Consider the following 57,671-nt stretch of genomic DNA (forward strand, 5'->3'; position numbering starts at 1 on the left):
TTTTTTGGCGAAAAATTTCATTCGATAATCTTGAAATGTTTTTCCCTCGGTAATATTTTTTAATTTCTTTTGAATCAATCGTTTTTTGAGTGAAGAAATTTTATCTGTAAACAAAACCCCTTCAATATGATCGTACTCGTGTTGGATTACTCTAGCAATTAAACCATCAAAAACTTCAGTTTTCATCACAAAATCTTCTTCACAGTATTCAATTGTTACAATTGGTTTTCTATAAACATCCTCTCTCACATCTGGAATACTCAAACATCCTTCATTAAAAGCCCATTCTTCTCCTTCTTCTTTGATGATTTTAGCATTGATAAATGTTTTCTTGAAACCTTTCAATTTGTTTTGAGTATCAGATTCTAAATCTTCATCATCGCTAAAAGGAGTCGTATCAATTACAAAGAGACGCACTGACAAACCTACTTGTTCAGCAGCCAAACCTACACCAGAGGCGTTATACATGGTTTCATACATGTTGTCTATCACTTCTTTCAAATTGGGATAATCTGGAGTAATCGCTTCTCCAACTTTTCGTAAAACAGGATCACCGTAGCCAATAATTGGTAAAATCATTTGTAATGGAATTAAGTTTGTGCCACAAAAGGGTTTGTTTCCTTTTTAATTGGTTGGCAAAAATAGTAAAAAATCAACAATGCCAAATTCACAATAGCCAATTAGTTTCGATTTTACTAAATAATTCAATTTGTTCGCTCATTTATTTACTTAAAACCTACACAATTCCTACCTTTGAATTTGATAGTTATCTTCATGATTGAAAAAATAATACATTTTACACAGAGTTCTCATTTTACCAACGCCTTAAAAGTGACTTTAGCTACTGTAATTCCTGTAGTAGCCTTTACATTTTTTGGACAATTCGAAATTGGTTTTACCATTGCAATGGGTGCTTTTTTTACGTATCCAAGTGATATTCCTAGTAGTTTAAATCACAAAATAAAGGGCTTACTAGTAACTGCTTTATTAATTGCTATTGTCAATCTACTGGTAAATATATTACACCCTTTTGGGGTTGTTTTTTATCCTATTTTTGGTGTATTAATTTTTTTATTCTCGATGATTTCAGTGTATGGGCAAAGAGCAACTGCTGTTTCATTTTCATGCTTATTGTCCATTTGCTTGGCCTTTGCGCATTTACATACTGGTTGGAAAATGGTAGAATACTCCGGATTAATTTTCATAGGTGGAATCTTCTACCTTTTTGTTTCATTACTATTTCATTTCATCAATCCTTTTCGTTTTATCGAATTACAATTGGTTACTTGCATTGATCTGACCGCAAAATATTTAAAACTAAGAGCTGATTTATGGAAAAAAGATGCCGATAGAGAAAATATCATTCAAAAACAACTGCTTTTACAGGTTGAAATCAATACCACTCATGAAAACATTAGAAGTGTATTGATAGGCAATCAATCCTTATACTCAGATACGGCTCAAAACAGGAAATTATTAATTGTTTTTATTAATCTCGTGGAAATATTAGAACTTGGGCTAGCCACTGCGTTTGATCACAAAACCCTACACGAAAAATTTGATGTACAACCACAAATCATCAAAAGCTATGCTACTCTTGCCACCAACTTAAAAAAAACATTGAAGCAACTGAGTAAAAACATTGAAAATAAGACCCATTATCGCTCCAAGCATTCATTGGACACCGATTTAAGAAACTTTGAAGACACCATTTTAGACTACGAAAAAGTATTAGGTTCAGAAAAAGCAAAAGAAGGGGTAATTATGCTTACCACTATGCTTCACTATGCCGAAAGTCAGGTAGAAAAAATCAAAACAATTGAGCGAGCTTTTAATTTAAAAATTAAAGAAGCCTATCTTGAGGTGAATCAGAAAGATTTGAAGAAATTTTTAATTCCCCAATACTATCCGTTTTCTACCTTTAGTAATAATTTGAGTTTTTCATCTACACTATTCCGACATTCGTTACGACTATCCGTCGCTTTGCTTTTTGGTTTCATTCTCGCCACTTTTTTGCCTTTTCAAAATATTTTTTGGATTTTTTTAACCATAATTGTGATCATGAGACCCGGTTATGGTTTGACCAAAGAGCGATCTTACCAAAGAACATTCGGAACTGTTCTTGGAGGAATAATAGCATTTGGCTGTTTGTACTTTATCGACAATACTGTACTGAAAAGCATCATGGCTATTTTATGTATATTACTCGGTATGTCATTTACTCAAATTAGTTACAAAACTAGCGCCACCTTTGTAACCATGTACGTTGTTTTTTTATACAGTATCTTGACACCCAATAGTGCTAACGTAATCGAATTAAGAATTATCGATACCCTATTAGGAGCAGTGATAGCCTATACTTTCAATCATTATTTTTGGCCTTCTTGGGAATTTCTAAATACTCCAAAACACATAGAAAAAGCAGTCATGGCTAATAGAAATTATTTGAACGAAATTGCTTTATTGTACAACAAGAAAGGAACGGTTTCGACTGTGTATAAAGTAGCTAGGAAAAACGCATTTGTAGAAATTGGTAATTTGATGGCTTCTTTTCAGCGTATGAGTCAAGAACCAAAATCTAAGCAACTAAAAATCACACAAGTTTACAAATTAACAGTTCTCAATCACACTTTACTTTCCTCAATTGCTTCGATGGGAGCTTATATTCAATCACATAAAACTACGGCAGCTTCCAATGCTTTCAATAGTGTAATGGCTACCGTTTTACAAAATTTAGATGAAACTCTAATCATTTTAAATCCAAAATACATTTCAAATGCCTTACCTATTTCCCATGTGGAAAAAGCAAAAGGATATTCAGATTTAATGAAAATAAAAGTTAAAGAATTAACGACTAAAAATGCTACAGCAATTTCTGAAAATCCTAGTCAAATTCAAGAAATACAAATCATTATCGAACAATTAGTTTGGCTCATTAATCTTTCAGAAAATATTCTAAAAAATACCAAAATTTTGATGGAAAAAACAACTTAATTATTTTCTGTTTAAATAATCTTGCAACATGATAGTTGCCGAAATTTCATCAATTAAAGCTTTGTTCTGTCGCTGTTTTTTCTTCAAACCACTATCAATCATGGTTTGAAAAGCCATTTTCGAGGTAAATCTTTCATCTACACGAATTACTTTCATTTCAGGAAAATGATTGGTGAAGTGCGTTACAAATCCTTTGATAATGGATGCGCTTTGAGAAGGTTCGCCATTCATTTGTTTTGGTTCACCAATTAATACAGCTTCTACTTTTTCTTTAACAAAATAATCTTTTAAAAAGTGAATAGCTGTTTCCGAGGGAATAGTTGTTAGACCTGAAGCAATGATTTGTAATTCATCTGTAACAGCGATTCCTGTTCGTTTTTGACCGTAATCTATAGCTAAAATTCTTGGCATTTGTAAAATTTAAAACACAAAGATAACCAAAGTAAACAATAAGAAAGCAATATATAAAAAACGTGGATGTTTGATTTTAAAAACAAGTTAGCCACGAATTATATTTCACAAAAAGATTAAAAATGTTAGTAAAAAGTAAACAAAGCGAGTTTTAAAAAAAATCGATTTATCTTTGCCAAAAAATAGATACAACATGAATTCATTACAAACAATCATAGAACAAGCCTGGGAAAACAGAGCTTTGCTACAAGAAACATCAACAACAGATGCAATTAGAGAAGTAATCGAACTTTTAGATGCTGGAAAACTTCGGGTGGCTGAACCTGTGAATGATGGATGGCAAGTTAACGAATGGGTGAAAAAAGCAGTAGTAATGTACTTCCCTATTCAAAAAATGGAGACTTGGGAATCAGGAATTTTTGAATATCATGACAAAATGTTGCTAAAACGCAACTATGCTGAGAAAGGAATTCGTGTTGTGCCTAATGCAGTAGCTCGTTATGGTGCATACATTTCAAGCGGTGTTATTTTGATGCCAAGCTATGTAAATATTGGAGCTTACGTAGACGAAGGAACAATGGTTGATACATGGGCAACAGTAGGTAGCTGTGCGCAAATAGGTAAAAATGTGCACTTGAGTGGTGGTGTAGGTATCGGTGGTGTTTTAGAACCCCTACAAGCAGCTCCTGTAATCATTGAAGATGGCGCTTTCATTGGATCACGTTGTATCGTTGTAGAAGGCGTGCATGTAGGTAAAGAAGCCGTTCTTGGTGCTAACGTTTGTTTGACTGCTTCTACAAAAATCATAGACGTTACTGGAGACGAACCTATTGAAATGAAAGGCTATGTTCCTGCTCGTTCAGTGGTAATTCCTGGAAGTTATACCAAAAAATTCGCTGCAGGTGAATTCCAAGTGCCTTGTGCTTTAATCATTGGTACTCGCAAACCTTCAACTGATTTAAAAACTTCATTAAACAATGCCTTACGCGAATATGACGTAGCTGTTTAATTCAACTATAAAATTTTAAAAACTCCAAACTCCAATACTATTGGGATTTGGAGTTTTTTTTACATTGATTTTATTGATAAAAAATACCCCAACTAGTATCTAATTTTACCAATTGGGGTATTCAAAAAAAAAAAAAAACTGATTGAAATTTTATTGCAATCCCGCTAAACTTTGCTCAATCGTAGCAATTTTAGCTAAAGCATCCGCTTCTTTTTTGCGTTCCATTTCTATAACTTTCTCAGGTGCACCAGCTACAAATTTTTCATTCACTAATTTTCCTTGCACCGATTTCAAAAAGCCTTTGGTATAATTTAATTCCTCGGTCAATTTAGCAATTTCGGATGCTACATCAATGTTTCCTGTGATTGGAATAAAATATTCGTTTGATTTTACACGGAAAGACAAAGCACCATCCACTTTTTCTGAAACGTATGCTAATGAAGTTATATTCCCCAATTTAGTTACTATTGCATCAAAATAAGTAGAAGCTTTATCATTGTTCACCACTTTCAATTCGATAGTATCCTTAAACGGAATATTCTTGTCTTTACGGATGGTTCTAATTCCAGAAATTACTTCAATTGTATTTTCAAAATCAGCTATTAATGTCGAATCGAATGGTTTAATTTCTGGCCAAGTTGAAACAATTAAAGCCTCCTCTTTGGTTCTATCCGCGATTAAATGCCAAATTTCCTCTGTCAAGAAAGGCATAAAAGGATGTAACAATTTCATATTGTTTTCTAACATTTCGATGGCTTTATCAAACGTAGCTTTATCAATGGGTTGTTGGTAAGCAGGTTTGATCATTTCTAAGAACCAAGAGCAGAAATCGTCCCAAACCAATTTGTAAATTCCCATCAAGGCATCTGAAATTCTATACTTTTCAAAATTATCTTCAATCTCAGCTAAGGCTTGTTGCAACTTCGCTTTGTACCATTCAATGGCAACTTTTGAAGATTCGGGTTGTGAAATTGTTTCTGAAACTTCCCAACCTTTGATCAATTTGAAAGCGTTCCAAATTTTGTTAGAAAAACCTTTTCCTTGATTACATAATTCTTCGTCAAACATAATATCATTTCCTGCAGAAGCACTCAAAAGCAATCCTACACGAACACCATCGGCACCAAATTTTTCAATTAATTCCAATGGCTCTGGAGAATTCCCCAAAGACTTCGACATTTTGCGACGTTGTTTATCACGAACCAATCCCGTTAAATACACATTCGTAAATGGTTTTTCGCCAGCATATTCATATCCTGCAATAATCATTCTAGCTACCCAGAAAAATAAAATATCTGGTCCTGTAACCAAATCATTGGTTGGATAATAGTATTTGAAATCTTCATTTTCAGGATCCATTATTCCTCCAAAAACAGACATTGGCCATAACCAAGAAGAAAACCAAGTGTCAAGAGCATCAGGATCCTGACGAAGGTCAGAGATTAGGAGTGAGGAGTTAGACGTTTTTTCTTTAGCCAAAACTAAAGCCTCTTCAATGCTTTCAGCCACCACAAAATCTTCTTTTCCGTCGCCATAGAAATAGGCAGGAATTTGTTGTCCCCACCACAATTGGCGAGAAATATTCCAATCGCGAATGTTGTTCAACCAATGTGCATACGTATTGTTAAAACGAGAAGGATGCAATTTAATAGCTCCGTCTTCTAAAACCGATTGAATAGCTGGTTTTACTAAATCATCCATTTTTAAGAACCACTGGTCTGATAATCTTGGTTCGATTACCGCCTTAGTTCTTTCAGAGGTTCCTACTTTATTCAAATGAATTTCGGTTTTAGCCAAAGCACCAATGGACTCTAATTCTTGAGCAATTTCGGTACGAACTACAAAACGATCTTTTCCTTGGTAATGCAATCCGAAACTATTCAAAGTCGCATCTTCATTGAAAATATCAACAATCTCTAAATTATGCTTCTCACCCAAGGTTTTGTCATTCATATCGTGTGCTGGTGTCACTTTTAAGCAACCAGTTCCAAACTCCACATCTACATACTCATCCTCGATAATTGGAATCACACGGCCACAAATAGGCACGATCGCTTTCTTTCCTTTTAAATGAGCAAAACGTTCATCAGTTGGATTAATACAAATAGCAGTATCTCCAAAAATTGTCTCAGGACGCGTAGTTGCTACCGTCAAGAAATCTTCTGACCCTTCAATTTTATATTTTAGAAAAAATAATTTTCCTTGTTGTTCTTCGTAAATTACCTCTTCATCAGATAATGTAGTTTTTGCTTCAGGATCCCAATTTACCATTCGGTAGCCGCGGTAAATCATTCCTTTGTTATATAAATCCACAAAAGATTTGATAACAGAAGCCGACATATCTGGATCCATTGTGAATTTGGTTCTATCCCAATCACAAGAACAACCTAACTGTTTCAATTGTTCTAAAATGGTTCCACCGTATTTATCTGTCCAATCATAAGCGTGTTTCAAAAATTCTTCACGCGTCAAATCGGCTTTATTAATTCCTTCTGATTTTAATTTAGCCACTACTTTTGCTTCTGTAGCAATCGATGCGTGGTCTGTACCAGGTACCCAACATGCATTCAACCCTTTCAAACGAGCTCTTCGGATTAAAACATCTTGAATCGTATTATTCAACATGTGCCCCATATGTAACACACCCGTAACATTAGGGGGTGGAATTACAATGGTGTAAGGAGTTCTATGGTCTGGTTTTGAATGAAAATACTTGTTTTTCATCCAATAGTCATACCATTTCGTTTCAATAGTTTTAGCGTCAAATTGTGCAGGAATACTCATTTTATAATAGATATAATTTAATGGCTTTTCAAAAAAATCATGAAGTACTGATTAACAACCCATAACACAAAGAATTACAATAAAAAAAACTTTGGTTCAGTATTTGTATACTTATGAGTGGCAAAAGTAATTAATAAAGTAGAGTATAAAAAGCGATTTTATAATTTGTACTCTAATTAAAAGAAACTATATTTACCCAACCCAACAAAATCTATTATATGAAAAATCTTATTATTGCAATAGCTTTGTTTATTATTTCTATAAGTAGCTACAGTCAAAATGGTCCTAAAATTGAGTTTTCAACACCAGAGAATACTATTGATTATGGAAAAGTGAACAAAACCTCTGATAATGGTATTCGTGTTTTTGATTTTAAAAATACAGGAGATGCACCATTACTCATTTTAAACATACTCTCTACGAAAGAATGTGTCATTCTAAACAAACCCTCAGCACCAATTCTTCCGGGAGAAAGTGGTAAAATTGAAGTAAAATACAATATGACTCCAGGACCTATCAGAAAAACCATCACCGTTGAAACCAATGCTGTGAATCAAGAAAATGGTAGAGTTGCCTTAAAAATCAAAGGAGAAGTGATCTAAGATTAGTTTAAAGTTCGTTTTCTAGCTTGAAAGCGAACTTTAATTGTTTTTTATCTCTTAGTACTACCATTGTAATACTTTTTTCATCTTCCTCCATAAATAAACTATTAATTTTCTGTAGCGTATACCTAAAAACCGGAGTTCCACCAATGGAAACAATCTCATCTCCTACTTTTAATCCACATTTTTCAGCAGCTGATTTTTTACGGATATTAGCAATAACATAATTGGGTTTTAATTCAAATTTATATTTGTACTCATTTCTTACAGTTACTTTATTTGATTCTTGTTGCTCAAAACCACTTGCAGTCAAAAGATTATTTTCAAGTTTTATATAATCCTCTACCCATTTCAAACCATTTTGCTCAATTTCAATACCGCTTTTATTGTATTTAAAATGAGATTTGAAGTTCGCATTTTTCTTAAGATAGATAGTCCCTCTTTCATAATCAAAAACAACCCTAAACCTCCTAAAAATTTCAGCTCCGATAGACCCTACTCTATTCTCAACCATTTTAACGTGTTTCAACGAACTCGAGTCTGGAAATGCGACAATTGGAGTACTAAACTTAAAATTAGCCATTTTTAATTCACTTATTTTGGCTCTTTTACCTTCTATATCTCCACTAAATCCTTTGCCTAAAAAATCGTCAAAATTTTTCTCAGGCACAGTAATTCCTGCAGTGTAGTTTTGAAAAATCCAAATTGCATCGCTATTGCCTATATCAATCAACATTTTAGATTCAATATAAACATCCTGCATTTTCAGCTGAACATTAAAGTATGGTTTTGCTTTTTCGATTGAAACAGGAAAGCTCACAAATTGCTTATTTAATTTTTGCTGATATTTAGGATTGGGTTTTGAGACTGAAATTTTCTTTCTCAAATAATCAATTTCAACCAAATTATTTTTAAAAAATTGTGTTCCAATAATTCCATTTACAGGAATCCCAATATGTGAGGAGAGATTGAAATTTTGGTCTAAAATGATATAAAAAATTTGCTTTGTAGAGACTAATCCTCTTACAAACATATAATTATTCGAAGACTTCAATCCCTCAATAGACTCATTACTCCCCAAACCCCTAAGTTGAATTTTATCTACATTGAATAGGTTGAGTTCTTTTTTATCATCCAAACTAAATAATAAAGTCTCCTCTACTCCCGTATCCAATAAAAAATTAAGTTCAACACCGTTAACTGTTATTGGGATAAAAATCAGATTATTAATCAACTGAAAAGGAATTTCAGCTTGCGTTTGATTAGCCAAAAATTGAAACCCTTCTTGAGCACGATTAGTATACTGTCCCAGAAAAAAAAATAGAAAAAAAAGGGTTATTCTCATTTAAAAAGAGTTTCTGTAATATTACAAAAAATACAACATATTTGTTATAATCTGATAACAAATAGGACTTAAATTTACATTTAATTTGGAAAAAAAATCGCAATTTTGCACCAAATTATAAAAAACATGCCTAGTATTTCAATCAGAGGTAAAAAAATGCCTGAATCACCAATTCGAAAATTAGCTCCTTTTGCAGAATTGGCCAAATCAAAAGGACGCAAAGTCTATCATTTAAACATTGGTCAACCCGATATTAAAAGTCCCGACCTTGCAATTGAGGCTATCAAAAATATACAACTAGATATTATCGAATATGGACCATCCGCTGGTTATGAAAGCTATAGAAAAAAATTAGCCCAATTTTATCAAAATCAAAATGTTTCAGTAGCTACTGAGGACATTATGATTACAACAGGAGGTTCTGAGGCTTTACTATTTGCCTTAGGTAGCATCATGGACCCTGAAGACGAAATCATTATCCCTGAACCTTTTTATGCTAACTACAGTGCTTTTTCGGCTGAGTCAAGCGCACGAGTTGTTCCGGTAATTTCAAACATTGAAAGTGGTTTTACCCTTCCAACGATTGAAGAATTTGAAAAAGCCATTACCAGTAAAACGAAAGCAATATTAATATGCAACCCCAATAATCCAACCGGTTATCTCTATTCCGAATCTGAAATCAATCAGCTTGGCGCATTGGTTAAAAAATATGATCTCTTCCTTATTGCTGATGAAGTATATCGCGAATTTATTTACGACGAGAAAGACCAACATTTCTCTGTAATGAACCTAAAAGGAATTGAACAAAATGTCATTATGATTGATTCTGTTTCCAAAAGATACAGTATGTGTGGCGCTAGAATAGGCTGCTTGGTAACCAAAAACAAAGAAGTTATTGCCGCTTCCATGAAATTTGCACAAGCGCGTTTGTGTCCACCTACCATTGAACAAATTGCCTGTGAAGCTGCTATTGACACGCCAAAAAGTTATTTTGACGAAGTAATTTCAGAATACAAAGAAAGAAGAGACATTTTAATCAATGAGCTTAACAAAATAGATGGAGTACTAGTAAAAAGTCCAAAAGCAGCTTTTTATTGTATTGCCCAACTCCCTATTGATAATGCCGACGATTTTGCACAATGGCTTTTAGAAACCTATGAGTTTAATGGCGAAACGGTAATGGTAGCGCCTGCCGCTGGTTTTTATTCTACACCTGGTGTGGGCTTAAATCAAGTTCGTATTGCGTATGTTTTAAGTAAAAACGAACTCATAAAAGCAGTTCACATTCTAAAAGAAGCAATAAAAGAATACAACCAACATTCTTAGAAACAAAGAACTGATACTAAAAAGACAATAATTCAAAGGAGTTATTGTCTTTTTTTGTTAAAAATAGAATCCAAATATTACGAAAAACTAGGCAATTAATTCCCTCAAGCGATTGAATTTGTTACTATTTATTATTTATCTTTACCCCTTGAAAAATACACACCCAACAAATAGTAATTTTTAATGACAAATAACGAAGAATTCCAAGACGAAATAGGAAATAATCATATTAGTACCAACGCTAATAATCCGATAAGAGAAGATGCTTTTGCTATTACGGATGAAGAAAAAATTGAGCGCATCAAGAAAGATGTAGAAAATATGTTGCTTACTTTGGGTATGGATTTAACAGATGACAGCTTAAAAGGCACTCCAAATCGTGTAGCAAAAATGTTTGTGAAAGAAATTTTTGGAGGTTTAAATCCAAATAAAAAACCAAAAGCCTCAACCTTTGATAACAACTACAAATATGGTGAGATGTTGGTTGAAAAAAACATCACCTTGTACTCTACCTGCGAACATCATTTGTTACCCATTATAGGAAGAGCACATGTGGCTTATATTTCGAAAGGCACTGTAATTGGCTTGTCTAAGATGAATAGAATTGTTGAATATTATGCAAAAAGACCTCAAGTACAAGAGCGTTTGACGATGCAAATTGTTCAAGAATTGCAATATGCTTTAGGAACAGAAGATGTTGCTTGTGTAATAGATGCCAAACATCTTTGCGTGAATTCTAGAGGAATAAAAGATATCGAAAGTAGTACGGTAACCTCTGAATTTGGCGGAAAATTCAAAGAAGCTCAAACTAGGAGAGAATTTTTGGATTACATTAAACTAGAAACAAAATTCTAAGAGTTTATGTTCTGTTGTTCAATCGGTTAAATAGTTAATCGATAGACAACAGATTGTTAACTTTTTCAAATAAGCAATCACCAATCATAAGTTTGCAATCAATAATTCAACGTTAAACATTAAACCGTTAAACTGTTAAACAAAAAGAAATGCCTTTATACAACCATCAACCCCTAAAAATATACAATTCTCTATCTGGAGAAAAAGAACCATTTGTACCCGTTCACGAAGGAAATGTAGGAATGTATGTTTGTGGTCCCACAGTTTACAGTAATGTGCACTTAGGAAATGTAAGAACGTTTATGTCATTTGATGTGATTTTCCGTTATTTATTGCATTTGGAGTATAAAGTTCGCTATGTTCGTAACATTACCGATGTAGGTCATATCGTGGATGATGTGGATGAAGGAGAAGATAAAATTGCAAAAAAAGCAAGATTAGAACAACTAGAACCGATGGAAGTGGTTCAACGTTATACTGTTGATTTTCATCGTATTTTGAGCGCTTTTAATTTTTTACCTCCGAGTATTGAACCTACGGCTACTGGACATATTATTGAGCAAATTGAAATTATCAAGAAAATAATAGACAATGGTTTTGCATATGAAGCCAATGGTTCTATTTATTTTGATGTGGTAAAATATAACAAAGACCACAACTACGGTATCCTGAGCGGTAGAAACATTGAGGATATGTTGGCCAATACTAGAGACCTAGACGGTCAATCCGACAAACGAAATCCTCAAGATTTTGCTTTATGGAAAAAAGCGGAGCCTCAACATATTATGCGTTGGCCTTCGCCCTGGAGTGATGGATTCCCAGGCTGGCATTTAGAATGTACTGCAATGAGCACTAAATACTTAGGCAATCATTTTGATATTCACGGTGGTGGAATGGATTTGAAATTCCCACATCACGAATGTGAAATCGCGCAAAATGAAGCTTGCACGGGACACACACCAGTAAATTATTGGATGCATGCTAATATGCTTACTTTAAACGGTAAAAAAATGGCGAAATCGACTGGAAATAATATTTTGCCAGGAGAAATTTTGACCGGAGACAATACTATTTTGAGTAAACCTTTCTCTGCTTCAGTTACCCGTTTCTTTATGTTACAAGCACATTATAGAAGCATTCTTGATTTTTCGGATGATGCTATTGTGGCGGCCGAAAAAGGATACAAACGATTAATGGAAGCTCTTTCGTTATTGAAAGACTTACCTACAAGCGCTCAGTCGTCTATTGTGATTGAAGATTGGAAACAATTGTGTTATGATGCGATGAATGATGATTTCAATACGCCAATTTTGATTGCACATTTATTTGAAGGCGTTCGTTATATTAATGTCATCAAAGATGGTAAGGAAACTATAACAGCAGCAGATTTGGTAGTATTCACCACCGCTATAGAAGCTTTTGTTTTTGATGTTTTAGGTCTTGAGAATGAAAAAATTACCGATAGCAGTAACGATAAATTAGAAGGCACCGTTCAGTTATTGATTGATATGAGAAAACAAGCCAGAGAAAACAAGAACTTTGCGCTTTCTGACCAAATTAGAGATCAATTATTGACGCTAGGCATTCAGTTGAAGGACGGAAAAGAAGGCACTACTTTTAGTTTATAATTCAAAAGTTAGAAATTAGAGGTTAGAAATTAGAAGCTTAAAGTTTCCAAAAAAAACAATTTCTATCCTTTTAGCCCCGATGGGAGTGGCATCCTTTGCCTTTTTTCTTTAAAAAGGCAAAGATATAACGGACAGCGGGACCCAAGTTTACTGAAATTCCCTTTGTTTGCTGCTCCTAAAACTGCTTACTTTCCTAATTTTTTGAATCTGAATGTATGTTGAATCGAATACTTACTTATCCGCTGATTGTATTGGTTCGGTTTTATAAGGGTGCTATTTCACCTTTTACACCTGCAGCTTGTCGTTATGAACCGACTTGTTCAAGTTACATGATTCAGGCGTTGCAAACTCATGGTTTTCTTTATGGCGGTTACTTAGGCATCAAACGAATTTTGAGTTGCCATCCATGGGGCGGAAAGGGATATGATCCGGTACCCAAAAAAAAATGCGAACACAAATAGTAATGGAAATTTGATATTTTTATTACATAAAATCTTTATTTTTACGAAAAACAAAAAACATAATGACACACGATTTACACCTTGTTTGGAATCCAACAGAAGGAATTGATTTGGGCTTTTTCATGATTCGTTACTACAGCCTCATGTTTGTAGTGGCTTTTGGTTTGGGTTGGTACCTGATGAAACATATTTTTGATCGTGAAGGAGAATCGATCGAAAAATTAGATTCGCTTTTTATATGGACCGTATTGGCTACTTTAGCTGGGGCGCGATTGGGCCATGTGTTCTTTTATGATTGGGAATATTATCGCAATCATTTGGTAGAAATTGCCCTTCCTATTCGAGAAAATGCCAACGGCAATTTACTAGGGTTCATTAGTGGCTGGGAGTTTACCGGTTTTACAGGATTAGCCAGTCATGGCGCCGCAATTACTATTGTAATTGCCATGTATTTTTACAGCAAAAATATTTTGAAACGTCCACAATTATGGATCTTAGATCGCGTGGTGATTCCAGTGGCGAGTGGAGCAATATTAGTGCGTTTGGGTAACTTTTTCAATTCAGAAATCATCGGAAAAGAAACCACTTCTTCATTTGGAATTCGATTTTTGAGAGATCAATTTAGTCCCAGAGATGTAGTCAATGCTACTGGGATTGCTAACCCAAACGAGGCTTATACTGCAATTGCTACCGATCCGAGATTTGCGGATATACTAGCACAAGTGCCAGCAAAACACCCTACGCAATTGTATGAAGCTTTTGGTTACATCTTCGTTTTTGCCATTTTGTTTTTCTTGTATTGGAAAACGGATGCTAGTAAAAAACCGGGGTTTTTATTTGGCTTGTTTTTAATACTTTTATTTACCGTGCGCATCATTGTTGAGTCAGTAAAAGAAAGTCAAGGTGGATTTGAAAGTGATTTAGGCAACATTCTCTCTACGGGACAATGGTTGAGTATTCCGTTTATACTTATTGGCTTATACTTTGTGATTAAAGCGAAGAAAGAGGCGTAAAAATTCAAAATAATAATACAAACAAAAAAGGTAGCTTTCAAATTTAAGAAAGCTACCTTTTTATTTTAGATCTACTTTTCGAACCTAATTGAGACTATTTTATTCTATTAAATTCGTGGAGAAGCTGCATTATACTTCATTTTCCGTTGAAGCATCGATGGAATGTAAGGGTTCTTTCGGGTCGTTTTCACCTTTTAAATAGGTCGGCAAATTCAATCCTGCCATATTGAATAAATCATTCAATGGCGGAACGGTTTTCATCATTCCTGATACAAAATTGGCTGTTGAACCATTGCCATCGGCATTGTTTCCTGAATCCCAAACGGTGATTTTATCAATTTTAATATTTTTAACGGCTTCTACTTGTGTTTTCACCAATTCTGGTAATTTCTCAATTAATAGCAATTGGAATGCCTTAGTCGGATCTCCACCTGCAGCACTTACTACTTCACGATATCCTTCGGCTTGTTTAGTCAAAATTTCATAAAGACCTTTCGCTTCAGCTTCCATCTTTGCAAAAATTGCATCCGCCTCACCTTTGGCCAACTCCCTGGTTTTTTCAGCCTCTGCTTGTGCATCAATCACTGCTTTTTGCTTAGCAATTTCAGCTGGAATAACAATATTAGCATTTTGAGTAGAACGTTCTCTTTCGGCACGTGCTGTCTCTGCTTTTTGTTCCGCCAAATACGATTCTTCTAGGGCTTTGGCTTGTTGTACTTTTTCTGATGCTAGTGCAATACGAAGTGCTTCAGCTTCTTTTTCTCTTCTTGCGGCTTCGGATTGAGCGATAGCGATTTTAGCTTCATTTTCCCCTTGAATCGCAACAGCATTGGCTTCTGAAGTTGCTACACGAGTATCTCGTTGTGCTTCTGCTTTTCCGATGCTTTCATCTTTAAATGCTGCTGCAATACTTACTTCTCTGTCTTTGTTAGTTATCGCAATTTTCACATCGCGATCTCTATGGGTTTCCGCAATTTGAACGTCTTTTTCACGATCAGCCATTGCTTTACCAGTTTCTCCAATTTTTTCTTGTTCCGCTACCGAAATTTTAGCTTCGTTTATAGCTTTGGCTGCTGCTTCTTTACCCAAAGCCTCAATATAACCTGATTCGTCTTTGATATCAGTTACGTTAACGTTAATCAGTTTTAAACCAATTTTCTTTAATTCTGAATCTACATTTTTAGAGATATTATCCAAAAATTTATCACGATCTGAGTTGATTTCTTCAATGGTCATGGTAGCAATAACCAAACGCAATTGACCAAATAAAATATCCTTAGCTAGTTCTTGAATTTGCTCTGGTGCCAAACCTAATAAACGTTCAGCAGCAGTATTCATACTATCCGTTTCAGTAGAAATAGCAATTGTAAAACGACAAGGCACATCTACCCGAATATTTTGTCTGGAAAGCGCATTGGTTAAATTCGCTTCAATAGAAATAGGCTTTAAATCTAAGAAAGAATAATCTTGAATAACAGGCCAAATAAACGCTCCACCACCGTGAACACACTTAGCAGATGTACCACCTGTTTTTCCATAAATAACTAAAATTTTGTCGGATGGACATCTTTTGTAGCGGGAAATCAAAGCAACAAAAGTTACAAATAGCACGATAGCGGCTACAACAATAATAATGATTTGTGACATATAAATAAGAAATTAGATTTTTTCGACAATAACTAAATGGTGCGCGACACCTACTACTCGAACTAAACTGCCTGTTGCGATTCTTTCGGGAGAATAAGTAATCGCACTCAATTCATGAAAAGCACCATTGATGCTAATTTGAATTTTCCCTTGACCTGTTTTAGCTTCAGGAATTGCCAGATACACTTCGGCAGTTTTGTTTATGGCATTTTCAATTTTAAAACTGTTGTCTTCAGAAAGTTTCAATATTTGTTTGATCAATAAAAAAAACACGATTACAAAAAAGAATCCCACAATGAGAGCTATAAGAATCAATATCGTTTTATTCTCAATGGTATTATAAAATGATATTCCAGTCCAACTGAAGCCCAATAAAAAATTGATTAAGTTACGCAAGGTAAAAACCTCAAAGGTCATCTCACCATCTATTCCGTCGGTATCTGTATCCGTTTCAGCACCACTTAATCCGATAAACGTAGAAATTGTTTGTAGAAGAAAAAAAATACTTACTGGCAAAGCGAGGTACCAAAAAGCCCTCAAGAGGGGCTCATAATTATCCATGAAATTCATAATTGTTAGTTTATTTAACAATTATACGATTACATTTATTAAAAGTTACAAAAAAAATATTTTTTTATTTAAAAAATAACATTAAGTATCTTGTAAAAAAAAGCTGTCAATAGTGACTATACCAGACAGCTTTTAATGATGTATTTCAATAAAGTAGGATTACATATTTCTTCTATACTGCCCACCTACTTCAAACAACGAAGCCGTAATTTGCCCTAAAGAACAAACCTTTGTTGCTTCCATCAAATGATCGAACATGTTTTCATTCTTAATGGCTGCTTCTTGTAAGGTTTTCAAATGTTGTGCAACCAAATCAGCATTCGCTTTTTGCAAATTATTCAACATGGTGATTTGGTATTGCTTTTCTTCTTCGGTAGCACGAATAACTTCAGCTGGAATCACCGTTGGAGATCCTTTAGAACTCAAAAAAGTGTTTACTCCAATAATTGGGAACTCACCTGTATGTTTCAAGGTCTCGTAATACAAACTTTCTTCTTGAATTTTAGAACGTTGGTACATAGTCTCCATTGCTCCAAGTACGCCACCACGCTCTGTAATTCTATCAAATTCTTGTAAAACTGCTGTTTCTACTAAATCAGTCAATTCTTCGATTATAAAAGCACCTTGAATTGGATTTTCATTTTTAGCCAAACCTAACTCTTTATTAATAATCAACTGAATAGCCATAGCTCTACGCACCGATTCTTCAGTTGGCGTTGTAATAGCTTCGTCATACGCATTGGTATGCAAAGAGTTACAGTTGTCATAAATCGCATACAAAGCCTGCAAAGTCGTACGAATATCATTGAAATCAATTTCCTGAGCATGCAAAGAACGTCCTGAAGTTTGAATATGGTATTTCAACATCTGAGCTCTTTCATTGGCACCATATTTATTTTTCAAGGCTTTCGCCCAAATTTTTCTCGCTACACGACCGATAACTGCATATTCTGGATCTACACCATTCGAGAAAAAGAACGATAAATTCGGTCCAAAATCATTAATATTCATTCCTCTACTCAAGTAGTATTCTACATAAGTAAAACCATTGGCCAAAGTAAAAGCCAATTGCGTAATAGGATTAGCCCCAGCCTCGGCGATATGATATCCCGAAATAGAAACCGAATAAAAATTTCTAACATTTTTAGTAATGAAATATTCTTGTACATCACCCATTAGTCGCAACGCAAACTCCGTAGAGAATATACAAGTATTTTGCGCTTGATCTTCTTTTAAAATATCGGCTTGAACGGTTCCACGAACTTGCGCTAGTGTTTTGGCTTTTATTTCATTATAAATTTCCAATGGCAACACTTGATCACCGGTTACTCCCAAAAGTAGTAATCCCAAACCATTATTCCCTTCTGGTAAATCACCTTGATATTTTGGACGCTCTACTCCTTTTTCTTGGTATATCGCTTTAATTTTAGCTTCCACTTCTTCCAGCAAATCATTCTGCTTGATATACATCTCACATTGTTGATCGATAGCAGCATTCATAAAAAAACCAAGCAACATAGGCGCTGGTCCATTGATAGTCATACTCACTGAAGTCATAGCGTGCACCAAATCAAAACCAGAATACAGTTTTTTAGCATCATCCAAGCAACAAATGGAAACTCCAGCATTTCCAATTTTACCATAAATATCAGGACGAATGTGTGGATCGTTTCCGTACAAAGTCACACTATCAAAAGCTGTTGAAAGTCTTTTGGCTGGTAAACCCGCACTTACATAATGAAAACGCTTGTTCGTTCGCTCTGGACCACCTTCACCTGCAAACATTCGAGAAGGATCTTCTCCTTCACGTTTGAAAGGATACAATCCTGCAGTAAATGGAAATTCTCCTGGAACATTTTCTTGTAAACACCAACGCAAAATATCACCCCAAGCTTGGTACTTAGGCAAAGCCACTTTAGGAATTTGCGAATGCGACAAACTCTCGGTATGCGTCGCCATTTTGATTTCACGATCTCTGACTTTAAAAGTATAAACAGGATTTTTATACTTATTTACTTTTTCATTCCAAGTCAGAATCATTTCCCAATTGTAAGGATCTAAATCCATTTTTACTTTGTCGAATTGATTCAAAAGTAAATTCAAAAAGATGCGATTTTCATCATGTGGTGCTGTAGCTGATGGCAATACAGAAGCGTCATCAATTCCAGCTTTAGTGAGTTCTGGCTTCTTATTGGAAACCGTTTCGATCGTTTTGTAAATTCCGTATAACTTTTGAGCCACTTGCTCTTGAGTTAAAGCCGTTTCATCATACTTACGGTTGTTCTCAGCAATTTCGGACAAGTAACGCGTGCGGTGTGGTGGAATAACGAAAATTTTCTCGCTCATTTCACGAGTAATTTCGAAAGTCGATTGTAAATCTGAACTGGTTTTCTCTACAATTTTATCCATAATCGATTTATAGAGCGTGTTCATTCCTGGATCGTTGAACTGAGAAGCAATCGTTCCAAAAACCGGCATTTCATCTGGATTTACATCCCATAAATTATGATTGCGTTGGTATTGTTTTTTCACATCTCTAAGCGCATCCAAAGCACCACGCTTATCGAATTTATTCAAGGCTACTAAATCGGCAAAATCAAGCATGTCAATTTTTTCCAATTGCGTGGCTGCTCCAAACTCAGGTGTCATTACGTATAATGAAACATCTGAATGGTCCATAATTTCAGTATCCGATTGCCCAATTCCTGAAGTTTCTAAAATAATAATATCGTATTTCGCTGCCTTAAGCACCTGAATCGCTTCGGCTACATATTTAGACAAAGCCAAATTAGATTGACGTGTCGCCAACGAACGCATATAAACTCTAGGATTATTAATTGCATTCATACGAATTCTATCGCCTAACAAGGCGCCACCTGTCTTACGTTTTGATGGATCTACAGAGATTAATCCAATGGTTTTCTCTGGAAAATCAATTAAAAAACGACGAACCAATTCATCTACCAAAGAGGATTTTCCTGCACCACCGGTTCCTGTGATTCCTAGAACAGGAATTTTAGAAGTTTCATTTTTAGTATGAATTGTATCAAAAACTGGTTTTGCAATTTCTGGAAAATTCTCAGCCGCCGAAATTAATCTCGCAATAGCAGTTGGAGTTTTACTTTCTATCAATTCTAATTCATTAGACAATTGATCACCAATAGCAAAATCAGAACGTTCCACCAAATCATTAATCATTCCTTGTAATCCCATAGCACGACCGTCATCTGGAGCATAAATTCTAGTGATACCGTACTGATGTAATTCTTCAATTTCTGAAGGCAAAATAACGCCTCCGCCTCCACCAAAAATCTTGATATGTCCTGCTCCTTTTTCTTGAAGCAAATCGTACATGTATTTAAAATATTCGTTATGTCCCCCTTGATAAGAAGTCATTGCAATAGCATTGGCATCTTCTTGAATGGCAGTATTCACAACTTCTTCTACACTTCGATCATGCCCCAAATGAATTACCTCCACTCCAGTTGATTGAATAATACGGCGCATAATATTTATGGCGGCATCATGACCATCAAAGAGAGAGGCTGCGGTAACAATTCTTACTTTATTAACAGGAATATAAGGTTTTTGTGGTTCCATTTTATGAATATGATAATTAATAGCGCCAAATTACACATTTTTTAAAATAAAAATTAGCATTTTATTGAATTACTATAAAACAACCAAATGCTGCTATTTCTTAAAAAAAATAAGTTAGTTTTGGTAAAAAAGGACAACTAATCGCAATAGAATCAAAAGAAAACGTTTTCTTTTGATTCTATAACAAACAAGATTTTGTCCTCAAATAAACAAAAAAATAGTCATTCAGTACGTTTAATGATAAAAACATTTTAAAACCTAGTAATAAAGCACAATTAAAAGAAAAAATGCAAAAAATTACCATCCTCATTCATTGTAAAGATCAAAAGTCAATTATAGCCTCAGTTACTAACTATATCGCCTCGATAGAAGGAAACATTATTTATTTGGACCAACACGTTGATGCCGATGAAAATGTTTTTTTTATGCGATTGGAATGCGAATTAGAGTCGGAAAAATGGCCTATCGAAGCCATAAAAGCTGATTTTGAAACCAATCTAGCCCTTCCATTTGATATGGATTGGAAAATTTATCCACAACTGCAAAAACCGAGAATGGCTTTGTTTGTCTCTAAATATGATCATTGTCTATACGATATTTTGGGACGTTATAGTGCGGGCGAATTACCACTTGAAATCCCTGTAATCATTAGCAATCACGAAGATTTAAGAAAAGTAGCCGAACAATTTGCTATTCCTTTTTATTGCGTTCCTTTTACCAAAGAAATTAAAGAAATTGGAGAAAAAGGACAATTAGAGTTATTAGATAAATACAATATCGACTTCATTGTACTGGCGCGCTATATGCAAATCATTACCCCGAAACTGATAGAAAAGTACCAAAACAACATTATCAATATCCATCATTCCTTTTTACCCGCTTTTCCTGGGGCAAAACCTTATCATTCTGCTTTTAAACGCGGTGTGAAAATCATTGGCGCTACTAGTCATTATGTAACAGAAGGTTTGGACGAAGGCCCAATCATCGAACAAGATATTGCTCGTGTAACCCACAGTCACTCTATAGAAGATTTTATTATGAAAGGACGCGATTTAGAACGAATGGTTTTGGCAAGAGCCATTAAATTGCATGCAGAACGAAAAACTATGGTGTATAACAACAAAACTGTAGTATTTTTGTAGCCTTTTCAATTAAAAAACCCCAAAATCCTAATGAAAAAATTTTTAATCCTACTTATTTTATTCCCTGTTATTAGTAACGCTCAATTCAAAAATATTCTAAAAAAATCATCCGAAACGGCAACTGGTATTTTAAACAAAAACGGAAAAGTAGATATTGCTGCTGGACTAAAAGAAGCTTTAAACAAAGGAATCACCGAACAGGTTTCGAAATTGACGCAAGTAGACGGTTTCTACAAAAATGAATTGGTCAAAATCGTAATGCCAGAAGAGCTAACCAAAGTCGACAAAACATTGCGTAAACTAGGAATGGGTTCGCTAGCCGATGACGGAATTAAAGCCCTGAATAGAGCCGCAGAAGACGCTGTAAAAGAAGCAACTCCAGTGTTTGTAAACGCCATAAAAAACATTAAAATTGCAGATGCTAAAACCATTTTGATGGGTAATGAAAATGCTGCAACAACCTATTTACAGCAATCCACCAACAAAGAATTATATGCTAAATTTATTCCTATAGTGCAACAATCCATTGGAAAAGTTGGTGCAGATGAAATTTGGAATGGAATCATTCAAAAATACAACACGATGCCTTTGGTTTCAAAAATCAATCCCGACTTGAATGATTATGTTACCAACAAAGCACTAGAAGGCGTTTTTAAAATGATTGCTATTGAAGAAAAAAACATCAGAACTGATTTACAATCAAGAACTTCTACTGTTTTAAAGAAGGTTTTTGCTATGCAAGATTAACATAATATAACAAGAAAAAATTACCAAAAAAACGTTGTTAATTAGACTTAACTTATTGACAACAAAGTAATAACATAATTTTAACAATGACATACTAACTTATTCCTGACCTTTGTAGAGTAATAAACTGGTTATTTATTATTTGGTTTTGGTTAGTTATAAAAATGCCGACGTCTTTGGATGTCGGCATTTTTTATTGTGCTGTATTTAGAAAAGAAAGTACGGCTGTATTGAAAGCCAAAGGTTGTTCAACATTCACTACATGACCGCATTTTTCAATAACAAAAAGCTTTGAAGAGCGATAGTGATTTTCGACTACTTTTCGAACAGAGGGCAAAAACATATAATCCTCTTCTCCCATAACATAAAGTGTTGGAATATTCAACTCTACTTGTCTGAACCACTTCAGAACAGGATTGATTTCGGCCGTGAGTTTAAACCATTTTATAAACTCTTTTTGGTATAATTTTTTAGCTTCATTGATAAACAACAATCGCGACTGTTTATGACTTTTCTTAGGCATAATAACAAATGCAAAAAAGCGATACAATACCAAGTAAGGCAATACATATTTGAAAGCATTACCCAAACGCATTAAAATTTGAGAACGGAAATTCATTTTCAAAATGGCACCACCCAAAATCATACTTTGCACCTTTTGCGGATACATTTCAGCCAATTGACGAATCAAAATCGTTCCTAATGAAATACCAACAAAATGAGAACGTTCAATTTTCAAATGCTCTAAAACCTCCACAATATCATTCGCCAAAGCAGAAAAAGTATATTTCTGTTTAAAAGCCGCTTTCAGGGTTGGCTTAGATTCGCCATGTCCTCTAAGATCCAAAAGTAAAACGTTGTATTGTTTTTGAAAATCTCGAATTTGCTTAAACCATATCGACGAGCTACCTCCTGCACCATGGACAAAAGTTACCCATTGCGTACTTGTTTCATTCTTGTAGATAGTGTAATTAAGCATTCGTTAGTTTTTTTGTAAAAATAGAATAATAATTTTAAAAGCCAATTCAATGTGTTGAAATTAGCAACTCAAATACAAATCACTAACTAACAACAACTTAAACATTCAAAACCAACTCTTATTGTAATTCTTTAAAATAAGAAAGCGCCTTAAGTAATCGGCTACCGTGCCAAGAGAAATATTCACCATCTACTAAACGTATTTTGGCATTTGGAAAAAAGGAAGTGAACTCGGCTACATCTTCATTCTTAAAAGGATAAGGTTCCGAAGAAAGCAACACCAAATCAACAGCATCATATCGAGTTGACGCATCAACAGCTATTTCGGGATAACGGGATTGTGTACCAAAAAAATTATTGAATCGATTCAATTGCAACAACTCGTGGATAAAAGTACTTGATCCTGCTACCATATATGGCTTTTTCCAAATAAAATAGGCTGCTTTTTGAGTAGGAATGGTTGCAATAAAAGTCGTAAAATCAGCCAACGCCAAGTCTATACTTTGATTCAAGGCTTGGGCTTCAGCAGTTGTATCGAAAAGCAACCCAAAATCGGTAATCATTTGAAAATTATCTGCAATCGTATCTACATTGGTCACCCAAACTGGTGCAATTTCAGAAAGTTCTTGCACCATTTCTAGTGTATTTTCTTCTTTGTTGCAGATAATGATATCAGGTTGTAAGGCTTTGATTTTATCAAAATGAACTTGTTTAGTACCTCCAACTATTTTTTTGGTTGTAAGCAAATGTTTTGGATGCACACAAAACTTAGTAATTCCAACGATTTGGTCTTCTAATCCTAAATCAAACAACAACTCCGTTTGTGAAGGAACCAACGAAACAATTCGACGAGGAGTCGATTCAAAAAAATGAGAAGTACCGATTTGATCTGTTAGTTGTTTCATATTGTTTGGATTTAACCGCAAAAAATTTAACCGTAAAGGTCGCAAGGATTTACGCAAGGGTAGCAAAGAAAACTTGAATGACCTTAAATGCCTTATATGTTTAAAAAAATAACCGCAAAGCACGCAACGGTTCAACAAACAATATTAAACTTTTAAACCTTAAATTTTAAACGTTTAAACTAAGAATCTCCTCCATTTCCTGTTGCATTTTCAACGCTTCTGCTCTAGCACCTTCGGCAAAATCTTCTTTATTCGAAGCATAAATTATGGCTCTAGACGAGTTGATCAACAAACCAACTTGACTATTCAAACCATATTTGCAAACCTCAGACAAACTTCCGCCTTGTGCGCCAACACCAGGAACCAATAAAAAGCTATCAGGAACAATTTTACGAATTTCCGTAAAGTATTCGGCTTTGGTGGCGCCAACCACATACATCAAGTTATGACTGTTCTTCCAAGATTTTGAGGTTTCCAAAACCTGTTTGTACAATTCTGTACCATTTACCGATAAGGTTTGAAAATCAAAAGCGCCTTCGTTAGACGTCAAGGCCAACATTATGGTGTGTTTATTCTCAAAAGCCAAAAATGGCTCCACCGAATCTTTTCCCATATAAGGTGCTACCGTTACACTATCAAAGTTCAAATCCTCAAAAAAGGCTTTGGCGTACATTGAAGACGTATTTCCAATATCGCCACGTTTTGCATCCGCAATCGTAAAGAGTTCAGGGTAATTGGCATTGATGTATTCAATGGTTCTTTGCAACGATTGCCAACCTTTTATGCCATACGCTTCAAAAAAAGCCGTATTGGGTTTGTAGGCCACACATAAATCGTGAGTCGCATCGATAATGGCTTTATTGAATTCGAAGATTGGATCTTCCGTTGCTAATAAGTGAGAAGGTATTTTATTCAAGTCAACATCTAAGCCTACGCAAAGAAAAGACTTTTTCAATTGGATTTGTTCTAGTAGTTGTTGTGTAGTCAAAACAGTAGTTGTTTATTGTTTGTAGTTTGTTGTTGTTGGCAAATTTCGCAAAGTTTTTTTCAAAGTTCGCAACCTGTTAAAAAAAATGCCAAACATTTCAGTATGGCATTTTTTTTAATATCTTAATCTTAATACTTAGTACTTAATACTCAATACTTAGTTAATTAAAAAACCTCGCTAGCTTCTTTCAGTTTTTCCATATTGTTGACCAATTGTAATTCGGCTACAATTTTCTGAATATCACCGTTCATAATGTTACCCAAATCATATAACGTCAAACCAATTCGGTGATCCGTTACACGACCTTGAGCGTAATTATAGGTACGAATTTTAGCAGAACGGTCACCTGAGCTCACTTGCGAAGTACGTTTTGAAGCGTCTTCGGCTTGTTTTTTGGCCAATTCCATTTCGTATAAACGAGAACGCAATACGTTCAACGCTTTGTCTTTATTCTTATGTTGTGATTTTTGATCCTGACATTGCGCCACCAAACCAGTTGGAATGTGCGTTAAACGAACAGCAGATTTCGTTGTATTTACCGACTGTCCACCAGGTCCTGACGAACAGAAAAAGTCCACACGAACATCGTTCATATCAATTTGTACATCAAATTCTTCTGCTTCTGGAAGCACCATAACTGTGGCTGCCGAAGTATGCACACGTCCTTGTGTTTCTGTTTGTGGGACACGTTGCACACGGTGAACACCCGCTTCAAACTTCAAAGTTCCGTACACATCCTCTCCTGTAACCTCAAAAATCACCTCTTTGAAACCACCCGAGGTTCCTTCGTTCATATCCACAACCGATGTTCTCCAACCTTGACTTTCACAATATTTGGTGTACATACGGAACAAATCTCCTGCAAAAATACTCGCTTCATCACCACCCGTACCCGCACGAATCTCGACCATCACGTTTTTCGCGTCTTCAGGGTCTTTTGGAATCAACATAAACTTAATTTCGTCTTCCAGTTGTGGTAAACGTTCTTTAGCTTCATCCAATTGCATTTTGGCCATTTCAACCATATCAGCATCACTACCATCAGCAATAATTTCATTGGCTTCGTCAATATTAGCCAAAACCAAAATATATTCCTCACGTTTCTCCACTAGGGCTTTAATGCTCTTGTATTCCTGATTAAGCAGTACATAACGTTTTTGATCCGCGATAACATCCGGCTGAATAATCAAATCCGAAATCTCGTCGAAACGCTGTTTTACATATTGAAGTCTATCTAACATATTCTTGTCCTTATATTTTGGACGGCAAAATTACAAAAAAGAAAGCAATTTACAGAAACCCTTTTTCAGTTTTTTTAGGAGCTTAATCCTGCTGTCCGCTATATCTGTGGCTCTGAACCCCAGAGCCACAGGATGCCGCTCCCATCAGGGCTAGAAACGGTAACGCAACACGAATCGAAATTCTAAATTTTAAATTCCAAATTCCAATAAATAAGAATTTATTATAAAAAGCTCTAAAATTCACGCAACGACTCCCCTCTCGAGAGGGGCTGGGGGTGTGTTTTTTTTAAATCCCAAACTTCAAAAACAAACCAAAGACAATAAATTTTGTAATGAAAATTGTATATATTTGAAAAGCTAATGCGCTATGAGACTTATCATAACTATCTACCCAAAATTGGATGGCTTTGAATGATTTTGTCAGACCTGTAAGCTAGTTACCAGCCATTTTAGCTCAAAAAACCGCATAAAAGAAAATGTACAAAGAATTAGAAAAATATTTTAAAGATAGAACAGAAATTGACGAAGAAACTTTCTCGAAAATTTCTGAATGCTTCACACCTATCAAAACTAAAATAAGCCAAATAATTCTGCAAAAAGGAGAAGTTTGCAAAAAATATTATTTCGTAAATAAAGGTTGCTTGAGACTTTTTACAATCAACAATGACGGAAATGAAGGCACAAGATATTTCGCTTTTGAAGGTGCTTTTGGAACTGCATTACCAAGTTTGATAGAACAAACGCCAGCGTTTGAATACATACAAACAGTTGAAAAATCTGAACTTCTCGAAATTTCTCGTGAGGATTTTTACAAACTCGTTGATACAATTCCACAATTTGCATTCGTTTACAGACAAATACTTGAAGTTTCGTTTATTTCTGCCCAAAAACGTATTTATGGTTTTCAAGGACTAAATGCTTTAGAAAAAGTTAAATGGTTAAAACAGTATAATCCGAAAATATTAACAAGAATTTCTAATAAAATGGTTGCATCTTTTTTAGGAATTACACCATCAACATTAAGTAGAATTAAATCGCAATTATAAATGTGGACTTGTCCTAAATGTGAAAGAACTATCAAAAATCTAAATCAATGGCACAATTGTGTCAAAGTAGATATGGATAGTTTATTTGAAAACAAAGCACCAATTCTAATTTCAATTTTCGATAAATTACTTTTTGAAATTGCCGACTGGCAAAACGTAAACATAAGTACCACTAAAAACTGTATCGTTTTTGTCAAAAATCAAACATTTTTGATAATTCGACCAATGAAAAAAGAATTAGACATTAAGTTTTATCTGCCAAACTTTTCAGATGAATTTCCAATTCATAAATGTGTAGAATATTCAGGAAAATTTGAAACGCACATTAGAGTTTCAGAATTAGAACAAATTTCACCACAAGTTTTTAAACTTATAAAAACTTCATATAATTTACTCTAATTTTAAAACGTTGACATAGAACAACGTTTAAATGATTTTTTGTTCATTTATTTGTAAAAATATTTAAACAAAATAAAAATGGCTAAAAATCTTCACACAATCGGTATGGTTGTAAACGATTTAGGAAAATCGTTATCATTTTACAGAACTTTAGGACTTGATATTCCTAACGGTTTAGACAATGAATTTCATTATGAATTCACAAACAAAAATGGCTTTTCAATTGGTTTTATTCCAAAAGCAACAATGTTAAAAACTGACCCAAATTGGATAGAACCAACTGGTAATGCTAGAATAAGTTTGCAATTTGCGTGTAACAATCCAGAAGAAGTAAACAAAACTTATTCAGATTTAATCGAACAAGGATACCAAAGTTTCAAAGAACCTTGGGACGCATTTTGGGGACAACGCTTTGCACAAGTTTTAGATCCTGACGGAAATAATATTGGAATTTTCGCAGAACTTTAAAAAAACAAAAGTGTTTTCGGTTTTTCAAACCGAAAACACTTTCTTTATTAATAGGATTTAAGAATATATTTATGAAAACTACAAACAATACAATTTTAATAACTGGAGGAGCAACAGGCATAGGTTTAGAATTAGCAAAACAATTTATTGCTCAAAATAATACTGTAATTATTTGCGGAAGAAGAGAAGAAAAACTATCCGAAGCAAAAAAAATACTTCCAAATTTAATAACCAAAAAGTGTAACATTTCAGATTTAAAACAGAGACAAGATTTATTCAATTTTTGTATAGATAACTACCCAAACATAAATGTTTTAATCAATAATGCAGGAATTCAAAGAGAAATTAATTTTCTAAAAGGAGAACAAAATTATCTAAACGGTGATAATGAAGTTTCAATAAATTTAGATGCTTGCTTTCATCTAACTGCTTTATTTATTCCGCATTTTCTAAAACAAAGGGAAGCATCTATCATAAACGTTTCTTCGGGTTTAGGTCTAGTACCACTAATCATCACACCTATTTATTCTGCAACAAAAGCTGCATTGCACTCATTCTCAATTTCATTGCGAAAACAATTGTTAGAAACAAATATCCAAGTTTTTGAAATTATTCCGCCAATTGTTGACACCGATTTAGACAGAGGAGCAAGAGATAAACGAGGACAAACCGACAAAGGAATTTCAGCAGAAAAAGTAGCCAAAGAAAGCATCGAAGCAATTAGCAACAATAAGTTTGAAATTCCGATAGGAATTGTAAAAGTGTTGCGAATTGGCTCAAGAATTTCGCCTAAATTATTTCTAAAAATAATCAATAAAAAATCAAGATTTGGAAACTAGAACACAACCCGCTGTCCGAAGTGTTCTTATGTATGAATAAATTTCTTGTGTGTGTGCTGCGCGAATGTCTCTAACTTCGCGCCGTTTTAAATGATGTTGCAAACCATAAATGTGATAAAAGTCTCCTGACTTTTTACGGGAATAGCTTTAGAATGATATCGTGGTAAATCAGCATCTACAACTCCAAAAGCGCGACTTTGGAATCCATATCTACCGAAATAATTCACTAACAAATCTGCCAAGACAGAAAAAACACAACTTTTAATTCTATCTTTCCCGAAGTTTTCTGTAGCCTCAAATCGCAAATCCACCTTAACTTTTTGGCAGAACTATTCGAAAAAATATGCATAGAAAAATAATCCTAATTTTTATAATGTTTCAACTCACATTACTAAATGGTTTCTGCCAAAATAGAAAACAGCTGTCCAAAAAGGGTTATGTAAAACAAAAAGAGTATTTCGTTGAAATACCTTTTAACTATGCAAACAAGCATATTTATATCGAAGTAGTTATTTCAGGTAAAAAATACAACTTCGTTTTTAAAAGTGTCAAGTTTGATGTTTCAAGTTTTTAGCAACTTTTCCAAAAACAGGGTTCCAACTAGTTTCATAAAAACATTAGTCTTTTATTTCTTTCACAAAGAAGCAATATTTGATTTTTTTTGCTTCAATTTGTAGCTGTAAAAAATGAGGTGGTATCAAAAATGAAAATATTAGTAATTCAACAGAAAATGATTGGCGATGTACTTATTAGCTCTATCATTTGCAATAATCTTCGAAAAGCATACCCTGATGCTCAAATAAATTATTTGGTCTATGAAGCCACTACCCCAGTTTTAGAGGGAAATCCCAATATTGATAATCTAATTTTATTTCAAGAAAAACATAGAAAAAGTAAAAAAGAACTTCTCAGATTAGCCTTAAGCATTAGAGCCACAAAATATGATGTAGTGATTGACGCTTATTCTAAACTTGAAAGTTGGATTCTAGTTGGGCTAAGTGGCGCTAAAAAAAGGATTTCTTACCAAAAAATCGGTCGTACTTTTTTATACACCGATAATATCCCTTTTGAAGCGTTCCCTAAAACTAATTTGGGATTAGCCATAGAAAGAAGGCTTTCGTTAGTAACTCCTTTATCTCTAAATATTGCAATAGATCCCTATCCAAAACTATTTGTGAAGCCCAATGAAGTGAAGCAAGCCAAGGCTTTTTTAGCCCAACATGCAGTACCTCGTGATAAAAAAATAATAATGATTAGCTTACTGGGGAGCGAGGAAAGCAAAACTTACCCCTTAGAATACATGGCGAAATTGATTGACAAGATAGGTAAAGAACGAGAAGTTACCTTACTTTTTAATTATTTTCCAAAGCAAAAAAAATCAGCAAAATTAGTATATGATGCTTGCAGCCAAAGTACCCAACAAAAAATTTATTTTGAAGTTTTTGGAGGAGATTTACGCTCATTTATTGGATTAATGAACGAATGTGATGCAATTATTGGTAACGATGGTGGCGCAATTAACATGGCCAAAGCACTTGATAAACCTTCATTTATCATCTTTTCTCCTTGGATAGAAAAGAAAATTTGGGCCACTTTTGAAGATGGAAAAAAACACAACTCGGTACATCTTCAAGACTTTAAGCCTGAATTGTTTGTTTCAAAATCCGAAAAAGAACTAAAAAATGACGCCATTGCATTGTACCAATATTTCAAACCAGAATTTATTTTTGAATCGCTAGATGCATTTTTGAATTATAACCTTAACAAATAATAAAATGTTGAAAGAGGATATAACGAATAAAAATGGCTTAAGCGCTTTAGTTATAACATTCAACGAAGAAAAAAACATCGAAAAAGTCATCGAAAATTTAGCATTCGCTGATGAAATCATTATAGTAGACTCTTTCAGTACTGATGCTACCTACCAATTGGTATCAAAGCAAGAAAAAGTAAAAATTTTGCAACGTGAATTTGTGAATTTCGCTGACCAAAGAAATTACGCTCTAAGTTTGGCTACTCATCCTTGGATACTTTTCATCGATGCTGATGAATATGTTTCGGATACTTTACAAATTGAAATTAGAAAAACAATCCAAAAGGAAAGTCCAATTGTAGCTTATCAATGTTATCGAACTTTTTTCTTCCAAAACAAAGCCCTTTATTTTAGTGGATGGCAAACCGATAAAATATTCAGGTTGTTTAAAAAAGAATTTGCGTACTATAATCCCAAAAAAATAGTGCATGAAAAACTACTAATTAATGGGGCTGTAGGGACGCTACAAAATAAAATCTGCCATTATTCCTATGCAAATTTTACTACCTATAAAAACAAAATGGCACAATATGGTAAACTCAAAGCCCTTGAAGAATTAGAAAAAGGGACTCGTCCCAATGTTTACCATTTTTATATTCGGCCAATTTATCAATTTTTGTATCAATACCTACTTAGATTAGGAATATTAGATGGTCAAAACGGGGTGATTATCTGTTATCTCAACGCTTATAGTGTTTATGTCCGATTTCAAGAATTGAAGCAATTAAATTCAAAATCAATTACTTTTTCCAGAACTTGATTTGTTTTTTCAATCGCTGTTTTTTGGCAAATTTTTGTTGAAATTCCTGGGTTTCGAACCACATTTTTTCGAAGATTAACTCTTGCGATTGTGCATAAAATTTAGCATATTCCTCACTCATCACCACAATCATCTCTTTCTTAGGAGTAAGGTGACTTAAATTTTTCATTCGAGTATCAAAATCCATCGCCGTATGAAATTGCATACGGTTTAAATCCACTAAATAGAAAGCATATTTTCCATCGGCTTGTTTTTGAATCAAAGTATTACCTGGAGAATGATCCAAAAACTCGACGCCTTTTTCATGTAAATCAAAGCAAAATTGAGTGAATTGTCTTAAAATATTTTCATGATCAGGATAATCAGGAATTTCCACAAGCTCTCTAAAGGTCAAATCGCAAGATAAATGTTCGCTCACATAATAGCTGTCTTTTAATCCTAGAACGTCATAATTTTCAAAATAAGCAATCGGTTGTGGGGTTCCTATGCCTTTTGCTAATAATTGCGTAGCGTATTCAAAAGAGCGCTTCGCTTTGGATTTTCTAAAATATTGGTAGGCAATTTTATTGATAAAATGAGGAACTTTGAAAGATTTGATATTGATTGTTTTACCATCAACTTCAAAAAGTTTTATCGCATTTCTTTGTCCTTCAACTAAGAAAACTCCTGAAGTTTTGAATGTTGTAATCTTTTCTAGTATTTCGTCTTGTTTTTTTAAAAAAGCACTTGAGAATAAAAAGCTATGTTTCAATATTATAAATTTAATTGTTATTTCTTAAATAAAAACTTGAACCATTGTCCACCATTCTTAAAGAACAATGAAGTATTTGAAATGGATAAATTTTTGGAACTTTCCACCCATTTTTTTACTTCATTCATGTTTTTAGTGGGAAAAAAACCTAATTTTTTCCATCGTTCCGGTTCTATATAATAAAAATCTTCAAATTGATGATAATTATCCTCATCTACTATGAGCCATTTATTCAAAAATTCTTGATTGATTTGGGAATTGTGTCCCCAATTTTGCAATTTAAACCTAAGAGCTTCTTCTGTTCTAGAGAGGGATTCGTGTAATATCATACTGTTTAGGTAAATCGTCTGTGCTTTAATTCTCCTTCCTACAGTGTAATTTGGAGAGTTTGTAGCGAAAATTGCTTTGGTAGGCTTGTCAACATACAAAATACCATTTGTAGTATACTTATACAAAATTAACCAAAAAGCAGCTATTTGAATCGGTTTTCTTATTGGCATTTCTAAATAAGAGTTATACTTACTTAACTCTTTTACAAAATGTTGAAAATTTACAAAATATTCATCACAATCAATTTGGATAAGCCAATTACCGATCCCCATTTTTTCAGAAAGCATTTTTCTTTCCCTAATTTCACATTCCATTGTTGTCAAATTCGAAACATAAAAATTATCTTCGTATACAACAATTTTTTTTTCAACATCATAAGCTTCAATCCATTCAAAAAAAGTGTCATCAATTACATAATTTTCCCCATTCCATGTACGTCTATTAATGTCAATTGCTAAAAAAACATTATCCGCTTCGTTATATATGGTGGGAATAGAATTTTTTAATAACTCATAATCATATGAAACTAAATAACCAACTTGAATTTTACCTGACATTTTTATTACATTATAAAGTGGTGCAATTTAGGATTTAATTTCTAATTTTGCCAGATGAAAAAATATGACAATTTTATTCTAGGCTACTACTATATGTAAGAGTATTTGCGCATGAAGCAAAGAAAACAGAAAAAAAATGATTAGTAAATGGATAAAATTTTCTTAAAAAGCAATTAAATTATAAAACCAATTAACTGACTTAATATTTATCTTTTATTTCCTTTCATAAATATCATTGAAATCTAAATTTATGCAAGGAAAAAAAGTTAAATCGTAATTTTTTGGAAACCTAATTCTATTAAAAATTTCCAAAAAAAAGACCCTATTCCACACTTTTTAAGAGTTATTTTTTTTTAAAATCAAGACAAAAATAACTTATTAAATACTCTAGAATTCTTTTGAAAAAATAAAGATTCTACTTTTCATTTAAGTCTAACCAAATTGTTTTCAAAGGTTTAATGTTTTTTAAACATATTTCAATTTTTATATCATCCCAACAAAAACAACAACTATAACATCTGTTTTTATTACAATATTTATTAATTAAATAAAATTAAAAATCATTTATCATCTACTTCTACAAGAGTATAAAAGCTCAGTATCTGGTAAATTTGCTTAATTTTGTTTTAAAATTTCAACAAAAAAATATGCGTATTATACTAGTTAGCCTTGATAATTGGGGATTCAATAATTTTATCGCTGAGTCTTTAAAAAAAAGTGGGCATTTAGTGAACCACATCAACTTCAATAAATACGAATATAAATATCAAAATATTCTACATAGGGTACACAATTTTATCTTAAAAACTTTTTTAAAAAAAAATTTAAAAACTATTTTTTACGGTAAAAAAGTACTTGAAAACATTCAGGAAATTAATGAAACTAATGAAGTACAAGATCTCATTTTAGTAATTAAAGGCGATTTCATAGATCCTAAAAGCATTTTAGAATTAAAAAAGTACAGTAAAAAAACCATTGCTTTTTTTAATGATAATATTTACCGATGTCCCAAAATCGCAAAAGTGATTCCGTGTTTTGATGAAGTTTTTTCGTTTGAAAAACAAGATTGTCAAACACATAACTTAAAGTTTGCTACCAATTGGATTTATAATTTTTCCGAAAAATCTACTCAAAAAACATTCAAGTATAAAGTTTTCAATATTGTTTCAAAAGATAAAAGACTTAAAATTCTTTCCAGAATTGCAGCTACTTTAAAAGCAAATAATATCAGCCATAAAATTTTTGTGTATGATAAAATGTTTAGAAAAAAAACATCCACCATCGAGTTCATCACCAACCCTATTTCATTATTAGAAATTAATGAATATGTAAATAAGTCTCAAGTATTACTTGATATCAATCGGAAAAATCAAAACGGACTCACCTTTCGAGTTTTTGAAAGTTTGGGGCTCGAAAAAAAATTAATTACTACTAATGCTGATATAGTTACTTATGATTTTTACAATCCAAACAATATCTTGGTAATTGACGAAAAAAATCCTGAGATACCTGCTTCTTTTTTTGAAAAAGAATATGAACCAATTCCTGAAGAAATATATCAAAAATATACTATTGAAGGGTGGATCGAAAAAGTGGTATACAGCCAACTACAAAAATAAAATACGATGCAAAAAAACATATATATTCTGTGCCCTCCGAAGAAAGCGACTGGCGGCCCCGAAGCCTTACATCAATTGGGCTACATCCTCAACTCGCTTGGCTATAATGCTACCATGTTATATTCAAAATACAGAAAAAATCCGGTGCACCCTTTTTACAAAAAATACAACGTTCCGCATGTGATGAGCATAAAGGATAGCAGTAATACCATAATTATCATTCCTGAATCGATGACTAATTTCATAGCAAAATATCCGTTGTCTGAGAAAAAAATATGGTGGTTGAGTCTTGATTTTTATGAAGTTTTAATGAACAGTCGAGAAAAGAAAAAAAACTGGTTTAGAAAACTATTCGTTCCTTTTAAACATACAGAATATCGTTTTGAAGCTAATAAAACCGTCACGCATTGGTATCAATCTCAAAGAACCAAAGAATTTTTAGAGACCAAAAAATTGGATAACCAAATCGCTTATTTGTGTGATTATGTCACCGAACTTTTCTTTGAGGACCTTCCGGAAACCTTTAGTAAAGAAAATTGTATCACTTACAATCCCAAAAAAGGCTTAGATAAGATTGAAAAACTAAAGAGTCTATTGCCCCAGTATCAATGGATTCCATTAAGCCAAATGACTCGTGAAGAAATGAGAGATACGTTGAGAAAAGCCAAACTCCATATTGATTTTGGTTATTTTCCTGGAAGAGATAAAATTCCAAGAGAAGCTTTAATTTCTGGCACTTGCCTTTTAACTGGCCGAGAAGGTACCGCCGCTTTTAAAGAAGATTTAGGTATTCCAGAAAAATACAAATTAGCCCCTGACGCACTACAATCAGAAAAAGTGGTAGCGCTGATAAATCACATTATGACACATTATGAAGAAGTCTTTGAAGAATATAAAGATTTTCGAAAATTTGTTGCCAATGAAAAAACAGCCATGATTGAAAATGTAAAAAAACTTTTTCCAAAAGATTAGCACTATGAAAATTTGCGTTATTAGCTTTGATTCCACTTATTATGATCACTATATTATTCTTGAATTAAAAAGAAGAAATATTGAAGCGACGCACATTGATGCATCCAAATATAAGTACGAGTATACTTCACTTTTAGATAAAATAGGCAACACCTTTACTAAAGTGGTCCTAAAAAAAAATAAAAAAGATGAAGCCTTAGAAAATTATATTGCCAATCAAATGCAAACATTAGGGCCACAAGATGCTATTTTATTTATTCGCCCTGATAAAATAAGTAGAAAAACCCATCTTGAAATCAAAAAACTTACCTCAAACTATATAGCCTATATTTACGATAGTTGTAGAAGGTTTCCCATTGACCATTTAATCACGGGCGTATTTGATCGGATTTTTTCATTTGATTTAAATGATATCAAACAATATCCGTTTCAATTCGTTTCAAACTATATTTATTTAAAAAAAAGAGAAAGCAGATCGAATACCTCCAATGAAAACATCTTTATCGTAATCTCCATTGACGAACGTTTTGAATTTTTAAACAAACTCGCCGATTATCTTTCTGAACATACCATTCCTTTTCAATTTAAAATTTTTGGCAAGAAAGCACCAAAAAAAAGGAATGAAAAGCTCATTTTTTCAAAAACGCTCTTTTTACCTGAAGATTTAACAGCTGATTTTGAAAACTCTAAAATCTTTCTTGATTTAATTAGACGTGATCATAATGGTTTAAGTTTTAGAATTTTTGAAGCCTTAGCAATGCAACGCAAAATTATCACCACGAATCAATCCATTCGCGAATATGACTTTTACAATCCAAATAATATTTTAATTCTAGACGAAACTGCTGCGCTAAATATTGATCCTCAATTTTTAAATACTCCCTACGAACCATTGCCGGAAACTATTTATCATAAATATACGATTGAGAATTGGGTAAAAACGGTATTCGATTTAGAATAAAAAATAAGGAACTAACAGATTGGTTTTCGTTTTAGAACAAATTCAATCTCAAAAAATAAACGATGAAACTTTCAAAAAAAATTAAATTCTTTTTTAGACGAATTAGAAAAGTCAAAAAATTAAAACTAGCCCATGCAAAAATTGTTCCTACTCCGCTGGAAAAAATAAATCGTAGTCTACTAGAATTTAATGCTTCTGAAAAGCCCAAAGTCTCTATCATTATTCCTTTTTACAATGAGGAAATATACACATGGAATTGTTTACAGTTTTTGAATAAAAACTTACTGAAAGATTTAGAGTATGAAATTTTACTGATAGATGACTGTAGCCCCGATGAAATGGATTTTTCGCTTGCAAAAGGAATTACAATCCACAGAAACGAACAAAATCAGGGGTTTCTAAAGAATATCAACAACGGAATTCAATTAGCCAAAGGAGAATACATCTATATTCTCAATAACGATACTGAAGTGCATGAAAATTTCCTTGATGAATTATTTTACGTTTTTGATAATTTCAAAAATGTAGGAGCTGTAGGTTCTAAACTCTTAAATCCAAACAAGAGTTTACAAGAAGCAGGAGCAGTATTCTTGAAAAATATGGACATTTGGCAAATAGTTTTGAATAAAAAAACGTTTTCACCTGAAGTAAATTACATTGCAAAAGTTGATTATTGTTCCGGATGTAGTTTGCTTTTCAAAAGAAGGAATGATTTGGGGGAATTAAACTTATTTGACGAACAATTTGCTCCGGCTTATTTTGAGGAAACCGACTTTTGTTTTCAACTGAAATACATTCAAAATAAAGAGATTTACTACACCCCTTTTTCAGAGGTAATGCATTTTAATGGCATTAGTTACAATTCCGATACTTCAGAATCCAACAACCTAAAAAAAGCTACCTTGTTTAAAAATAACAAAGAAAAGTTTAAGAAAAAATGGAGAAAAGAAGTAAATCAGGTACAAGCCTCATGTGTTGAGGAACGCATACTTGAAAAATACAATACTAAATCCATTCTATTCTTCACTGAAGTTATTCCTACACACGATAAAGATTCTGGTTCCAACAGATTCAAAGAAATTATGGCTGCCTTTGTTGATTTGGGTTATCATGTGACTTTAGTATGTCAACACACTTTTATTGAAAATCCATACCTCCAACATTATCAAAGAATGGGTATCAATGTGTTTTATGAATACAAAAAGTATACGGGTTATAAAGAATTTATTATAGAACAAAAACTAAATCCTTCGCTAGTATGGCTCTACGGCCCCAACCCATTTGCTTTGTACTTTAAAGAGATTAAAGAAATTTTACCTGCTTCGAAACTAATTTATGACATGGTAGACATCCATCATTTAAGATTTAAAAGAGCGCTTGAATTAACGCCAAATAAAAAGTCTATTAGAAAAAATTATTTGAAGTACGAAAAACTTGAAAAGCAGGCCGCTACTCTTTGTGATTATGTCATTACAATTTCTGATTTTGAAGAAAATTACATGAAATCAATTTGTGACTCAAATAAAATAATGACAATTTCGAATGTTCATTATACTAAAATAGACAAAGCTGAAACTTTCACATTTGAAGATCGAAAGGATATTCTGTTTATTGGTTCTACTCATGCTCCAAATGTTGATGCATTGTATTATTTATACCAAGAAATAATGCCAAAAATATGGAAAACGCATCCAGAAATAACAGTAAATATCATTGGAAATGTTGACACTTTAATCGACGATATCCAACATCCAAATTTTATATTTCATGGTTATGTTCCTTCAATAGAAACCTTTTTTAAAACTAATAAACTTATGATTGCACCTTTACGCTATGGAGCAGGTGTCAAAGGAAAGATAGGCCAAAGTTTTGAATATTTTTTACCGCTAGTGACTACTTCGATAGGTATAGAAGGTATGAAAATAAAAGATAATGAAAATGCATTTGTTGCTGATTTACCTGAGGAATTTGCTGAAAAGGTGATACAACTTTATACTGACAAAGAAATTTGGATGAAATTTCATGAAAAATCTGAAGAAAGTTTGATGCCGTTTTCCAAAGAAAAAGTAATAGAACAAATTAGTAACCTCACAAAATAACCAATAAAAAACTTTGTATTTGGAACACAAAAGTTGACGAGTGACTCATTGCGTTTATGAAATTTCTTATCAGAAAATCTTAAACTTTCATTAAAAATGTATCCCATAAAGACAACATATATAGAAAAAAAGTAGTTTATTTGCCGATTATTTGAAAAAACTAATCATAAGCCAAGTAAATACCCATTTATGAAAAAAAAATTACTTCTCATTTTATTTTGTGTAACTAGTGCATTCACTCAAGCGCAGACTTTAAATGATTTCTTTGAACAAACCAATGAGTTTTTGAAGAAAAATGTCTCTGAAAACGGAAAAGTAGGTTATGCACAATTGAAAAAAAGTCCTGGTGAGCTTATTTATATTTTAGACAACATTGCCAAATTAAAAACACAATTCAAAACCAAAGAAGAAGCCAAAGCTTTTTGGATAAATGCTTACAATCTAGTAGTCATTAAATCCGTACTAGAAAAATTTCCAATCGTTGCCGTAAATAGTGTTTCGGGTTTTTTTAATGAAAAAAAATTCGTGGTAGCCCAACAGGAGTTAACACTTAATGATATAGAAAACAACATTCTTAGGAATATTGTAGCAGATGCTGGTCTGCATTTTGTACTTTGTAAAGGTACAAATGGGGACGCTCCCCTTTTGAATGCTGCTTACGTTCCAGAAAAAGTTAATGAGCAAATTAAGGAACAAGTAAAACTGTACATCAACAACAAAGATTTCTACAGAATTTTTAAAAACACCAATTCGATTGAGTTACCTAAAATGTTCGAAATCTACAAAAATGACTTTGTAACCGGTTATTTCAATGAAATCGACTTTATTAATATCTTCTTAGATAAAAAAATCGAAACCACTTATAAAGTTATGACAAAGTCTTATGATTGGTCATTGAATACTAAATAAAATTCCATAGAAAAGAGTTTCGCCTCAATAATTCTATACCACTAGCGATCAATCACTAAGAATTAGTAAGAGTAGATTCTTTATTTTCTTAAAATCCAATACTTTACTACAATAAAGAAGAAGCTGTCCAAAAAAGGATAGCTTTTTTTTTGAAAAATTATTTGCGCGCCTATTTTATTATCGTAATATTGCAATATAAATATATTACAATGGGTGCGTCCAAATCAGAACAATTTTCTACTTCACAAAATGATATCGCTAGGATTGCAAAAGCCATGGGGCATCCTGCTAGAATAGCAATATTAGAATTTATTTTACAATCCAACTCTTGTATTTGTGGTGATATTGTAAACGAATTACCCCTGGCACAACCCACGATCTCACAACATTTAAAAGAATTAAAAAATGCAGGACTAATCAAAGGAAACATTGAAGGTAATGCCATTTGCTACTGCATCAATGAAAGTGGTTTTAAGAAAATAGAGGATTTCTTTACCAAGATTACAACCGTTTTAGAAGACAAACAAAACGAGTCCCATTCAAGTTGTTGTTAACCTTTAAATAAAAATTCTCATGAAATTATCTGAAGTAAAAAAAATTTTAGAAAAACTAGACGACGTCAATTTTAGTCTACACGACGGAAGTTTGGTCCCCATTCATTTTCATGTCACCGAAGTAGGTATAGTTCACAAAAAATTTATCGATTGCGGTGGGACTATTCGAGAAGAAACTGTAGTGAATTTTCAATTATGGAATGCCAATGATACTGAGCACAGAATAAAGCCAACAAAACTGCTCAACATCATAGCGCTTTCTGAAAAAAAGTTAGGTATTGAAGATTTCGAGGTTGAAGTAGAATACCAAAATGAAACTATTGGCAAATACGCTCTTGGATTTAACGGCACTCATTTTTTACTACTTACTAAAAACACCGATTGTCTGGCCAAAGAAAATTGCGGAATTCCGTCAGAACAAACTAATCATTCATTAAAAAAAATAGTACTTAAAAGCAACTCTTGTATACCTGAAGGAGGGTGCTGCTAATATCCAAAACCATGTTTATAAAAATCAAGAACACCATAGAACACTTAAATTTCGATACAATTTCGGAAGAAAGAAAAAAGATACTACAGCCACTGATTGCCTTTATTCAATCTAAAGCCTCTACGTCATCAACCATACGTTTGAATTTCATTTGTACACACAATTCAAGAAGAAGTCATTTGGCTCAAGTATGGGCGCAAACAGCCGCAGCATTTTATACAATTCCGAATGTTTTTTGCTATTCTGGAGGAACAGAAACAACGGCTTTATTTCCAAAAATTGCAGCAACATTAAGCAATACTGGTTTTGAAATTCAATCCCTTTCAAAAGGGAGCAATCCTATATATGGTATTAAATTCGGAGCAAATCATCACCCTATTATTGGTTTTTCAAAATCCTATGATTCTGAATTCAACCCGAAGAATGATTTTGCTGCTATTTTAACTTGCTCAAACGCTGACGAAGGTTGTCCTTTTGTTGCAGGGGCCGAAAAAAGAATTCCAATTCTATTTGAAGATCCAAAGGCTTTCGATAACACCCCTTTACAAACTGAAAAATATCACGAGAGGAATCTACAAATTGCCACTGATTTTATGTATGTTTTTAGTCAAATCCAAAAATAAATAAGAATGGTAGCCTCAAATTGCACCCCTATGACCTCCAGAAAAAAATTAAATTTTCTAGACAAGAACTTAACACTTTGGATATTTTTAGCCATGGCAACGGGCGTTAGCATAGGATACTTCATCCCTTCAAGTGCCCATTATATAGAGACCCTTTCAAGTGGAACCACGAACATTCCTTTAGCCATTGGACTAATCGTCATGATGTACCCACCCTTAGCAAAAGTAAATTACAATCAAATCAGTACCGTTTTTCAAAACACTAAAGTACTATTTACCTCACTTATACTTAATTGGATTATTGGACCTATTTTAATGTTCATCTTAGCGCTTGTTTTTTTAAATGGTTATCCTGAATACATGATGGGAGTTATATTAATTGGGCTTGCTCGTTGCATTGCAATGGTGGTAGTTTGGAACGATCTTGCTGAAGGTAATCGCGAATATGCCGCGGGATTAATTGCATTAAATAGCATTTTTCAAATACTTTTATATAGTGTTTATGCCTATTTTTTCATCTCCATCCTCCCTAATTATTTTGGCTATTCCGGATTTAAGATAACTATTAGCATGGGAGAAATTGCTAAAAGCGTAGGTATCTACCTTGGAATCCCTTTTGCATTAGGAATTACAAGTCGATATGTCCTAATTAACTGGAAAGGACAAGAATGGTTTGATGCAAAATACATTCCTGCTGTTGCACCAATCACCTTGCTGGCTCTACTTTTTACTATAGTTCTAATGTTCAGCATGAAAGGAGACTTAATTGTTGCTATCCCAACAGATGTGCTACGCATAGCACTTCCACTACTCCTCTATTTTAGTATAATGTTTATCCTAAGTTTTTTTGCAGGTCACTATTTCGGAGCTGATTATTCAAAAGCTACTGCAATAGCATTTACAGCCACTGGAAACAATTTTGAATTAGCCATTGCAGTAAGCATTGGTGTTTTCGGCATCAACAGTGGTCAAGCATTTGCTGGTGTTATTGGCCCACTCGTAGAAGTGCCAGCCTTAATTGCGCTAGTCAATCTAGCATTTTGGTTGAGAAAAAAGTATTACAAAGAAGAATACAAAATGAAATCGCATAGTTGATCTGATTTTACCCCGATTTCAATAAAATGGCGCCTTGACTATTGATAACAAACTAATCCGCAAGTTTCTCAAAGGAAAAATCGCAAGGCTTGCGAAGTTTTATGCTATGTGATATATTTGAAATAGTTAGAGAAAATTATAATTTTCGATATGAAATCTAAATTTAATTTATACACAAAAAAAACTGCCACAACACTTTAAATAAAATGTCATGGCAGAAAAAAAAATAGTATAATAGATTAAAAAGAATAAGTCGTCGCAAATAATACGCTTCCTGCCGTACTTGTTGGGTTTCCATTCTTTTTGAAGAACATATCTTCTGAAGAATTATCAAATCTTATCTCAGGAATGAAAGTAAAATTTCCTTCTTTAAAATTTAGAGAGAATGTATTGGCAAAAATAGTATTATCAACAAGTGCATACTTTGCAGCGTCTTTATCGTCAAAATATTCTATTCTATAGGCCAAACTTAGCTTGTCAGTAAATGTATAATTAGCATAACCCACTAAAGCAAACCATTTGGCGTCCAAAGAACTATTATCATCAGCTTTCAGAGAAGCATAAGTACCGTTGAATCCCAAAGCGAATTTATCACTAAGTTTTTTAGTCGCCACAATATCAAATTGTGTGGCGTTAGTTTCTGAGGAAGGATTATTACTACCTGAGGTAAAATTCAAATAAACAGCTCCTGTATCACCAGTATAAGAGATTTGGCCGATATAAGTTTTTTGATCAGTTCCACTGTCGATAGCGGTTTTAAAATCGGTTGGATTAGTTACCCCTGCCATAAAACTGAATTTACCAGTCGTATATTGCGCTTTTAGCCCGGTATTAAAAAAAGGCCCATTCGTGAAGGCATAGGACATACTATAGTTTTTATTATCTACAGCATCAACCAATTCGTATCCTAAATGTGTAGCAAAACTTCCAAATATCAATTTAAATTTTTCTGAGAATTCGTAAGTAAAATTTAGTTGCTTGATTAAAAAAGTTACATTATCGTTAGGTGATGTATCATTATAGGAAAACTCAGCCGCTCTTTTACCGAATCCCAAATCAACAAAAACGGATGCTTTACCAAATTTATGTGAGGCTTCAATTGACGCCATTCCTAATTCAAATGAATTACTTGAATTTGTAAAGCTTGTTCTATTATTGGCTGGATCCTTCGCAAAATCATCTCTATAGTAAGCGTCTGCAGAACCCGCAAAAGTAGTTGTGGGAGTGGTTTTACTTTCTACTTCTTGTGCTATGATACAATTTGAAGTAAGCAATAAAGCGAGGATCAAGGTGGCTTTTTTCATGTGCATTAATTTTGGTTAAAATTTCAATGTTTGGTTATTGTTTTTTGGTAATGGTTTTTAAATTTTGACAAAACCGTGTTTACAAATACGCTTATTTGTAGGTTTTTTTTCGTTTTGTTTTGACGAATTTATTACCTTTTTTTCTAAGTAGTTCCATTTTAAAATCACTATTTGTTGTTTTCAATGAAGAATTATGAAATCAAAAATTAGACAACAAGAAAAATAAATATTTTACAGAAAACGAGGTTTATTTTAATAATTAAACAAGGGGTATTTTTAAAAAAAACATAGTTTAAAATAAAAACAATAACTTAAATAAAGGGGTACTAACAAATAAATATAGAACTTTCAAACATACACCCCCTACTTTAAAAGATAAAAAATAAAAAAATAAAAAAAATAATTTTAAGAAAAACAATAGCGGTATGCTCGTTTTCTTTTGATTTTAAAATTCAAAAAACCTTAAATCCCTTTAAAACTCCATTTTGATTTTTAACCTATCTTTTAAATGATTAATTTTACTATAATACTTGAATCACAATATGAAATCCTCTATAGTAATTAGCGTATTATTTTTCTTATTTCTACTTAAAGCAACAATAATCGTCTTTGTTTTTGAAAAACCATCCTTATCCACCTACGCCAAAGACGTACTTGAAGAAGACAATAATGAAGAAAAGAAAGACATCAATATAAACCTGTTTTCTGTATTTCAAGATTTAAAAAAGGAAGTATTGAATCAACTCATTTCATCACATTGCTTTTTTTTTAGATCAACACTGGATATTTCTTTTATATACCTAAAAACCAACACCCCACCTCCCAAATATATTTTTAATACAGCCCAAGATTACTTGTCTGTTGCAATTTTAAAAACCTCAACAGATTCACTTGCATCAAAATGCAAACATGGATAGCACGACGATTTGTTTTAAGATAGGGCCAAAATGATAAGCCGTCCGCACTATTTCCTTAAGCATAATACAATAGTTGCATTCTAACTATTACAAAAACACAGTACGATGAGTAAGTTTTATGAAAAAATATTAGAGAACAATAAAAAATGGGTAGAAGAATCGTTAGCCCTTGACCCCAATTGCTTTGAAGACCTAGCAAAAGGACAAAATCCACCTTTGCTATGGATAGGCTGTTCTGATAGTCGTGTACCGGCAAATGAAATTATTGGCGCAAAACCAGGAGAAGTATTTGTCCATAGAAACATCGCCAACATGGTTATTCATACTGACATGAACATGCTTAGTGTTTTGGACTATGCAGTCAATGTATTAAAAGTTGAACATGTTATTGTATGCGGTCATTACGGCTGCGGAGGAATTAAAGCCGCCATGGGAAATAGTTCTATTGGAATCATTGATAATTGGATTCGCCACATAAAAGATGTTTACCGACTTAATCAAAAAGTATTAAACAGAATCCAAAACGAAGAGGAACGATTTAACACATTTGTAGAATTGAATGTAAAAGAACAAGTTTTTGACTTAGCCAAAACCTCCATCGTTCAATCGGCATGGAAAAACGGACAAACTTTATCCTTACACGGTTGGGTTTACGGATTAAACTCAGGATTTGTGACCGATTTAAAAGTAAATATTAGTTCCAATGAAGATCTAGATGAAGTATATCAATTAATTTTATAGAAAAAGAGTAACGGCATTAACTCTCTTTTTTTGGACATAAAACCACTTTTTTTGTGTTAAATAAAATAAAATTGTATTTTTATTACTATAACCAAAAAATAATAGAGTTATGATACGAAAAGCTACCCTTGATGACCTAGATGCCTTAGCTGAATTATTTGATCAATATTTAGTATTTTATAAAAAAAAATCAAATCTAGCTACCCATAAAACCTATTTGAAACAAAGATTAGTGAATAACGAAGCTATCGTATTTATGGCTTTTGACGAACAAAATAATGCCATAGGATTTGCCTTAAATTACATTACTTTTTCATCCTTAGCCCTTAATAAAATTGTAATTTTAAATGATTTATTTGTTGACGCTACCATTAGAAAAAAAGGCTATGCAAGACAACTGATTGAAGAAACCAAGAAACTAGCCCAAGAAATCGGATCACCAATAGTCCGACTAAGAACAGCTAAAAACAATTTCACAGCGCAGAGTTTATATCAAAAAATGGGGTTTGTAAGAGATGAACATTTATATGGTTATGATTTAACTTTATCCAACTAAAAAAGAAAAAACTCAAAAATACATCATCGTATTTTGAGTTTTTCTTTTTACTGTACTTTTTTAAGAACATAATTAGAAGCTAAATCCCCCTTAATTACTTGCCCTTTCATATCCAACTGAATCAATTGGTTTTCACCTACTTTATATTGACTAGGCCTATCCTCAAGATTCTCTAAAAGAACTGTTGATCCATCAAAATTCCAAGTAAACTTCCCCTTAATAGAGTGTAGCTTTTCGTCTCCTTTACCTAAATATTTGGTTTGCAACTCAAAGGAAAAATCAGCATTTAACGACAATTCAGTTTCAATTCCTTCACAATTAGCACAAGGCGTTATCCCCTTATAGACACCTGCCCAATCAAGTGAATTCTTGGAATTATCACCTAATGATAATGCTTGGGCACTACTATCTTTACTTGTGTCATGGATTTGTTGTTCTACTGTATTCTGAACCGAAACAGCATCTGTCTTTTTATTACAAGAACAACTGAACAGACCTATAATTCCAGCTAAAAAAAATACTTTCTTCATTTCCAATCATTTAAAATTAATAATTAGCTTACAATACGTAAATCAAAAAAACTAATTGATTACAGGGTTTAGTTGAGACCATATACAATTCAAAACTTATAATCAAATTGTCTACTAGCTAAGGAATTATCGTTATAAAAAGATACACCGAAAAGATCACCAAAAGCACTATTCCTTGTATAGACGTCGTTTTACCGGTTCGCAAGGATAATGACAACACAAATAATGACAAGACAAAAAGAACCGTTGATTTTAAATCAATTCCCAAAGTCAAATCCAAATCTAATAAAATTGAAACCAAAGCTACTGCAGGAATTGTCAAACCAATACTAGCAAGAGCCGATCCAAAAGCCAGATTTAAACTAGATTGCAATCTATTATTACTTGCCGCTTTGAAAGCAGACAAGGCTTCTGGCAACAAAACCACACAAGCAATCACTATGCCCACCATAGATTTTGGAGCTCCAACAGCCGCAATACCGTTTTCAATGCTTGGAGACAAGGTTTTGGCTACCACAACTACTAAAATCAAAGCTAAAATCAAAATAAATCCACTACTATAGCTAACCCAATTTGAAGGTGCCTCTTCATGAATTTCTTCTATTTCATTGGCATTTTGTGGCAAAAAATAATCCCTATGCTTAACCGTTTGCATCAGTAGAAATGATCCGTACAAAATCAAAGAAATAAATGAAACAAAGAGTAATTGCTCACTATTGTATATTGGCCCTTTGATACTGGTAGTATAATTTGGCAACACTAACGTTAAAACAGAAATGGCCGTAAGTACAGTCATGGCAGCACTAATACCATCTAAACCATAGCTTTGCTCCTTAAATCTTACTCCCCCTATCAATAAGCAACCTCCTACTATCCCGTTCATGATAATCATTTCAGTCGCAAAAATGGTGTCTCTAGCCAAAAAAGCAGTCCCTTCACCACCCGCCATCATCAATGATACTATTAAGGCCACTTCTATAGTAGTAATTGCAATTGCCAAAACAAGCGTACCTAGTGGCTCCCCGATTTTTAAGGCTACGACCTCTGCATGATGCACAGCTGCCAAAATAGTCCCAATCAAACCAATTGAAAGGACAATTAAAAAAAACATACTCATTTCTGAGGGTTTAATCCAGTAGAGAATTCCGGTAATAATAGGAATTATTATAGACCAAAGTGGCAAGTGAGGCGCAATTTCTTTTTTCATAAATGAGTCTGGAACTTATTTTTTTATCGCTGAAATCGAACCGGTATATGAAATACTAGCCCTATTATTGCTTGTAATCATTAAAGATCCCCCTCCATCGTTAAAGATTGTTAATTGAATTTTGAAATGATCATTCTTGCCTTTAACAGAAGCTTTTAATTCATGTCCTTTTTTCGTTTTCTCAATGGTAAACACTTCGGGAACACCTTCAAACTGCAAACCACCTTCACCACCTCCGTAAGGTACACTTCCAGTTGCTCTTCCGAAGAATGGCATTTCGCTTTTAATCAAATCAGGTGAAAAAGAAATATAATTCGGATTTGTAGTCAAATCAATACTTCTATATCCCATGGGTAAAGCTCTGTTAGCTTCAAATTGAAATTGTTTTGATGCAATTAATTCCTCAATTTTTTTTTGTTGCGCCAACGCCTGATCTCTTTTGATTTCTTTTTTAGATTTTTCTTGAGAAAAAAGTAAACTAGAAACCATGAAAAGTAGTAAAACCGATGTTTTTTTTAGTAACAAATTCATACTCAAAACTTAAAATTAAACCAATTATATCTTATTTTTTTTCAAATCGCATCAAAGCAACACCCGCTCCCTCTAAGGTTAATGTTTTACCATCAGCTACGACAGAATAACTATCAATTTTTTCGAGCATATTCATAAAAACACCATCACCGTTCCCAGGACAAGCCATCATAGTAACCGCCATTTTACTGTCCTTAAATGAGATTTTAGCGCCATCTATAACAAATATACCAGTGTAGTTATTACAACTGTTTTTTCCAAATACTCTTTTTTCTTTTACATCAAAATTAATAGTTGGCTTAACATCAGGGTACAACCCGTCAAAAGCAATTCTTGGTCCACTAATATACGTCAACACCCATTCTCCTTGCAACTCGTTTGAAGAATTTGTTGTATTTTTGGAAGTGTTACAAGAGGTGAACGTCATAAGAATTAATGCTGATACTAGGCTAAGGTGTTTCATTTTTTTTATAATTTAATGTTTACAGGTAAATTTACTAAAACCATACCAAAAAAACATCGTACTGATTAATAATCTCAAATTTTAATTTTTTTTTAAGAAAAAACACTATGAAACTGTTAGGAATTGGTTCTCGAATTGAACACAAAAAATATGGAAAAGGAGTCGTAACTAATGTCACCTCAACACACTATTGGGTAACATTTATAGACTACGGATTGGAAACAATTAGTTTAGATGCTGAGTTCGATAGTATTGAAATTACAGAGCACGAAGTCGATACTATTAGTCTTTACGATATTGAAACCACTCTCAAAACACTACTAAAAAAATGGTCTGATATATCAGAAATTGTCCCTATGGCAGATAAATGGAAAGGAGGCAAAATCATCTTAGAACCTGGTCAACCAGGATTAGCCTCTAAAGAAATTCCAATCGATACTTTTTTTCATAAAATAATCATGGTGAGAGACCGACTCAGAGTTATGGAACAAAAAATAAACTCCAGTAAAATAGAAGAATTAGAAAAAATTGAATTGCAACAGTATTTAACTAGAATTTACGGCTCTTTGACTACCTTTAATGTTTTATTCAAATCTCCTAATCATAATTTTATTGGAGAAAAATCAAAATAAACACCTTTAATACTTCATTAATTTACAAATCTTAAACCATGAAAACAAATACCAACCGAAGAGAATTTATAAAAAAAACAGGACTTCTATCAACCGGGATTTTGATGGGGTCTTCCTTAATGAACACTGTTTTGGCCTCTAACTCGAATCACTCAATGCCAGATTTTAGCAACAGTGCGCTTCATTTTATGGATGATGTTTACAGTTTACCTAAACTCCCGTATGATTATAATGCATTAGAGCCTCATATTGACAAATTAACCATGGAAATTCATCATAGTAAACACCATCAGGCTTATGTTACCAATCTCAATAAAGGCATTCAAACCCTAGACAGCAAATTGATAGACAAAACACAAAATCTTTCTTCAATTTTTGCAAACATGCAACTTTTCCCAGAAGTGATTCGAAATAACGCCGGTGGTCATTACAACCATACTTTCTTTTGGAATATCATGAAACCTGATGGAGGCGGAGAACCTAAAGGAGCTTTTGGAGAAGCTCTTAAATCAACTTTTGGGTCAATTGAAAATTTCAAAAAACAATTTTCAGAGGCTGCCGCTAAACGTTTTGGATCGGGCTGGGCTTGGCTTGTGGTTTCAAATGGTCAATTAGTAATTACCTCAACCCCAAACCAAGATAACCCTCTGATGAATTTACCTACAATTGTATCAAAAGGAAAACCCATTTTAGCCTTAGATGTATGGGAACATGCCTACTATTTGAAAAATCAAAACAGAAGAGCTGAGTACATTGCTTCTTTTTGGAATGTTGTTAATTGGGACGCTGTAGCATCGCTTTACAATTCACAATAAATTATAATATCACTAAATTTAGAATTATTTATTTTATAGTAACACAATAGGACAACCTGAATATAACATTAGGCATCCGCTTTCGCTACTTTTACATCTATTTTAACATCATTTCAATAAATAAATGAATGGTTTGTATCGTATAAAATTATTATTATTTTTAAACGAAAGTTTAACTTTCACTAACCATTCATTTTTATGAAAAAACATAGCTTTGTTCCTTCAAAATTAAATCATGATTAACCCCTCAGCACCCGGTTGGATAGACAAATTCTTTATAGAGCATCCTATTTCTAAAGAAAATTCTATAGAAAGTAATGCTACATTTTACGAAAAAACTAGGGACACTGGTTTCATTTATGGTCACATTATCAAATTTGATACCATTAATACAATCGAATCTAAAAAATGGTTTAAAGAGGAAATTTCAAAAGTAGCGTTATTAAATACTCTTTTGGGAGTATACTGTTTGAATGAAAAAAAACCAACCTCCACTTTGTTTATAGAGAAAACATTGGATTTTTATAATCAAATGAATCCCGAAGGCTTTAATTTATTCAAAAAAATTCTTCCAAAGAACAGTAAATCGCAAACTCTAGAAAATTATATAGACGAAAGAGTTCAGACCAATGACGGCATTATAAATAAAAATTTTTCGCATTTGGTTACCAACGCGCTTTTGTTTATTGATATATTGGCTTTTTGTCAATACTTACAACAGGGAGAAATCCCTGAAAAATATTTAAAACGCATTGAAGCCACCGTGGTGAACATAGTTGCTTTGGCTTTAAAAATTAAAAGCAACAAAACTCCCTATGACGATTTATTAATTAAACTATTTGAAGCGTCCGTACGTTACACAAAATTCTCTAAAAATGCAGAAGTGACTTTAGAATCGCTTGAACTTGATTTTTATAGTCATGAATTAGAGAAAAAATACCTAATTGATATCACCAGTATGGCTTTATGGAGTGACGGAGTGATCGAAAAAGAAGAAGCTTATTTTTTATATACATTAGGAAAAACCTTAGGTATCACAGATGATTTTGTGGCAAAATCTATACATCATTCTAATGCATTCATCACACAACATAAAAACGAAATTCCTTATTTTAATTATTCAAATCCGGTTAAACATTTTTATGACCAAACCACTGAAAGTGTAAAAAATTTGGTGAACCGTAACAAAAAAAGATTGATTAAAGAGATAATGGAAAGTAAAGAATTAATGATTTTGCTAGCCCATTCTACTAGAAGAGATTTAAATGAAAAAGAAAAGAAAAAAATTCGAAAACAAATTTTAGATATCTGTAAAACAATACCTTCACTAACTATTTTTTTACTTCCAGGAGGAAGTTTGCTTTTACCTATTTTGATTAAATTTATTCCCACTTTGTTACCTTCCTCTTTCAATGAAAACCTAGAAGAGGATGAATAAACTGCACTCCTTTTAAACAATATTTTACATTGCTGTACTGCATAAAAAAAACGAAACAACAGTTTCGTTTTTTTTGTATAATTCATTTACGATTAAGAAAGCCATGCCTTCATCATCCAAATAGTTTTTTCCTGCTCTACAATAAAATCGCTCATCATTGAATTCGTTCCTTCGTCATCAATTTCTGAAGCTTGGGACAAAATATGTCTTTCAATGGTTAGCAATGCTCCTAGTGAAGATACAATCAATTGAATTGCTTTTTCATCGTTAGAAATATTTTTACCCACTTCTAATTGATTGTGCTTAATGTAATCTTCAAATGTATGCAACGGCGTTCCTCCCAAGGTTAAAACACGCTCTGCAATTAAATCAATTTTTAGCTGAGAATCATTATACAATTCCTCAAACTTTACATGCAAATCAAAAAAACGCTTCCCGCGAATATTCCAATGCATCCCACGTAAACTTTGGTAATACACTTGAAAATTTGACAATAAAACATTTAATTCTAGTACAATTTTATCCGTTTCTGCGATAGGTAATCCTATTGTATTCAGTTTCATAACGTAATTTTTAATTTTTCAAATACGAATTTACAACATTTAACAAGATAGCCTTCCCAATAAAATGTTACATTTTTCTGAGGTCAATTCCATGTGCTCCAATATCATTAAGCTTATTTTAACGAAAAAAGCCTATGAATTCACATAGGCTTCTATTAAATATAATGGAATTAAACATTAAATCTAAAATGCATAACATCTCCATCTTTAACCACATACTCTTTTCCTTCCACTCTAAATTTTCCAGCTTCCTTACATTTCGCTTCAGATCCATATTGAACGAAATCTTCATAAGCTATAACTTCAGCGCGAATAAAACCTTTTTCAAAATCAGTATGAATAACCCCAGCGGCTTGAGGCGCAGTAGCTCCAATATTAATAGTCCAAGCTCTCACTTCTTTAACCCCTGCTGTGAAATAAGTTTGTTGTTTCAATAATTTATAGGCTGCACGAATTAACACGGAAGCCCCAGGCTCTTCTAATCCCATATCTTCAAGAAAAACCTGACGTTCTTCATAGCTTTCTAATTCTGTGATATCCGCCTCAGCCCCTACTGAAAGCACGATTACTTCAGCTTCTTCATCTTTAACCAATTCGCGAACTTGATCTACATAGCTGTTTCCTTTTACGGCAGCACTTTCATCCACATTGCACACATACAATACTGGTTTTGCGGTAATCAATTGAAAACTTTCCATCAAAAGCTCCTCATCATTACTTTGAGGAAAAATGGTTCTAGCAGATTTTGCTTGTAACAGCGCTTCTCGAATTCGATCCAACAAAGCTTTTTCTGTTTGAGCCTCTTTGTTTCCTGTTTTTGCCGCACGGTTTACCTTCTCCAAACGTTTCTCTACGTTTTCTAAATCTTTTAATTGTAATTCAATATCAATAGTTTCTTTATCACGAATCGGGTTTACATTACCATCTACGTGCACAATGTTATCATTATCAAAACAACGTAATACATGAATAATCGCATTACATTCTCTAATATTTCCCAGAAACTGATTACCTAAGCCTTCTCCTTTACTAGCCCCTTTAACTAATCCTGCGATATCAACGATATCAACTGTTGCCATTTGAACTCGCTCTGGTTTTACTAATTCTTCCAATTTTTCAATTCGAGGATCGGGTACATTTACCACACCTATATTTGGTTCGATAGTACAAAAAGGAAAGTTTGCACTTTGCGCTTTGGCATTTGACAAACAATTAAACAAAGTTGATTTTCCAACATTTGGTAAGCCTACAATTCCTGCTTTCATAGTTTATATTTTTCTGAGAATGAAACAACAACTCTCTTTTTTAGCTATTGCATTTTTAAAAGTTTGCAAATATATGATTTAATATATCCTTGTTGAAAAACATTCTAAAAATTATTTAAAATCACAAAATTTGAAAATTTAATACAACATATAATAGTTTTTGTTAAATTAGTTTTACATTTAACAACATATTAACTTATCAATAACCAAAACTCGATCAATTTATGAAAAAACTAAGCTTATTATTTTTTCTTTTATGCTCCTTTATAATGGTAGCTCAAAAAGAAGTAACCGGTATGGTCAAAGACAGCCAAGGAAATCCTTTACCAGGTGTAAATATCATCGAAAAAGGAACTTCGAACGGAACCTCCACGGACATGGATGGAAAATACAAAATCAGAATTAACGAAGACTCCTTTTTAGTTTTTAGTTATGTTGGTTACACTACAGTAACAAAATCAACTTTAGGAATTGTTTTAAATGTAACACTTTCAGAAGAAGGCGGCCAAAACCTTGAAGAAGTTGTGGTAACAGGAACAAGAACCGCTCCAAGAAGTAATACTACCGCAGCATTACCAATAGACGTCTTGTCTTCTAAAGATTTGGTTGGCACTGGTCAAGTTACCTTTGATAAAGCATTACAATACAGAATTCCTTCTTTTAACACGGTAAACACCCCCGTTAATGATGCAACATCTTTGCTAGATCCTTATGAAATTAGAAACATGGGACCCAGTAGAACTTTAATCTTAATTAACGGTAAACGTAAAAACCTTAGTGCCCTAGTTTACGTTCAAACTTCTCCTGGACGCGGTGAAACAGGTGCTGATATTTCGGCAATTCCGACAGATGCTATTGAAAGAGTAGAAATTTTACGTGACGGTGCCTCTGCTCAATATGGATCAGATGCTATTGCAGGCGTAATGAATATAATACTAAAAAAAGGGGTTACCGGAGGCTCTGCTACATTACGATCTGGAATAACAGGTAAAGGTGACGGTGAAACATTCGGGTTGAGTATTAACAACGGAACAACTGTAGGAGATAATGGATTTGTGAACTACACCATCGACTTTTCTAAAACGGAGTTAGCTAACAGACCTGGCAAAGTGGATGCCGATGGTGAATTCAACTATTGGGGAGGGACAATTGCAGGTGTCAACACATTAGCAGATATTAAGAATTTCTTGGCATCAAAACCAGACGCTGGAAACGTCAATGGAACTCCTGAAACAGCCGCTGCAAAATTTTTAATAAATGGAGGTAAAAACATTAATGAGAATGCGCAATTTTATTATAATGCCGCCTATGTTTATAAAAAAGTAAATTCCTTTGCCAATTACAGAACGCCATATTGGAGAAACGCTGTTGACTATCCTTATTTACCATCCCTATTTGGAAACGGAACATTAGCTTCATATAAAGGATACGCTCCAACATTTGAAGGAGAATTAAATGATTACAACGCTACTTTTGGGTATAAATTAAATAAAAATGGTTGGATTGCTGATGCTAGTATTACTACTGGTGGCAATCAACAAAATTACACCGTTGGTAATTCTCAAAACAGATCAAAAGATAGCGACGGTAAATTTATCTACGCACAAAGTCCAACTATTTACACAGGCCCTATTCGCTTTAATCCTGGAGGTGTTGGGTTCACGCACTATGTTGGAAACATTGATATTACAAAAGAAATTTCAGATAAATTTAGTATTGGTTTTGGTTCAGAATTTAGAACTGAAATTTTTGAAGTTAGAGCTGGAGATGAAGCGTCATATATTGGTGTAGGAGCCGATTCTTATCAAGGAAACACACCTGAAAACTCAGGAAAATTCAACAGATATAACATCGGATATTATGCTAGTGCCTCTTATGACATTAGCGACAACTTCTTGGTTGACGGAACAATCCGTTTTGAAGATTACAGTGATTTTGGAAGCAAAACTGTTTGGAAAATCAGCTCTAGATATAAATTTTTGGATGACAAAATCACCCTAAGAGGTTCTGTGTCAACAGGATTCAGAGCTCCTACTTTGCATCAAATTTATACACAAAAAGTACAATCTTCTTTTGCTGCGGGAGGAATTCAATTAGAAGGTATTATCAATAACGTGTCATCTGCAGCTAGACTTAGAGGAATTCCAAGTTTAAAAGCAGAAAGCTCAACCAATTACACAATTGGACTGGGAGTAAAACCAACAAAAAACTTTAGTGCAACTTTAGATTATTACAACATTAGTGTTAAAGACAGAATTGTATTAGGGGACAGAATAACATTTAGCCCTGGCAATATTCAAGCATTCTTTACAAATGCAATTGACACTAAAACATCTGGATTAGATTTAGTGGCAAACTACAGAAACATCGAAATTGGCTCTAGTAAACTTGGAATTAATTTATCAGGCAACTACACTATTGAAAATGCTCTGGATAGTCCTGTTAGAAATATTGCAAGTGTTCAAGCGGTGAATCAAACCGTATTTGGAGCAACATCTGAAGCATTGCTACTTACTTCCAGACCAAAATTTAAAATTATTGCGGGTGCAGATTTAGAATTAAATAAATTTGCCTTTTCTTTAAATAACACGGTATTCGGACCTGCAAAATTTAAAAATGCAGATTTATATGATAAGGCTCTTACCGTTGAATTTAAAACAAAAGTAGTATCAGATTTAGGAGTAACTTATAAAGCTACTGATAAAATAAGTTTAGCGTTGAATGTAAATAATTTATTCAATGTACTTCCTGAATGGAAGTTAAAATCAGATGGTTCAGCTGGTGCTGATGCGATTCTTAACAACCCAGCAAAATTAAAAGATCAAATTAACGATTTAACCTTCAACGGTCGCTATTCACAAATGACTTATGATGGCTCTCATTTTAGCCAATTAGGAACTATGTGGAATCTTTCATTAAATTACAAATTCTAGTTAGCTAGCAAACTATTTACAAAGGGTTGTCATTTTGACAACCCTTTTCTTTTAAAAAATCATTACTTTTAGTATTCAATAAAAAAAGCTTGTTATGGCAAATCTATACAAGGACAAAATGGCCGTCATTTATGATCAAATGTATCAAACCTTCATAGATTATGATGAAGAATACCATTTTTATAATCAAATTTTAGGAAGACATCATTGTCAATCAGTTCTAGAACTAGGAAGTGGTGCGGGTAATTTAGCCCTACGTTTTTTTAAAAACAACCAAAGCTACATTGGATTAGATGCCAGCGAGGATATGATAGCCATCGCCCAAAAAAGAACCTCAAAAAGCACGTTTATTCATGGAGATATGAGAGAATTTGTTCTTGACGCTCCTGTAGATTCGATACTTATAACCGGGCGCTCTACTAGTTATCTTATTTCAAATGAGGATATTTATTACTGTTTTGATTCTGTTTATCAAAATTTAAATCCAGATGGGTTATTCATTTTTGACTGCATCGATGCAAATCGCTACATTCCCTACACAGAAAAAAACACAAGCATTATTCATCAAGCGGATTGTGAAGGGACTACATTCTACAGAGAGAGTAACTGGAAAATTACCACTGCAGATAATTTCCTAATGGAATGGACAGCAAAATACTACCAAATGCAGGATAATGAAAAAGAAATTATAGCAGAGGATTTTTCGACGGTGAGAGTTTTTACGCTCAACGAAATTGAATTATATTTGAATCTCAAGGGGTTTGAAATTCTCGAAACCATTGACAGACCTACTTATGCCTATGATACTTTTGTGATCATAGCTCAGAAGAAAAAAATAAACCTCAATGACTAAATCATTTCACAACATTCTCTATTACTTTTATAATTCCTTGCTCTTCATCTGTTGCGGCTAATCCAGAAAAATCCCAATAATTTGTCAGTATACTGTTTGTCTTGTTAATCAATGTTTTGTCTTTAAAAACTTGAGGTTCTCGATAAGTATAATTTTTATTACTAAAATTAGTGGTTACCAAATAATTTCTAACTTCAATATTTTTGGTCTCTTTTTTATACTCTTTTTCAAAGCCTATTTCTTCTTTAGAACTCACTAAAAAATAGTTAGAATCTTCAATTCTATAGGTGGTCTTAAAGTTCGATTTGTAGATGCTTTTAGAACCGACCTTATTAATTCGCTTGTTATCACTGGACAGGCTTCCTTCAGCAATTTTAGAACTTACTTCAACT

At 33.3% G+C, this 57,671-nt stretch carries 55 protein-coding genes (2 of these 55 cut by a window edge); 33 read left to right on the plus strand and 22 right to left on the minus strand.

Annotated features, from left to right (window positions below):
* Positions 1–579, minus strand: the 5' portion of a protein-coding gene (gene def / locus ACSVH7_RS07635) for a peptide deformylase (RefSeq protein ID WP_438066123.1). The gene continues 9 nt to the left of window position 1, outside the view; only the first 579 of its 588 coding nucleotides appear in the window; its start codon is at positions 577–579; the stop codon falls past the left edge of the window.
* Positions 580–774: 195 nt separating this feature from the next.
* Between def and ACSVH7_RS07640 the strand changes: the two genes are divergently transcribed.
* A complete protein-coding gene (locus ACSVH7_RS07640; protein ID WP_438066124.1) occupies positions 775–2,994 on the plus strand; it encodes an FUSC family membrane protein in 2,220 nt (739 codons plus the stop codon).
* Here ACSVH7_RS07640 and ruvX read toward each other — a convergent pair whose 3' ends face one another.
* On the minus strand, positions 2,995–3,405 hold the full coding sequence (gene ruvX / locus ACSVH7_RS07645; protein ID WP_438066125.1) for a Holliday junction resolvase RuvX: 411 nt from the start codon (positions 3,403–3,405) through the stop codon (positions 2,995–2,997).
* A 193-nt stretch (positions 3,406–3,598) separates the two neighbouring features.
* Between ruvX and ACSVH7_RS07650 the strand changes: the two genes are divergently transcribed.
* Positions 3,599–4,414 carry a 2,3,4,5-tetrahydropyridine-2,6-dicarboxylate N-succinyltransferase gene (locus ACSVH7_RS07650; RefSeq protein WP_438066126.1) on the plus strand — a complete coding sequence of 272 codons (816 nt, stop codon included), beginning with the start codon at positions 3,599–3,601 and terminating at the stop codon, positions 4,412–4,414.
* Between the two features lie 150 nt (positions 4,415–4,564).
* Here the strand turns inward: ACSVH7_RS07650 and ACSVH7_RS07655 are convergent, their stop codons facing one another.
* On the minus strand, positions 4,565–7,198 hold the full coding sequence (locus tag ACSVH7_RS07655; RefSeq protein ID WP_438066127.1) for a valine--tRNA ligase: 2,634 nt from the start codon (positions 7,196–7,198) through the stop codon (positions 4,565–4,567).
* Between the two features lie 218 nt (positions 7,199–7,416).
* On the opposite strand from ACSVH7_RS07655, the gene ACSVH7_RS07660 reads away from it, so the two are divergent.
* Complete coding sequence (locus tag ACSVH7_RS07660; RefSeq protein ID WP_438066128.1) at positions 7,417–7,800, plus strand: DUF1573 domain-containing protein; 384 nt, start codon at positions 7,417–7,419, stop codon at positions 7,798–7,800.
* 7 nt (positions 7,801–7,807) lie between these two features.
* Here the strand turns inward: ACSVH7_RS07660 and ACSVH7_RS07665 are convergent, their stop codons facing one another.
* Positions 7,808–9,145 (minus strand): PDZ domain-containing protein, encoded by a 1,338-nt coding sequence (locus tag ACSVH7_RS07665; RefSeq protein WP_438066129.1) that lies wholly within the window; start codon positions 9,143–9,145, stop codon positions 7,808–7,810.
* 126 nt (positions 9,146–9,271) lie between these two features.
* Between ACSVH7_RS07665 and ACSVH7_RS07670 the strand changes: the two genes are divergently transcribed.
* The 5 genes from ACSVH7_RS07670 to lgt all read left to right on the plus strand — a co-directional run bounded on the left by ACSVH7_RS07670 (position 9,272) and on the right by lgt (position 14,428).
* Complete coding sequence (locus tag ACSVH7_RS07670) at positions 9,272–10,471, plus strand: pyridoxal phosphate-dependent aminotransferase (RefSeq protein WP_438066130.1); 1,200 nt, start codon at positions 9,272–9,274, stop codon at positions 10,469–10,471.
* Between the two features lie 183 nt (positions 10,472–10,654).
* On the plus strand, positions 10,655–11,326 hold the full coding sequence (folE, locus tag ACSVH7_RS07675) for a GTP cyclohydrolase I FolE (RefSeq protein ID WP_438066131.1): 672 nt from the start codon (positions 10,655–10,657) through the stop codon (positions 11,324–11,326).
* Between the two features lie 149 nt (positions 11,327–11,475).
* Entirely contained in the window at positions 11,476–12,954 is a 1,479-nt protein-coding gene (cysS, locus tag ACSVH7_RS07680) for a cysteine--tRNA ligase (RefSeq protein WP_438066132.1), read from the plus strand.
* Between the two features lie 215 nt (positions 12,955–13,169).
* Positions 13,170–13,415: a membrane protein insertion efficiency factor YidD gene (yidD, locus tag ACSVH7_RS07685; RefSeq protein ID WP_438066133.1), complete on the plus strand. Its 246-nt coding sequence runs from the start codon at positions 13,170–13,172 to the stop codon at positions 13,413–13,415.
* A gap of 62 nt (positions 13,416–13,477) precedes the next feature.
* Complete coding sequence (gene lgt, locus ACSVH7_RS07690; protein WP_438066134.1) at positions 13,478–14,428, plus strand: prolipoprotein diacylglyceryl transferase; 951 nt, start codon at positions 13,478–13,480, stop codon at positions 14,426–14,428.
* A 129-nt stretch (positions 14,429–14,557) separates the two neighbouring features.
* Here the strand turns inward: lgt and ACSVH7_RS07695 are convergent, their stop codons facing one another.
* From ACSVH7_RS07695 to ACSVH7_RS07705, 3 genes are all read right to left on the minus strand, one after another.
* On the minus strand, positions 14,558–16,075 hold the full coding sequence (locus ACSVH7_RS07695; RefSeq protein WP_438066135.1) for a flotillin family protein: 1,518 nt from the start codon (positions 16,073–16,075) through the stop codon (positions 14,558–14,560).
* A 12-nt stretch (positions 16,076–16,087) separates the two neighbouring features.
* Positions 16,088–16,645, minus strand: coding sequence for a serine protease (locus ACSVH7_RS07700; protein WP_438066136.1), 558 nt, complete (start codon positions 16,643–16,645; stop codon positions 16,088–16,090).
* Between the two features lie 159 nt (positions 16,646–16,804).
* The gene (locus tag ACSVH7_RS07705) at positions 16,805–20,245 is read right to left on the minus strand and encodes a methylmalonyl-CoA mutase family protein (protein WP_438066137.1); all 3,441 of its coding nucleotides are present in this window, start codon (positions 20,243–20,245) and stop codon (positions 16,805–16,807) included.
* Positions 20,246–20,532: 287 nt separating this feature from the next.
* On the opposite strand from ACSVH7_RS07705, the gene purU reads away from it, so the two are divergent.
* Positions 20,533–21,387 carry a formyltetrahydrofolate deformylase gene (gene purU, locus ACSVH7_RS07710; RefSeq protein ID WP_438066138.1) on the plus strand — a complete coding sequence of 285 codons (855 nt, stop codon included), beginning with the start codon at positions 20,533–20,535 and terminating at the stop codon, positions 21,385–21,387.
* Between the two features lie 30 nt (positions 21,388–21,417).
* Positions 21,418–22,134 carry a DUF4197 domain-containing protein gene (locus tag ACSVH7_RS07715; RefSeq protein ID WP_438066139.1) on the plus strand — a complete coding sequence of 239 codons (717 nt, stop codon included), beginning with the start codon at positions 21,418–21,420 and terminating at the stop codon, positions 22,132–22,134.
* A 193-nt stretch (positions 22,135–22,327) separates the two neighbouring features.
* On the opposite strand, the gene ACSVH7_RS07720 is transcribed toward ACSVH7_RS07715, so the two are convergent.
* The 4 genes from ACSVH7_RS07720 to prfA form a co-directional block, all read right to left on the minus strand.
* A complete protein-coding gene (locus ACSVH7_RS07720; protein ID WP_438066140.1) occupies positions 22,328–23,113 on the minus strand; it encodes an alpha/beta fold hydrolase in 786 nt (261 codons plus the stop codon).
* 118 nt (positions 23,114–23,231) lie between these two features.
* Positions 23,232–24,017 (minus strand): ABC transporter substrate-binding protein, encoded by a 786-nt coding sequence (locus ACSVH7_RS07725; protein WP_438066141.1) that lies wholly within the window; start codon positions 24,015–24,017, stop codon positions 23,232–23,234.
* Positions 24,018–24,183: 166 nt separating this feature from the next.
* The gene (gene pyrF, locus ACSVH7_RS07730; RefSeq protein ID WP_438066142.1) at positions 24,184–25,005 is read right to left on the minus strand and encodes an orotidine-5'-phosphate decarboxylase; all 822 of its coding nucleotides are present in this window, start codon (positions 25,003–25,005) and stop codon (positions 24,184–24,186) included.
* A gap of 164 nt (positions 25,006–25,169) precedes the next feature.
* Positions 25,170–26,246: a peptide chain release factor 1 gene (gene prfA, locus ACSVH7_RS07735; RefSeq protein ID WP_064714620.1), complete on the minus strand. Its 1,077-nt coding sequence runs from the start codon at positions 26,244–26,246 to the stop codon at positions 25,170–25,172.
* 476 nt (positions 26,247–26,722) lie between these two features.
* Between prfA and ACSVH7_RS07740 the strand changes: the two genes are divergently transcribed.
* The 4 genes from ACSVH7_RS07740 to ACSVH7_RS07755 all read left to right on the plus strand — a co-directional run bounded on the left by ACSVH7_RS07740 (position 26,723) and on the right by ACSVH7_RS07755 (position 28,998).
* Positions 26,723–27,292: a Crp/Fnr family transcriptional regulator gene (locus tag ACSVH7_RS07740; RefSeq protein WP_438066143.1), complete on the plus strand. Its 570-nt coding sequence runs from the start codon at positions 26,723–26,725 to the stop codon at positions 27,290–27,292.
* Positions 27,293–27,691: a DUF5655 domain-containing protein gene (locus tag ACSVH7_RS07745; protein ID WP_438066144.1), complete on the plus strand. Its 399-nt coding sequence runs from the start codon at positions 27,293–27,295 to the stop codon at positions 27,689–27,691.
* Positions 27,692–27,769: 78 nt separating this feature from the next.
* Positions 27,770–28,159, plus strand: coding sequence for a VOC family protein (locus ACSVH7_RS07750; protein WP_438066145.1), 390 nt, complete (start codon positions 27,770–27,772; stop codon positions 28,157–28,159).
* A 71-nt stretch (positions 28,160–28,230) separates the two neighbouring features.
* Positions 28,231–28,998 (plus strand): SDR family oxidoreductase, encoded by a 768-nt coding sequence (locus ACSVH7_RS07755; protein WP_438066146.1) that lies wholly within the window; start codon positions 28,231–28,233, stop codon positions 28,996–28,998.
* Positions 28,999–29,084: 86 nt separating this feature from the next.
* Here ACSVH7_RS07755 and ACSVH7_RS07760 read toward each other — a convergent pair whose 3' ends face one another.
* Positions 29,085–29,309: a hypothetical protein gene (locus tag ACSVH7_RS07760; protein WP_438066147.1), complete on the minus strand. Its 225-nt coding sequence runs from the start codon at positions 29,307–29,309 to the stop codon at positions 29,085–29,087.
* Positions 29,310–29,701: 392 nt separating this feature from the next.
* On the opposite strand from ACSVH7_RS07760, the gene ACSVH7_RS07765 reads away from it, so the two are divergent.
* Together ACSVH7_RS07765 and ACSVH7_RS07770 are read left to right on the plus strand one after the other, a co-directional pair.
* Positions 29,702–30,769, plus strand: a complete 1,068-nt coding sequence (locus tag ACSVH7_RS07765) for a glycosyltransferase family 9 protein (protein WP_438066148.1) — start codon at positions 29,702–29,704, stop codon at positions 30,767–30,769.
* 4 nt (positions 30,770–30,773) lie between these two features.
* Positions 30,774–31,571 (plus strand): glycosyltransferase family 2 protein, encoded by a 798-nt coding sequence (locus tag ACSVH7_RS07770; protein WP_438066149.1) that lies wholly within the window; start codon positions 30,774–30,776, stop codon positions 31,569–31,571.
* Here ACSVH7_RS07770 and ACSVH7_RS07775 read toward each other — a convergent pair.
* Positions 31,552–32,322, minus strand: a complete 771-nt coding sequence (locus tag ACSVH7_RS07775; protein ID WP_438066150.1) for a lipopolysaccharide kinase InaA family protein — start codon at positions 32,320–32,322, stop codon at positions 31,552–31,554. The genes ACSVH7_RS07770 and ACSVH7_RS07775 overlap by 20 nt on opposite strands.
* Before the next feature lie 17 nt (positions 32,323–32,339).
* Positions 32,340–33,209 (minus strand): hypothetical protein, encoded by an 870-nt coding sequence (locus tag ACSVH7_RS07780; protein WP_438066151.1) that lies wholly within the window; start codon positions 33,207–33,209, stop codon positions 32,340–32,342.
* Positions 33,210–33,856: 647 nt separating this feature from the next.
* Between ACSVH7_RS07780 and ACSVH7_RS07785 the strand changes: the two genes are divergently transcribed.
* The 9 genes from ACSVH7_RS07785 to arsB all read left to right on the plus strand — a co-directional run bounded on the left by ACSVH7_RS07785 (position 33,857) and on the right by arsB (position 42,531).
* Entirely contained in the window at positions 33,857–34,828 is a 972-nt protein-coding gene (locus ACSVH7_RS07785; protein ID WP_438066152.1) for a hypothetical protein, read from the plus strand.
* 6 nt (positions 34,829–34,834) lie between these two features.
* Positions 34,835–35,800: a hypothetical protein gene (locus ACSVH7_RS07790; RefSeq protein WP_438066153.1), complete on the plus strand. Its 966-nt coding sequence runs from the start codon at positions 34,835–34,837 to the stop codon at positions 35,798–35,800.
* Positions 35,801–35,804: 4 nt separating this feature from the next.
* Complete coding sequence (locus ACSVH7_RS07795) at positions 35,805–36,761, plus strand: hypothetical protein (RefSeq protein WP_438066154.1); 957 nt, start codon at positions 35,805–35,807, stop codon at positions 36,759–36,761.
* 62 nt (positions 36,762–36,823) lie between these two features.
* The gene (locus tag ACSVH7_RS07800) at positions 36,824–38,860 is read left to right on the plus strand and encodes a glycosyltransferase (RefSeq protein WP_438066155.1); all 2,037 of its coding nucleotides are present in this window, start codon (positions 36,824–36,826) and stop codon (positions 38,858–38,860) included.
* Positions 38,861–39,049: 189 nt separating this feature from the next.
* The gene (locus ACSVH7_RS07805) at positions 39,050–39,769 is read left to right on the plus strand and encodes a DUF547 domain-containing protein (RefSeq protein ID WP_438066156.1); all 720 of its coding nucleotides are present in this window, start codon (positions 39,050–39,052) and stop codon (positions 39,767–39,769) included.
* 209 nt (positions 39,770–39,978) lie between these two features.
* A complete protein-coding gene (locus ACSVH7_RS07810; RefSeq protein WP_438066157.1) occupies positions 39,979–40,323 on the plus strand; it encodes an ArsR/SmtB family transcription factor in 345 nt (114 codons plus the stop codon).
* Between the two features lie 19 nt (positions 40,324–40,342).
* The gene (locus ACSVH7_RS07815) at positions 40,343–40,813 is read left to right on the plus strand and encodes a DUF6428 family protein (RefSeq protein ID WP_438066158.1); all 471 of its coding nucleotides are present in this window, start codon (positions 40,343–40,345) and stop codon (positions 40,811–40,813) included.
* Between the two features lie 11 nt (positions 40,814–40,824).
* Positions 40,825–41,436, plus strand: a complete 612-nt coding sequence (locus ACSVH7_RS07820; RefSeq protein WP_438066159.1) for a low molecular weight phosphatase family protein — start codon at positions 40,825–40,827, stop codon at positions 41,434–41,436.
* 6 nt (positions 41,437–41,442) lie between these two features.
* A complete protein-coding gene (gene arsB, locus ACSVH7_RS07825; protein ID WP_438066160.1) occupies positions 41,443–42,531 on the plus strand; it encodes an ACR3 family arsenite efflux transporter in 1,089 nt (362 codons plus the stop codon).
* A 239-nt stretch (positions 42,532–42,770) separates the two neighbouring features.
* Here the strand turns inward: arsB and ACSVH7_RS07830 are convergent, their stop codons facing one another.
* Positions 42,771–43,835, minus strand: coding sequence for an outer membrane beta-barrel protein (locus ACSVH7_RS07830; protein ID WP_438066161.1), 1,065 nt, complete (start codon positions 43,833–43,835; stop codon positions 42,771–42,773).
* 542 nt (positions 43,836–44,377) lie between these two features.
* Between ACSVH7_RS07830 and ACSVH7_RS07835 the strand changes: the two genes are divergently transcribed.
* The 3 genes from ACSVH7_RS07835 (at position 44,378) to ACSVH7_RS07845 (ending at position 46,049) form a co-directional block, all read left to right on the plus strand.
* On the plus strand, positions 44,378–44,752 hold the full coding sequence (locus ACSVH7_RS07835; protein ID WP_438066162.1) for a hypothetical protein: 375 nt from the start codon (positions 44,378–44,380) through the stop codon (positions 44,750–44,752).
* A gap of 105 nt (positions 44,753–44,857) precedes the next feature.
* The gene (gene can, locus ACSVH7_RS07840) at positions 44,858–45,493 is read left to right on the plus strand and encodes a carbonate dehydratase (protein ID WP_438066163.1); all 636 of its coding nucleotides are present in this window, start codon (positions 44,858–44,860) and stop codon (positions 45,491–45,493) included.
* A 109-nt stretch (positions 45,494–45,602) separates the two neighbouring features.
* The gene (locus ACSVH7_RS07845; RefSeq protein ID WP_438066164.1) at positions 45,603–46,049 is read left to right on the plus strand and encodes an N-acetyltransferase family protein; all 447 of its coding nucleotides are present in this window, start codon (positions 45,603–45,605) and stop codon (positions 46,047–46,049) included.
* Positions 46,050–46,096: 47 nt separating this feature from the next.
* On the opposite strand, the gene ACSVH7_RS07850 is transcribed toward ACSVH7_RS07845, so the two are convergent.
* The 4 genes from ACSVH7_RS07850 to ACSVH7_RS07865 all read right to left on the minus strand — a co-directional run bounded on the left by ACSVH7_RS07850 (position 46,097) and on the right by ACSVH7_RS07865 (position 48,780).
* Positions 46,097–46,579, minus strand: coding sequence for a copper resistance protein NlpE (locus ACSVH7_RS07850; protein WP_438066165.1), 483 nt, complete (start codon positions 46,577–46,579; stop codon positions 46,097–46,099).
* Positions 46,580–46,697: 118 nt separating this feature from the next.
* Positions 46,698–47,786: a calcium:proton antiporter gene (locus ACSVH7_RS07855; protein ID WP_438066166.1), complete on the minus strand. Its 1,089-nt coding sequence runs from the start codon at positions 47,784–47,786 to the stop codon at positions 46,698–46,700.
* A gap of 15 nt (positions 47,787–47,801) precedes the next feature.
* On the minus strand, positions 47,802–48,317 hold the full coding sequence (locus ACSVH7_RS07860; RefSeq protein ID WP_438066167.1) for a DUF4251 domain-containing protein: 516 nt from the start codon (positions 48,315–48,317) through the stop codon (positions 47,802–47,804).
* Between the two features lie 31 nt (positions 48,318–48,348).
* The gene (locus ACSVH7_RS07865) at positions 48,349–48,780 is read right to left on the minus strand and encodes an META domain-containing protein (RefSeq protein ID WP_438066168.1); all 432 of its coding nucleotides are present in this window, start codon (positions 48,778–48,780) and stop codon (positions 48,349–48,351) included.
* 107 nt (positions 48,781–48,887) lie between these two features.
* Here ACSVH7_RS07865 and ACSVH7_RS07870 point away from each other — a divergent pair, with 107 nt between their 5' ends.
* From ACSVH7_RS07870 to ACSVH7_RS07880, 3 genes are all read left to right on the plus strand, one after another.
* Positions 48,888–49,412: a hypothetical protein gene (locus ACSVH7_RS07870; protein WP_438066169.1), complete on the plus strand. Its 525-nt coding sequence runs from the start codon at positions 48,888–48,890 to the stop codon at positions 49,410–49,412.
* Positions 49,413–49,600: 188 nt separating this feature from the next.
* The gene (locus tag ACSVH7_RS07875) at positions 49,601–50,227 is read left to right on the plus strand and encodes a superoxide dismutase (RefSeq protein WP_438066408.1); all 627 of its coding nucleotides are present in this window, start codon (positions 49,601–49,603) and stop codon (positions 50,225–50,227) included.
* Positions 50,228–50,462: 235 nt separating this feature from the next.
* Positions 50,463–51,665, plus strand: a complete 1,203-nt coding sequence (locus tag ACSVH7_RS07880) for an LETM1-related biofilm-associated protein (protein WP_438066170.1) — start codon at positions 50,463–50,465, stop codon at positions 51,663–51,665.
* Between the two features lie 92 nt (positions 51,666–51,757).
* On the opposite strand, the gene ACSVH7_RS07885 is transcribed toward ACSVH7_RS07880, so the two are convergent.
* Together ACSVH7_RS07885 and ychF are read right to left on the minus strand one after the other, a co-directional pair.
* Positions 51,758–52,228, minus strand: a complete 471-nt coding sequence (locus tag ACSVH7_RS07885) for a Dps family protein (RefSeq protein WP_438066171.1) — start codon at positions 52,226–52,228, stop codon at positions 51,758–51,760.
* 170 nt (positions 52,229–52,398) lie between these two features.
* On the minus strand, positions 52,399–53,493 hold the full coding sequence (gene ychF, locus ACSVH7_RS07890) for a redox-regulated ATPase YchF (RefSeq protein WP_438066172.1): 1,095 nt from the start codon (positions 53,491–53,493) through the stop codon (positions 52,399–52,401).
* Positions 53,494–53,717: 224 nt separating this feature from the next.
* Here ychF and ACSVH7_RS07895 point away from each other — a divergent pair, with 224 nt between their 5' ends.
* Both ACSVH7_RS07895 and ACSVH7_RS07900 read left to right on the plus strand, forming a co-directional pair.
* Positions 53,718–56,426, plus strand: coding sequence for a TonB-dependent receptor (locus tag ACSVH7_RS07895; RefSeq protein WP_438066173.1), 2,709 nt, complete (start codon positions 53,718–53,720; stop codon positions 56,424–56,426).
* Positions 56,427–56,520: 94 nt separating this feature from the next.
* Positions 56,521–57,279 (plus strand): class I SAM-dependent DNA methyltransferase, encoded by a 759-nt coding sequence (locus ACSVH7_RS07900; protein ID WP_438066174.1) that lies wholly within the window; start codon positions 56,521–56,523, stop codon positions 57,277–57,279.
* 1 nt (position 57,280) lies between these two features.
* Here ACSVH7_RS07900 and ACSVH7_RS07905 read toward each other — a convergent pair whose 3' ends face one another.
* A protein-coding gene (locus ACSVH7_RS07905) for a hypothetical protein (protein WP_438066175.1) crosses the window boundary here: on the minus strand, positions 57,281–57,671 show its 3' end. Its footprint extends 779 nt past the window's final position; the window shows 391 of its 1,170 coding nt (coding positions 780–1,170); its start codon lies beyond the right edge, outside the window; it ends in the stop codon at positions 57,281–57,283.

Source organism: Flavobacterium sp. TSSA_36 (assembly GCF_051547165.1).
Lineage (GTDB): Bacteria > Bacteroidota > Bacteroidia > Flavobacteriales > Flavobacteriaceae > Flavobacterium.

Coding starts and splice junctions, on each gene's coding strand:
- ACSVH7_RS07900 (WP_438066174.1), top strand. CDS start 56,521: ATGGCAAATCTATACAAGGACAAAATGGCCGTCATTTATGATCAAATG.
- ACSVH7_RS07745 (WP_438066144.1), top strand. CDS start 27,293: ATGTGGACTTGTCCTAAATGTGAAAGAACTATCAAAAATCTAAATCAA.
- can (WP_438066163.1), top strand. CDS start 44,858: ATGAGTAAGTTTTATGAAAAAATATTAGAGAACAATAAAAAATGGGTA.
- lgt (WP_438066134.1), top strand. CDS start 13,478: ATGACACACGATTTACACCTTGTTTGGAATCCAACAGAAGGAATTGAT.
- ACSVH7_RS07845 (WP_438066164.1), top strand. CDS start 45,603: ATGATACGAAAAGCTACCCTTGATGACCTAGATGCCTTAGCTGAATTA.
- prfA (WP_064714620.1), bottom strand. CDS start 26,246: ATGTTAGATAGACTTCAATATGTAAAACAGCGTTTCGACGAGATTTCG.
- ACSVH7_RS07650 (WP_438066126.1), top strand. CDS start 3,599: ATGAATTCATTACAAACAATCATAGAACAAGCCTGGGAAAACAGAGCT.
- ACSVH7_RS07780 (WP_438066151.1), bottom strand. CDS start 33,209: ATGTCAGGTAAAATTCAAGTTGGTTATTTAGTTTCATATGATTATGAG.
- ACSVH7_RS07870 (WP_438066169.1), top strand. CDS start 48,888: ATGAAACTGTTAGGAATTGGTTCTCGAATTGAACACAAAAAATATGGA.
- ACSVH7_RS07655 (WP_438066127.1), bottom strand. CDS start 7,198: ATGAGTATTCCTGCACAATTTGACGCTAAAACTATTGAAACGAAATGG.
- folE (WP_438066131.1), top strand. CDS start 10,655: ATGACAAATAACGAAGAATTCCAAGACGAAATAGGAAATAATCATATT.
- ACSVH7_RS07765 (WP_438066148.1), top strand. CDS start 29,702: ATGAAAATATTAGTAATTCAACAGAAAATGATTGGCGATGTACTTATT.
- ACSVH7_RS07705 (WP_438066137.1), bottom strand. CDS start 20,245: ATGGAACCACAAAAACCTTATATTCCTGTTAATAAAGTAAGAATTGTT.
- ACSVH7_RS07800 (WP_438066155.1), top strand. CDS start 36,824: ATGAAACTTTCAAAAAAAATTAAATTCTTTTTTAGACGAATTAGAAAA.
- ACSVH7_RS07720 (WP_438066140.1), bottom strand. CDS start 23,113: ATGCTTAATTACACTATCTACAAGAATGAAACAAGTACGCAATGGGTA.
- ACSVH7_RS07880 (WP_438066170.1), top strand. CDS start 50,463: ATGATTAACCCCTCAGCACCCGGTTGGATAGACAAATTCTTTATAGAG.
- cysS (WP_438066132.1), top strand. CDS start 11,476: ATGCCTTTATACAACCATCAACCCCTAAAAATATACAATTCTCTATCT.
- ACSVH7_RS07660 (WP_438066128.1), top strand. CDS start 7,417: ATGAAAAATCTTATTATTGCAATAGCTTTGTTTATTATTTCTATAAGT.
- ACSVH7_RS07715 (WP_438066139.1), top strand. CDS start 21,418: ATGAAAAAATTTTTAATCCTACTTATTTTATTCCCTGTTATTAGTAAC.
- ACSVH7_RS07810 (WP_438066157.1), top strand. CDS start 39,979: ATGGGTGCGTCCAAATCAGAACAATTTTCTACTTCACAAAATGATATC.
- ACSVH7_RS07830 (WP_438066161.1), bottom strand. CDS start 43,835: ATGAAAAAAGCCACCTTGATCCTCGCTTTATTGCTTACTTCAAATTGT.
- ACSVH7_RS07795 (WP_438066154.1), top strand. CDS start 35,805: ATGAAAATTTGCGTTATTAGCTTTGATTCCACTTATTATGATCACTAT.
- ACSVH7_RS07725 (WP_438066141.1), bottom strand. CDS start 24,017: ATGAAACAACTAACAGATCAAATCGGTACTTCTCATTTTTTTGAATCG.
- ACSVH7_RS07665 (WP_438066129.1), bottom strand. CDS start 9,145: ATGAGAATAACCCTTTTTTTTCTATTTTTTTTTCTGGGACAGTATACT.
- ychF (WP_438066172.1), bottom strand. CDS start 53,493: ATGAAAGCAGGAATTGTAGGCTTACCAAATGTTGGAAAATCAACTTTG.
- ACSVH7_RS07700 (WP_438066136.1), bottom strand. CDS start 16,645: ATGAATTTCATGGATAATTATGAGCCCCTCTTGAGGGCTTTTTGGTAC.
- ACSVH7_RS07815 (WP_438066158.1), top strand. CDS start 40,343: ATGAAATTATCTGAAGTAAAAAAAATTTTAGAAAAACTAGACGACGTC.
- yidD (WP_438066133.1), top strand. CDS start 13,170: ATGTTGAATCGAATACTTACTTATCCGCTGATTGTATTGGTTCGGTTT.
- ACSVH7_RS07750 (WP_438066145.1), top strand. CDS start 27,770: ATGGCTAAAAATCTTCACACAATCGGTATGGTTGTAAACGATTTAGGA.
- ACSVH7_RS07805 (WP_438066156.1), top strand. CDS start 39,050: ATGAAAAAAAAATTACTTCTCATTTTATTTTGTGTAACTAGTGCATTC.
- ACSVH7_RS07755 (WP_438066146.1), top strand. CDS start 28,231: ATGAAAACTACAAACAATACAATTTTAATAACTGGAGGAGCAACAGGC.
- ACSVH7_RS07850 (WP_438066165.1), bottom strand. CDS start 46,579: ATGAAGAAAGTATTTTTTTTAGCTGGAATTATAGGTCTGTTCAGTTGT.
- ACSVH7_RS07865 (WP_438066168.1), bottom strand. CDS start 48,780: ATGAAACACCTTAGCCTAGTATCAGCATTAATTCTTATGACGTTCACC.
- ruvX (WP_438066125.1), bottom strand. CDS start 3,405: ATGCCAAGAATTTTAGCTATAGATTACGGTCAAAAACGAACAGGAATC.
- ACSVH7_RS07860 (WP_438066167.1), bottom strand. CDS start 48,317: ATGAATTTGTTACTAAAAAAAACATCGGTTTTACTACTTTTCATGGTT.
- ACSVH7_RS07770 (WP_438066149.1), top strand. CDS start 30,774: ATGTTGAAAGAGGATATAACGAATAAAAATGGCTTAAGCGCTTTAGTT.
- ACSVH7_RS07640 (WP_438066124.1), top strand. CDS start 775: ATGATTGAAAAAATAATACATTTTACACAGAGTTCTCATTTTACCAAC.
- ACSVH7_RS07695 (WP_438066135.1), bottom strand. CDS start 16,075: ATGTCACAAATCATTATTATTGTTGTAGCCGCTATCGTGCTATTTGTA.
- ACSVH7_RS07670 (WP_438066130.1), top strand. CDS start 9,272: ATGCCTAGTATTTCAATCAGAGGTAAAAAAATGCCTGAATCACCAATT.
- arsB (WP_438066160.1), top strand. CDS start 41,443: ATGGTAGCCTCAAATTGCACCCCTATGACCTCCAGAAAAAAATTAAAT.
- ACSVH7_RS07835 (WP_438066162.1), top strand. CDS start 44,378: ATGAAATCCTCTATAGTAATTAGCGTATTATTTTTCTTATTTCTACTT.
- ACSVH7_RS07785 (WP_438066152.1), top strand. CDS start 33,857: ATGCGTATTATACTAGTTAGCCTTGATAATTGGGGATTCAATAATTTT.
- purU (WP_438066138.1), top strand. CDS start 20,533: ATGCAAAAAATTACCATCCTCATTCATTGTAAAGATCAAAAGTCAATT.
- ACSVH7_RS07885 (WP_438066171.1), bottom strand. CDS start 52,228: ATGAAACTGAATACAATAGGATTACCTATCGCAGAAACGGATAAAATT.
- ACSVH7_RS07820 (WP_438066159.1), top strand. CDS start 40,825: ATGTTTATAAAAATCAAGAACACCATAGAACACTTAAATTTCGATACA.
- ACSVH7_RS07740 (WP_438066143.1), top strand. CDS start 26,723: ATGTACAAAGAATTAGAAAAATATTTTAAAGATAGAACAGAAATTGAC.
- ACSVH7_RS07895 (WP_438066173.1), top strand. CDS start 53,718: ATGAAAAAACTAAGCTTATTATTTTTTCTTTTATGCTCCTTTATAATG.
- ACSVH7_RS07855 (WP_438066166.1), bottom strand. CDS start 47,786: ATGAAAAAAGAAATTGCGCCTCACTTGCCACTTTGGTCTATAATAATT.
- ACSVH7_RS07790 (WP_438066153.1), top strand. CDS start 34,835: ATGCAAAAAAACATATATATTCTGTGCCCTCCGAAGAAAGCGACTGGC.
- ACSVH7_RS07875 (WP_438066408.1), top strand. CDS start 49,601: ATGGATGATGTTTACAGTTTACCTAAACTCCCGTATGATTATAATGCA.